Source organism: Ruegeria sp. CDSA089 (assembly GCF_059612205.1).
This window is the reverse complement of record NZ_JBXWQD010000011.1, coordinates 1-57,671: the sequence shown is the minus strand read 5'-3', so window position 1 is coordinate 57,671 and position 57,671 is coordinate 1. Positions and strand designations below refer to the sequence as shown.

Annotated in this window: 51 protein-coding genes, 1 tRNA gene and 1 pseudogene (1 of these 53 running past the window's edge); 22 read left to right on the top strand and 31 right to left on the bottom strand. The window is 58.0% G+C overall.

The features are described from left to right. Positions 1-513, top strand: partial view of a peroxiredoxin gene (locus AC2FJ6_RS19235; RefSeq protein ID WP_496669712.1) — the 3' portion only. It extends 36 nt beyond the left edge of the window; 513 of the gene's 549 nt are visible here — the last part of the coding sequence; the start codon falls outside the window, past its left edge; its stop codon occupies positions 511-513. 73 nt (positions 514-586) lie between these two features. Here AC2FJ6_RS19235 and AC2FJ6_RS19230 read toward each other — a convergent pair whose 3' ends face one another. Together AC2FJ6_RS19230 and AC2FJ6_RS19225 are read right to left on the bottom strand one after the other, a co-directional pair. Further along, positions 587-1,510 (bottom strand): hydrogen peroxide-inducible genes activator, encoded by a 924-nt coding sequence (locus AC2FJ6_RS19230; RefSeq protein WP_170769588.1) that lies wholly within the window; start codon positions 1,508-1,510, stop codon positions 587-589. Positions 1,511-1,559: 49 nt separating this feature from the next. Then, the gene (locus AC2FJ6_RS19225; RefSeq protein WP_170769587.1) at positions 1,560-2,657 is read right to left on the bottom strand and encodes a DUF6456 domain-containing protein; all 1,098 of its coding nucleotides are present in this window, start codon (positions 2,655-2,657) and stop codon (positions 1,560-1,562) included. 242 nt (positions 2,658-2,899) lie between these two features. On the opposite strand from AC2FJ6_RS19225, the gene AC2FJ6_RS19220 reads away from it, so the two are divergent. Next, on the top strand, positions 2,900-3,199 hold the full coding sequence (locus AC2FJ6_RS19220) for a DUF6477 family protein (RefSeq protein ID WP_170769586.1): 300 nt from the start codon (positions 2,900-2,902) through the stop codon (positions 3,197-3,199). Here the strand turns inward: AC2FJ6_RS19220 and AC2FJ6_RS19215 are convergent, their stop codons facing one another. Together AC2FJ6_RS19215 and AC2FJ6_RS19210 are read right to left on the bottom strand one after the other, a co-directional pair. Then, positions 3,200-4,744 (bottom strand): trimethylamine methyltransferase family protein, encoded by a 1,545-nt coding sequence (locus AC2FJ6_RS19215; RefSeq protein WP_170769585.1) that lies wholly within the window; start codon positions 4,742-4,744, stop codon positions 3,200-3,202. It lies immediately after the preceding gene. A gap of 129 nt (positions 4,745-4,873) precedes the next feature. Next, complete coding sequence (locus tag AC2FJ6_RS19210; RefSeq protein ID WP_170769584.1) at positions 4,874-5,317, bottom strand: GNAT family N-acetyltransferase; 444 nt, start codon at positions 5,315-5,317, stop codon at positions 4,874-4,876. 82 nt (positions 5,318-5,399) lie between these two features. Between AC2FJ6_RS19210 and guaA the strand changes: the two genes are divergently transcribed. The 9 genes and pseudogenes from guaA to AC2FJ6_RS19165 all read left to right on the top strand — a co-directional run bounded on the left by guaA (position 5,400) and on the right by AC2FJ6_RS19165 (position 14,662). Beyond that, the gene (gene guaA, locus AC2FJ6_RS19205) at positions 5,400-6,959 is read left to right on the top strand and encodes a glutamine-hydrolyzing GMP synthase (protein WP_170769583.1); all 1,560 of its coding nucleotides are present in this window, start codon (positions 5,400-5,402) and stop codon (positions 6,957-6,959) included. Positions 6,960-7,055: 96 nt separating this feature from the next. Beyond that, the gene (locus AC2FJ6_RS19200; protein WP_496669710.1) at positions 7,056-7,961 is read left to right on the top strand and encodes a DMT family transporter; all 906 of its coding nucleotides are present in this window, start codon (positions 7,056-7,058) and stop codon (positions 7,959-7,961) included. Positions 7,962-8,085: 124 nt separating this feature from the next. Then, positions 8,086-9,216, top strand: coding sequence for an OmpP1/FadL family transporter (locus AC2FJ6_RS19195; protein ID WP_170769581.1), 1,131 nt, complete (start codon positions 8,086-8,088; stop codon positions 9,214-9,216). 98 nt (positions 9,217-9,314) lie between these two features. Beyond that, positions 9,315-10,211, top strand: coding sequence for a DMT family transporter (locus tag AC2FJ6_RS19190; RefSeq protein WP_170769580.1), 897 nt, complete (start codon positions 9,315-9,317; stop codon positions 10,209-10,211). 49 nt (positions 10,212-10,260) lie between these two features. Continuing rightward, positions 10,261-11,133: an ATPase gene (locus AC2FJ6_RS19185; protein WP_170769579.1), complete on the top strand. Its 873-nt coding sequence runs from the start codon at positions 10,261-10,263 to the stop codon at positions 11,131-11,133. 39 nt (positions 11,134-11,172) lie between these two features. Next, positions 11,173-12,090: a homoserine O-acetyltransferase MetA gene (gene metA, locus AC2FJ6_RS19180; RefSeq protein ID WP_170769578.1), complete on the top strand. Its 918-nt coding sequence runs from the start codon at positions 11,173-11,175 to the stop codon at positions 12,088-12,090. After that, positions 12,080-13,033: pseudogene (locus AC2FJ6_RS19175) on the top strand (alpha/beta fold hydrolase). Before metA ends, AC2FJ6_RS19175 begins: the two are co-directional and overlap by 11 nt. Before the next feature lie 49 nt (positions 13,034-13,082). Continuing rightward, positions 13,083-13,952: a polyphosphate kinase 2 gene (gene ppk2 / locus AC2FJ6_RS19170; RefSeq protein ID WP_170769576.1), complete on the top strand. Its 870-nt coding sequence runs from the start codon at positions 13,083-13,085 to the stop codon at positions 13,950-13,952. A 95-nt stretch (positions 13,953-14,047) separates the two neighbouring features. Beyond that, positions 14,048-14,662: a TetR/AcrR family transcriptional regulator gene (locus AC2FJ6_RS19165; protein WP_170769575.1), complete on the top strand. Its 615-nt coding sequence runs from the start codon at positions 14,048-14,050 to the stop codon at positions 14,660-14,662. On the opposite strand, the gene AC2FJ6_RS19160 is transcribed toward AC2FJ6_RS19165, so the two are convergent. The 3 genes from AC2FJ6_RS19160 to AC2FJ6_RS19150 form a co-directional block, all read right to left on the bottom strand. Then, a complete protein-coding gene (locus AC2FJ6_RS19160; RefSeq protein ID WP_170769574.1) occupies positions 14,663-15,721 on the bottom strand; it encodes an adenylate/guanylate cyclase domain-containing protein in 1,059 nt (352 codons plus the stop codon). Then, entirely contained in the window at positions 15,718-16,086 is a 369-nt protein-coding gene (locus AC2FJ6_RS19155) for a group I truncated hemoglobin (protein ID WP_170769573.1), read from the bottom strand. Before AC2FJ6_RS19155 ends, AC2FJ6_RS19160 begins: the two co-directional genes overlap by 4 nt. Positions 16,087-16,209: 123 nt before the next feature. Beyond that, positions 16,210-17,052 carry a glycosyltransferase family 25 protein gene (locus tag AC2FJ6_RS19150; RefSeq protein ID WP_170769572.1) on the bottom strand — a complete coding sequence of 281 codons (843 nt, stop codon included), beginning with the start codon at positions 17,050-17,052 and terminating at the stop codon, positions 16,210-16,212. 140 nt (positions 17,053-17,192) lie between these two features. Here AC2FJ6_RS19150 and speB point away from each other — a divergent pair, with 140 nt between their 5' ends. Then, complete coding sequence (gene speB, locus AC2FJ6_RS19145; RefSeq protein WP_496669708.1) at positions 17,193-18,167, top strand: agmatinase; 975 nt, start codon at positions 17,193-17,195, stop codon at positions 18,165-18,167. A gap of 21 nt (positions 18,168-18,188) precedes the next feature. On the opposite strand, the gene AC2FJ6_RS19140 is transcribed toward speB, so the two are convergent. From AC2FJ6_RS19140 to AC2FJ6_RS19105, 8 genes are all read right to left on the bottom strand, one after another. Beyond that, entirely contained in the window at positions 18,189-19,406 is a 1,218-nt protein-coding gene (locus AC2FJ6_RS19140; RefSeq protein ID WP_170769570.1) for an aminopeptidase P family protein, read from the bottom strand. 162 nt (positions 19,407-19,568) lie between these two features. Next, positions 19,569-20,780, bottom strand: coding sequence for an ABC transporter permease (locus AC2FJ6_RS19135; protein ID WP_170769569.1), 1,212 nt, complete (start codon positions 20,778-20,780; stop codon positions 19,569-19,571). A gap of 5 nt (positions 20,781-20,785) precedes the next feature. Continuing rightward, positions 20,786-22,057 (bottom strand): ABC transporter permease, encoded by a 1,272-nt coding sequence (locus AC2FJ6_RS19130; protein ID WP_170769568.1) that lies wholly within the window; start codon positions 22,055-22,057, stop codon positions 20,786-20,788. A gap of 68 nt (positions 22,058-22,125) precedes the next feature. Beyond that, complete coding sequence (locus tag AC2FJ6_RS19125) at positions 22,126-23,214, bottom strand: extracellular solute-binding protein (protein ID WP_170769567.1); 1,089 nt, start codon at positions 23,212-23,214, stop codon at positions 22,126-22,128. 98 nt (positions 23,215-23,312) lie between these two features. After that, complete coding sequence (locus AC2FJ6_RS19120; protein WP_496669706.1) at positions 23,313-24,404, bottom strand: ABC transporter ATP-binding protein; 1,092 nt, start codon at positions 24,402-24,404, stop codon at positions 23,313-23,315. Positions 24,405-24,552: 148 nt separating this feature from the next. Next, on the bottom strand, positions 24,553-25,260 hold the full coding sequence (locus AC2FJ6_RS19115) for a maleate cis-trans isomerase family protein (RefSeq protein WP_170769565.1): 708 nt from the start codon (positions 25,258-25,260) through the stop codon (positions 24,553-24,555). Then, positions 25,257-26,402 (bottom strand): M24 family metallopeptidase, encoded by a 1,146-nt coding sequence (locus tag AC2FJ6_RS19110; protein WP_496669704.1) that lies wholly within the window; start codon positions 26,400-26,402, stop codon positions 25,257-25,259. The genes AC2FJ6_RS19115 and AC2FJ6_RS19110 overlap by 4 nt, the downstream gene beginning before the upstream one ends. Beyond that, positions 26,399-27,442, bottom strand: a complete 1,044-nt coding sequence (locus AC2FJ6_RS19105) for a pyridoxal-phosphate dependent enzyme (protein ID WP_496669702.1) — start codon at positions 27,440-27,442, stop codon at positions 26,399-26,401. Before AC2FJ6_RS19105 ends, AC2FJ6_RS19110 begins: the two co-directional genes overlap by 4 nt. An 86-nt stretch (positions 27,443-27,528) precedes the next feature. Here AC2FJ6_RS19105 and AC2FJ6_RS19100 point away from each other — a divergent pair, with 86 nt between their 5' ends. Both AC2FJ6_RS19100 and argE read left to right on the top strand, forming a co-directional pair. Beyond that, a complete protein-coding gene (locus AC2FJ6_RS19100; protein WP_496669700.1) occupies positions 27,529-28,713 on the top strand; it encodes a M24 family metallopeptidase in 1,185 nt (394 codons plus the stop codon). Beyond that, the gene (gene argE, locus AC2FJ6_RS19095) at positions 28,671-29,867 is read left to right on the top strand and encodes an acetylornithine deacetylase (protein ID WP_496669698.1); all 1,197 of its coding nucleotides are present in this window, start codon (positions 28,671-28,673) and stop codon (positions 29,865-29,867) included. Before AC2FJ6_RS19100 ends, argE begins: the two co-directional genes overlap by 43 nt. Here the strand turns inward: argE and AC2FJ6_RS19090 are convergent. Beyond that, the gene (locus tag AC2FJ6_RS19090; RefSeq protein WP_170769561.1) at positions 29,864-30,730 is read right to left on the bottom strand and encodes an urea carboxylase-associated family protein; all 867 of its coding nucleotides are present in this window, start codon (positions 30,728-30,730) and stop codon (positions 29,864-29,866) included. The two genes, argE and AC2FJ6_RS19090, sit on opposite strands and share 4 nt — an antisense overlap. Before the next feature lie 253 nt (positions 30,731-30,983). Between AC2FJ6_RS19090 and AC2FJ6_RS19085 the strand changes: the two genes are divergently transcribed. Genes AC2FJ6_RS19085 through AC2FJ6_RS19070 form a run of 4 tightly spaced genes read left to right on the top strand, consistent with a single transcriptional unit; the run spans position 30,984 to position 36,029 of the window. Then, positions 30,984-32,234, top strand: coding sequence for a sarcosine oxidase subunit beta family protein (locus tag AC2FJ6_RS19085; RefSeq protein ID WP_170769560.1), 1,251 nt, complete (start codon positions 30,984-30,986; stop codon positions 32,232-32,234). Between the two features lie 15 nt (positions 32,235-32,249). Then, positions 32,250-32,537, top strand: a complete 288-nt coding sequence (locus tag AC2FJ6_RS19080; protein WP_170769559.1) for a sarcosine oxidase subunit delta — start codon at positions 32,250-32,252, stop codon at positions 32,535-32,537. After that, entirely contained in the window at positions 32,534-35,476 is a 2,943-nt protein-coding gene (locus AC2FJ6_RS19075) for a sarcosine oxidase subunit alpha family protein (protein ID WP_170769558.1), read from the top strand. Before AC2FJ6_RS19080 ends, AC2FJ6_RS19075 begins: the two co-directional genes overlap by 4 nt. Continuing rightward, positions 35,469-36,029, top strand: coding sequence for a sarcosine oxidase subunit gamma (locus AC2FJ6_RS19070; RefSeq protein ID WP_170769557.1), 561 nt, complete (start codon positions 35,469-35,471; stop codon positions 36,027-36,029). Before AC2FJ6_RS19075 ends, AC2FJ6_RS19070 begins: the two co-directional genes overlap by 8 nt. Positions 36,030-36,034: 5 nt before the next feature. Here AC2FJ6_RS19070 and AC2FJ6_RS19065 read toward each other — a convergent pair whose 3' ends face one another. The 15 genes from AC2FJ6_RS19065 to pyrH form a co-directional block, all read right to left on the bottom strand. Then, on the bottom strand, positions 36,035-37,039 hold the full coding sequence (locus AC2FJ6_RS19065; RefSeq protein WP_496669696.1) for a GlxA family transcriptional regulator: 1,005 nt from the start codon (positions 37,037-37,039) through the stop codon (positions 36,035-36,037). A gap of 26 nt (positions 37,040-37,065) precedes the next feature. Next, positions 37,066-37,674: a YrbL family protein gene (locus AC2FJ6_RS19060; protein WP_170769555.1), complete on the bottom strand. Its 609-nt coding sequence runs from the start codon at positions 37,672-37,674 to the stop codon at positions 37,066-37,068. Positions 37,675-37,848: 174 nt separating this feature from the next. Next, positions 37,849-39,258 carry a hypothetical protein gene (locus AC2FJ6_RS19055; RefSeq protein ID WP_496669694.1) on the bottom strand — a complete coding sequence of 470 codons (1,410 nt, stop codon included), beginning with the start codon at positions 39,256-39,258 and terminating at the stop codon, positions 37,849-37,851. Then, positions 39,258-40,004 carry a methyltransferase domain-containing protein gene (locus tag AC2FJ6_RS19050; protein ID WP_170788578.1) on the bottom strand — a complete coding sequence of 249 codons (747 nt, stop codon included), beginning with the start codon at positions 40,002-40,004 and terminating at the stop codon, positions 39,258-39,260. Before AC2FJ6_RS19050 ends, AC2FJ6_RS19055 begins: the two co-directional genes overlap by 1 nt. Before the next feature lie 10 nt (positions 40,005-40,014). Next, positions 40,015-40,401, bottom strand: coding sequence for a GtrA family protein (locus tag AC2FJ6_RS19045; protein ID WP_170769552.1), 387 nt, complete (start codon positions 40,399-40,401; stop codon positions 40,015-40,017). Further along, on the bottom strand, positions 40,398-41,357 hold the full coding sequence (locus AC2FJ6_RS19040; RefSeq protein WP_170769551.1) for a glycosyltransferase family 2 protein: 960 nt from the start codon (positions 41,355-41,357) through the stop codon (positions 40,398-40,400). The genes AC2FJ6_RS19045 and AC2FJ6_RS19040 overlap by 4 nt, the downstream gene beginning before the upstream one ends. Positions 41,358-41,740: 383 nt before the next feature. Continuing rightward, positions 41,741-41,830: transfer RNA gene (locus tag AC2FJ6_RS19035), tRNA-Ser, on the bottom strand. A gap of 89 nt (positions 41,831-41,919) precedes the next feature. After that, positions 41,920-44,337 carry a DUF3772 domain-containing protein gene (locus tag AC2FJ6_RS19030; RefSeq protein ID WP_170769550.1) on the bottom strand — a complete coding sequence of 806 codons (2,418 nt, stop codon included), beginning with the start codon at positions 44,335-44,337 and terminating at the stop codon, positions 41,920-41,922. Then, positions 44,337-45,371, bottom strand: coding sequence for a cysteine synthase A (locus AC2FJ6_RS19025; RefSeq protein ID WP_170769549.1), 1,035 nt, complete (start codon positions 45,369-45,371; stop codon positions 44,337-44,339). Before AC2FJ6_RS19025 ends, AC2FJ6_RS19030 begins: the two co-directional genes overlap by 1 nt. Positions 45,372-45,440: 69 nt before the next feature. After that, the gene (locus AC2FJ6_RS19020; protein ID WP_170769548.1) at positions 45,441-46,556 is read right to left on the bottom strand and encodes an NUDIX domain-containing protein; all 1,116 of its coding nucleotides are present in this window, start codon (positions 46,554-46,556) and stop codon (positions 45,441-45,443) included. Positions 46,557-46,583: 27 nt separating this feature from the next. Beyond that, positions 46,584-47,024 carry a TrgA family protein gene (locus tag AC2FJ6_RS19015; RefSeq protein WP_170769547.1) on the bottom strand — a complete coding sequence of 147 codons (441 nt, stop codon included), beginning with the start codon at positions 47,022-47,024 and terminating at the stop codon, positions 46,584-46,586. 16 nt (positions 47,025-47,040) lie between these two features. After that, positions 47,041-48,249, bottom strand: coding sequence for a class I SAM-dependent methyltransferase (locus AC2FJ6_RS19010; protein WP_496669692.1), 1,209 nt, complete (start codon positions 48,247-48,249; stop codon positions 47,041-47,043). A 69-nt stretch (positions 48,250-48,318) separates the two neighbouring features. Continuing rightward, positions 48,319-49,740 (bottom strand): cryptochrome/photolyase family protein, encoded by a 1,422-nt coding sequence (locus AC2FJ6_RS19005; protein WP_170769545.1) that lies wholly within the window; start codon positions 49,738-49,740, stop codon positions 48,319-48,321. 48 nt (positions 49,741-49,788) lie between these two features. After that, complete coding sequence (locus tag AC2FJ6_RS19000) at positions 49,789-51,015, bottom strand: aminotransferase class V-fold PLP-dependent enzyme (RefSeq protein WP_170769544.1); 1,227 nt, start codon at positions 51,013-51,015, stop codon at positions 49,789-49,791. A gap of 228 nt (positions 51,016-51,243) precedes the next feature. Beyond that, a complete protein-coding gene (gene pyrH / locus AC2FJ6_RS18995) occupies positions 51,244-51,987 on the bottom strand; it encodes a UMP kinase (RefSeq protein WP_170769543.1) in 744 nt (247 codons plus the stop codon). 95 nt (positions 51,988-52,082) lie between these two features. Between pyrH and miaA the strand changes: the two genes are divergently transcribed. The 4 genes from miaA (at position 52,083) to AC2FJ6_RS18975 (ending at position 57,616) form a co-directional block, all read left to right on the top strand. After that, a complete protein-coding gene (miaA, locus tag AC2FJ6_RS18990; protein WP_170769542.1) occupies positions 52,083-52,976 on the top strand; it encodes a tRNA (adenosine(37)-N6)-dimethylallyltransferase MiaA in 894 nt (297 codons plus the stop codon). 325 nt (positions 52,977-53,301) lie between these two features. Further along, entirely contained in the window at positions 53,302-54,972 is a 1,671-nt protein-coding gene (locus AC2FJ6_RS18985) for an ABC transporter substrate-binding protein (RefSeq protein WP_170769541.1), read from the top strand. Between the two features lie 119 nt (positions 54,973-55,091). Beyond that, positions 55,092-56,138 (top strand): ABC transporter permease, encoded by a 1,047-nt coding sequence (locus tag AC2FJ6_RS18980; protein ID WP_170769540.1) that lies wholly within the window; start codon positions 55,092-55,094, stop codon positions 56,136-56,138. 14 nt (positions 56,139-56,152) lie between these two features. Further along, positions 56,153-57,616 carry an ABC transporter permease gene (locus AC2FJ6_RS18975; protein WP_496669690.1) on the top strand — a complete coding sequence of 488 codons (1,464 nt, stop codon included), beginning with the start codon at positions 56,153-56,155 and terminating at the stop codon, positions 57,614-57,616. Positions 57,617-57,671: the final 55 nt, after the last annotated feature.

Here is a 57,671-nt window from a genome sequence, read left to right as displayed (position 1 = left end):
CACACCCGCGTCCGAGATGACGCCGTCGAAGGCCCCAACCCCTTCCGTTGGGAAGACAAGACCACCGCAGATTACTTTGCAGGCAAACGGGTCATCCTGTTCTCGCTGCCCGGTGCGTTCACGCCCACATGCTCGACCTACCAACTGCCGGGGTTCGAAAACGGCTATGCCGATTTCATCGCCAAAGGGATCGACGCGATCTACTGCATGTCGGTCAATGACAGCTTTGTCATGAACAAATGGGCCCAGGATCAGGGGCTGAAGAACGTCAAAGTCATCCCAGACGGCTCGGGCGAGTTTACCCGCAAGATGGGGATGCTGGTCGACAAGGACAATCTGGGGTTCGGAATGCGCTCGTGGCGCTATGCGGCCATCGTCAATGATGGCGTGGTCGACGCATGGTTCGAAGAGCCCGGCCTGATGGATAACTGCCCTGAGGACCCATATGGCGTATCCTCGCCGGAAACGCTGATGCAGCATCTGGAAGACGTAAAAGAACCTGCGCTGGCCTGAGCGTCCATCTTTTGAAGTCGGAACGACCCGCCCTTTTGGCGGGTCTTTTTTGTGTACGCGTGACCGACAGGATTTATATACGCGTAATCGACACGATGTCTTCGCCGACCACACGGATCACATCGGCTAGACTGTCAAACCAATCCTCGGCATGGGTAGACCTGCGCCGGACCAATCCCACGGTTCTAAAGGGCTGCGGTTTGCCGAACCGTTGTAGCTTTAACCTCGGCACCGCCCCGGTTTCGGCCTTCGCTGCCAGTTCCGGCATCAACGTCAAACCGAATCCTTCGGCTACAAGCCTTGACAGAGTCGCCAACGAAGACGCGCCCATATTGATCAACCCACTGCTGCGATCCTGCCCGCAGACCTCAAGCGCCTGATCCGTCAGGCAATGGCCATCATCCAGAAGCATTAACTGCGTGGTTTGCAAATCGACGGGGCGCAGCGCCTCGGGGTCCTGCCTCATGGTCTGCAAACGACCCGCGCTGCCTGCCAACAAGAAGCGGTCTTCAAACAAAGGCAGTTCGAACAGTTCATTGCCGCCAGACGGCAGCGCCATGACGCCTGCGTCGATCTCTCCAGCGCGCAGCATGGCCAATAGACGGTCCGTGCGCGCCTCGCGAATCTGCACCCGTAGCGAGACATCTGAGGCGCGAAGTCCTGCCAGAACTCCCGGCAGGATATAGGGCGCGATGGTGGGAATAATCCCGATAGACAAAGACCTGTGCCCGCCTGAATGGTCGCGCGCGAATTGGTCAAGCCGGTCCGCTGCGCCCAGCACCTGCTGCGCATAGTCCAGAACGTCCCGCCCCAGCGGCGTCAGCAGAATATCGCGGGCCTGCCGTTCGAACAGCGGGCCGCCGAGCGTTTCCTCCAGCGCCTTGATCTGCACCGACAGGGCGGGTTGCGAGACATTGCACATCTGCGCCGCCCGGCCAAAATTGCGCTGATCGGCCACGGCATTGAAATATTGAAGTTGTCTGAGCGTGAAATTCATAACCTTTGATTATCTCAACACCGCCCAACCGCAAGGGCAAATTATTACCCTAGCCGATCATTCGGTTCTTTTCCGCCTGATCCTCGTAGTGGCGCTTTAGGCGCTGAAGCGCGATCCGCAGGACGATTTTTCCTGACCTCGCCGACCAGCCCATACGCTTTTCGGCAAGTTCGAGTCCCTCAAGATAACAGCAACACCGCAGCGCTACGTCGCTTAGACCTGGCCCCAGATCGGACAAGGCGCATTCGACCCGATCCCGCGCATCGGAAGAACCGCGTCCATCTTTCATACCTGCACCAAAGCTGCCACGCCCACCCGCGGTCAGGAAATGATCCCAGTTCTGCGTCACTTGTGGGCCGATCTGGGCCAGTTCGAAATCTTCGCGTAACCGCTCTCCTGCTCGGACAAGGGTTTCATCCAGAAAGGGTTTCCCATCCCGGTCCCGGCGGCGCGCCAGGGCGATCAGTGGGCTCTCGGCCGCGCTATAGCGCATCCGACGGCGTCCTTCCGTTTTGGCCGCTCCGACCTGCGCCAGCGACGACGCCGTTTGAAACGGAGCCTGCGCCTCGGCCATTCCAAAGTCGTTGCGGCTGCGCGCCTTGTTCTCGGCCTCGGCGACCAACTGACTGAGCGCGGTGCGCCCAGACGATGAAATCCGGTAGCGGGAAATGCGACCGGGATTGTCGCAGGCGATCCAATCCTTCAACGCCAGCGCCTGCGCCAACTTGCAGTCCACAACCGCCGTTCGGGTCGCGCTATTGTCGCCACTGTCGCGCACCACAACCGCTTTATCCATTTCCTCGGCTACGGCCAGCACCGCCCCGGATTCGCATAACCGCCTAAGAACCCGCAGCGCCTCGCGCGAGAATTCTTCTTCGGCCGCAGCAACCCGATCTTCATGCACGGCTGGGAACTTCTCGGAGGTGTCCGAGAAATGCGTCTCGGCCAAGGATTGCAGGGCAGCATCCACCAGCGGGTCATCGCGCCGCATTTCAACGCGGCGTATTTGCCGAAGTATGGTCGACGCATGGCACCCCGCGGACCGCGCAATGTCGCGGATCGACTGACCGGTCTCGGTATGCGCCAGATATCTCTGCGCCCCCTCAGGTACCCAGGCCGGAATGGTGAAAGCCACGTTATTTTCCATAGTTACTTGCCCTCGTCGACAATCCAATTCTGATTCCAATCGCCCCCGATGAATGTGTTAACCAATTCTAACTAGAGCCGCTTTCGTTACTCGTTCGTTAACCAACGGGGGTAAAAACCAGATTTGATTCAAAATCATAAACAGTCATGAAACCATCGTTCGGAGGGAAAGCAATTAAAGCAACACCCGCTTAGGTTGTGTGACAAAGACGGAGACTTTTACTCAGACAAAGGACCCCTTCCATGCAAGATCTGATGACCATGATTACCGCTTTACGCCGCCCTCGCCTGTTAGCACGGGCGGCAAAACACGGCGCGCAGGACTATGACCGGGATCGGCACTTGCAGCGCATTCTGGGCTACGGATCCCTGCCCGGAACAGGCGCGGCGCTGATCCGGCTGATGGATATGGAGAGAGAGGTCAACGCGCAGCGAGTTGCCGAAGATGCGGCCTATTCCTTGGTCCGTCATCTGGACCTGCTGATCGCGCTACTGGGCGAGGCGCAGCTGTACAAGGCCAGCCGCGCCGCGCAATATCAGTAATCAAGCAAAGGCGTCCGGCATGGAGGCCTTTTTCTTCTCGATATATTCATTCAGGGCCGCGTGGATCCCGGGGTCCAGCTGCGGCTGCTGGTAGTTGGCCAGCAGATGCTCAACCCGCGACGACGCCAACTGGCGCGTGTCGCGGCCACCTTCGTCTTCCCAAGTTTCGAACGGTTTGTAGTCCAGCAGATCAGACTTCCAGAACGCCTCCTTGAAGTTCGCCTGTGTGTGGGCACAGCCAAGGTAGTGACCGCCGGGGCCAACTTCGCGGATCGCATCCATTGCCTGTGCGTTATCGTCATAGGCAACGCCCTTGGCCAACCCGTGCAGAACACCCAACTGATCGGCATCCATGACGAACTTTTCAAAGTCGGCAACCAAACCGCCTTCTAGCCAGCCACAGGAATGCAGCATGAAGTTCACACCGGCCATCAGGCCCATGTTCAACGAGTTCGCGGTCTCATACGCGGCCTGTGCGTCAGGCAGTTTCGAGCCGCAGAATGACCCGGCCGAGCGGAACGGCAGTCCCAGACGACGAGCCAGCTGACCTGCGCCATAGGTGACCATCGACGCCTCAGGCGTACCAAAGGTCGGCGCGCCCGAGTTCATGTCGATCGACGACACGAAGGCACCAAAAATAGCCGGAGCACCGGGACGGATGATCTGGCTATAGGCAACACCAGCCATCACTTCGGCCAGAACCTGCGTCAGCGTACCAGCCACCGAGACCGGCGCCATCGCACCGCCTACGATAAACGGCGAGATGATGCAGGCTTGGTTATTGGCCGCGTAAACTTCCAACGAACCCATCATCACATCGTCGAAGGTCATCGGCGAGTTGATGTTGGTCAGCGAGGTCATGACCGTGTTTTCCTGAACGAATTCTTTGCCGAACAGGATCTCGCACATCTCGATCGAATCCTGCGCGCGGCTGGGATCGGTGACCGAGCCCATGAACGGCTTGTCCGAAAGGGTCATATGCGCCATCAACATGTCCAGGTGACGCTTGTTCACCGGGATGTCCGTGGGTTCACAGACCGTACCGCCCGAGTGGTGCAGCCATTTGGACATGTAGGCCAATTTCACGAACTTGTTGAAATCATCCATGGTCGCATAGCGACGGCCACCCTGCGCGTCGCGCACAAACGGAGGGCCATAGACCGGGGCCAGAACCAGATTGCGACCGCCGATAACCACCGATTTCTCGGGGTTGCGGGCGTGCTGGGTGAATTCGCTGGGAGCGGTTTTGATCAGCTCACGCGCCAGACCACGCGGGATGCGGACCCGCTCACCGTCAACATCGGCACCGGCGTTCTTCCAACGCTCAAGCGCGGCGGGGTTGTCGACAAAGTTGACACCGACCTCGGCCAGAATGGTTTCGGCGTTGGTTTCGATGATCTGCAACGCTTCTTCGTTCAGAACTTCGAAGTTCGGAATGTTGCGTTCGATATACTTTGCTGTTTCGATACGTACCGCGGTGCGCTCGGCCCGGCGAGCGGCGCCACCGCCACCTCGTGCCCGACGCCGGGTGTTTGCCTCAGCCATGTGAAGATCCCGTCTGTTGGTTGGTTTGATTATTTTGGTACAGCAGCTAAAGCGGGAAAAGCATATGGATTACGGCGCTATCGGGGGAAAAGCGACATCTGCTTTGCGCCAACGCGGTGGACCCGGTTGCTATTCTGTCAGCGTTTTTTCCATCAGAACACTGTTTCCACTCACCTTTTGCTGCACCCAACCCAGATGAAGATACAGAGATACAGTCTGCTTCATCAAACGATGAGTTCGCAGCCTGAGTTTCTTCAACCCACTGACACGAGCGGAGGTTTCGGCGACACCTAGCAAGCGCTTTGCCAGCCCTTTACCCTGGGCGCTTGGTGAAACCGCAAGGTTATAGATCATCACCGCGCAATCAACCTGACCAAATACGATGAAGCCCATGACATCCCCGCCCTGCACGGCCACCCATGCCGTTTGGTTTGCGATATCCTCGGCCACACCATCGGTCACATCCGGCAAGTCCGGAAAGTCGCGCAAGGCCGTGGCATATGCAGCCGCGATGCAGTCTGTGACCGCTTGTGTGTCATCCACAGTCGCTGGGCGCAGTTCGATTTCAGACATTTGCGACCTTTTCCGTTGCCATGCCTGCATTATTGGCGTCATTGCGCTTGCACATGCAAGGCTTGCGACCTAATAGCCAACCATGACCCAGGACACCCATGACCGCCTTCTGATCATCGACTTCGGCAGCCAGGTAACGCAGCTTATCGCGCGCCGCCTGCGCGAACTGAACGTCTATTGCGAAATCCACCCTTATCAGAACGTCACAATGGACTTCGTGCGTCAGATGGCGCCCAAGGCCGTGATTTTCTCAGGCGGGCCGGACAGCGTGACGCGCGAGGGTTCTCCGCGCGCGCCGCAAGAGATTTTCGACTATGGCGTACCGATTCTGGGCATCTGCTATGGTCAGCAGGTGATGATGCATCAACTTGGTGGCAAGGTCGAAAGCGGCCACGGCACTGCCGAGTTCGGACGTGCGTTCGTGACGCCTCAGAACCGTCTCGATATTCTCGAAGACTGGTTCGCCGAGGGTGACGAGCAGGTCTGGATGAGCCATGGCGACCACGTCAGCGAAATCGCACCAGGGTTCGAAGTTTTCGGCACCTCGCCTAACGCGCCTTTCGCGATCACTGCTGATGCAAGCCGTCACTTCTATGCGGTTCAGTTTCATCCCGAGGTGCATCACACGCCGAAAGGCGCGAAGCTGTACGAGAATTTCGTGAAGCTCGCCGGGTTCAAGGGCGACTGGACCATGGGCGCCTACCGCGAACAAATGATAGATAAAATCCGCGAACAGGTGGGCGACAAGAAGGTCATCTGCGGTCTGTCCGGCGGCGTCGACAGCTCGGTCGCGGCGATCCTGATTCATGAGGCGATCGGCGACCAGCTGACCTGTGTGTTCGTCGACCACGGGCTGCTGCGCAAGAACGAGGCCGAGGAAGTCGTCGGCATGTTCCGCGACAACTACAACATCCAACTCATCCACGCGGACGAAAGCGAGCTGTTTCTCGGCGAACTCGAAGGCCAGTCCGACCCTGAGACCAAGCGCAAGATCATCGGCAAACTGTTCATCGACGTGTTCCAGAAACACGCCGACACTATCGACGGGGCCGAGTTCCTGGCTCAGGGCACTTTGTACCCCGACGTCATTGAATCGGTGTCCTTTTCGGGCGGCCCCTCGGTCACGATCAAGTCGCACCATAATGTCGGCGGCCTGCCCGAGAAAATGGGCCTGAAACTGGTTGAACCCCTGCGCGAACTGTTCAAGGACGAGGTCCGTGCCTTGGGCCGTGAACTTGGCCTGCCCGCCAGCTTCATCGGCCGTCACCCCTTCCCCGGCCCCGGTCTGGCAATCCGTTGCCCCGGTGAAATCACCCGCGAAAAGTTGGAGATTCTGCGCGAGGCGGATGCCGTCTATATCGACCAGATTCGCAAACATGGTCTCTATGATGAGATCTGGCAGGCCTTCGTGGCCATCCTGCCCGTACGCACCGTGGGCGTGATGGGCGATGGGCGCACCTATGACTATGCCTGCGCGCTGCGCGCGGTGACTTCGGTCGATGGTATGACTGCCGACTATTACCCCTTCACCCATGAATTCCTAGGCGAGACCGCCACGCGGATTATCAACGAGGTCAAGGGCATCAACCGCTGTACTTATGACATCACCTCAAAGCCTCCGGGCACGATCGAATGGGAGTGATAAATTGCCGGGCTTCTGCCCGGCTTTTTTGTTTCTGGTCGGTGGATTTGCCGTTACTTATCAAGACAACAAATTCCAGAATAGACAGGGCTTTTCATGGACAGTTCCAGACCGCAAATCGGCAAGGCCGCGCTCTGGATGCTGGGGGCGATTGCGTCGTTTTCCTCGATGGCCGTAGCCGGGCGCGAACTCAGCGTCACGCATGATACATTCGAGATCATGTTCTACCGCAGCATTGTGGGCATCTGCGTGGTAAGCCTTGTTCTCACAGTGACAGGCAAATGGCATCAGATTTCGATGCATCGTCTGGGGCTGCACAGTCTGCGCAACGTGATGCACTTTACCGGACAGAACCTTTGGTTCTACGCGGTGTCGGTCGTGCCTCTGGCGCAGGTTTTTGCACTTGAGTTTACTCAGCCCATCTGGGTGATCCTGCTGTCACCGCTTCTATTGGGCGAGCGTTTAACCACTGTACGCATCCTGTCGGCGCTGATCGGGTTTGCCGGTATCCTGATCGTGGCACGCCCTGGCGCGGTGCCGTTAAGTGCAGGAGTGATCGCCGCAGCTCTCTCTGCCATCTTTTTCGCACTGACGACGATTTCAACGAAGAAACTCACTAAATTCGCCAGTATCGGCTGCATCATGTTCTGGCTGACGGTCATTCAAACCGGGCTGGGTTTTGCCGCCTCAGTCGTTGACGGTCAGATGGTTCTGCCGACCTTATCGACCGCCCCGTTCTTATTGTTGGTGGGGTTCGCAGGGCTTCTGGCGCATTTCTGCATTACCAACGCGCTGGCGATCGCGCCCGCTACAGTTGTTGTTCCTTTTGACTTCGCCAGGCTCCCCACAATTGCCATTGTGGGGGTGATTCTTTACCACGAACCGCTGGATCAATGGACGCTGCTAGGTGCCGTTGTGATCTTTTCAGGTATCTTTCTGAACGTTCGGGCAGAGAATCGTAACAGTTTGGCAACAGATTCCCCTAACACTCGTCACAAGTAACGCACGGTCACTAGTTGACGCTAAAATGACCCCTGAGTGAATATCGAGCATCCAAGCAACCACACTGCGCGCACTCACACACGATCCCCGCGCAGATGTCAGGAGAGTATTAGGGAGGAATTCTATGAAAAAGGCGCTTCTGCAGGCGTGCGCTTTGTGCGTTGGTGCGACCGGCGTTCACGCTGCGGGTCTGGACCGCAGCGGTCAGGGCATCAACTTGATCTTCGAAGAAGGCTCGGCGCTTCAGGCACGGCTGGGTTATGCGATACCGGATATCAGCGGTGAACAGAACGGAGTCGAATCCGGGAACGTAGGTGAAAATTTCTTCGCCCCTGGTCTTGGCTACAAACGAGCACTGACCGACAAGCTCGACTTTGCGCTGATTTATGATCAGCCCTTTGGTGCAGACGTTGAGTACCCGTCAAACTTCCCGCTTTCTCAGAACCCCCTTGCACCATTTGGTGGACGAACTGATGTTCTGCGTGCAGAAGCTGATGTCGATGCCATCACCGCTGTGCTGCGCTACAAAGTTGGAAACGGATTCAGTGCGCTCGGAGGAGTCCGGGGGCAAAGGATTGATGCAAACGTTGCGGTTCCCGCCGTCTTGGGTTACGAGGTCGATTTCGACAATACCACGGATTTTGGATATCTGGTGGGTGTTGCGTGGGAGCGCCCTGAAATTGCAGCGCGTGTTTCTTTAGTCTACAACTCTAAGATCACCCACGACATTGACACTACTGAATCATTCAATGCGTTAGGCCCGACAGGAGTTGTTGTCCAGACCGTGGACTCGACAACAAGGGTCGAAACGCCTCAATCGATCAACTTGGATTTCCAAACTGGTGTCGCGCCAAAAACTCTGGTCTTTGGTTCTATACGCTGGGTTGACTGGCCGCAGGCTGACGTTGCGCCTCAGGCTTTCACAGCACTGCCCCCTAATAGTGATCCACTTGTAAGCTTCGCGGACGAAACACTCACCTATACTCTGGGGGTTGGCTATCAGTTCTCCGATGAATTCTCGGGGGCTATCTCGGCTGGCTACGAAAGAGACACCGGATCGCTGGTGTCGAACCTGGGTCCGACAAACGGCTTCTGGAGCCTTGGCGTCGGTGGCACCTACTCGCTGGAGAAAACACAGATCTCGGGCGGTATCCGCTACACTGACATCGGTGACGCCACCACCACCACCGGTGGTGAATTCAGCGGCAACTCGGCGTGGAGTGTTGGTCTGCAGCTGACTTACGCACTGGACTGATCCATTCAGTGATTGTTTTAAAGGCCTTGCCTGATTGGTGGGGCCTTTTTCGCATTTTTCGGGTCGCCTTGGATCATCGCTGCGTGCGAAATACCGGCATGATGGATCAAAAACACCTTTCAAGCCGTGCATGGGCTGAACTTTTGCTGTTGGGCGTAATCTGGGGCGCGTCCTTCGTGTCGATTCGTATTGCATTGGATACGGTACCGGTCATGACCTCGGTGTTGCACCGGGTTTTCTGGGCGATGTTAGCTTTATGGCTGGTCGTTTGGATCAAGGGGTCGAAAATCCCGACAAACCGCCGCGTTTGGGGAGCCTTTCTGGTTATGGGCCTTTTGAACAATGCGATCCCGTTCTCTCTCATGGCGTGGGCTCAGTTGCATATCGAAACGGGGCTGACCTCGATTCTGAACGCAGCGACTGCAATTTTCGGCGTACTGGTCGCTGCGGTGTTCTTTCGGGACGAACGCTTGACGCTGACCCGCGCGGTTGGGGTTGGGTTGGGCTTTACCGGGGTGACGATCGCCATCGGTTGGCAGAATTTCATCACCTTCGACCTGCGCAATCTGGCGCAGTTGGCCATCGTCGCAGGCACCCTGTCCTATGCCCTCGCCGGAGCATGGGCTCGCGCGACCCTCGCCGATCTTTCGCCAATCGTTGCCGCTGCGGGGATGCTGACGGGATCAACGATGATGATATTGCCGCTCTCCCTAATGACAGACGGGATGCCGTCATTTGCCCTGCCCGCCGAAACGTGGCTGGCAATCGCCTACTACGCGCTCATCGCCACCGCCGGTGCATACCTGCTGTACTACCGCGTTCTCGCCATGGCGGGTGCCGGAAATCTGATGCTGGTCACGCTTGTCATTCCACCTGTGGCGATCCTTTTAGGCAGCCTTTTGCGGGATGAAGCCCTGCCGCCACAAGCCTATTTGGGCTTTGCGGTTCTGGCGGCCGGGCTCTTGACCCTTAACCGCTCGGCCAGACGTGATTGACGCCGCCGCTGCCCCGAATTAGCAAGGTTGGAAAAAGGGATAGCGGTCGATGATCTACAACTCGGCAAAAGACTGGCAGGGCGCGGCACGGAAGAAAGTGCTTTTCTTCGGCATGTCGGGGCTGGGCAAAACCTATGTGTCGAATGTGCTGCGGGATTCGGGCGACTGGTTCCACTACTCGATCGATTACCGCATTGGCACCCGCTATATGGGCGAATACATCACCGACAACGCCAAGGCCGAAGCGATGAAGGTCCCGTTCCTGCGTGATCTTCTACTAACGGATTCGATCTATATCGGCTCGAATATCTCGTTCGAAAACCTGACCCCCGTCGCCGCCTATCTCGGCAAACCCGGCAACCCGGCATTGGGCGGATTGGAGCTGTCGGAATACCGCCGCAGGCAGGAACAGTTCCGCCTCGCCGAGATCCACGCCCTGCTGGACACCGAATACTTTATCGACCGCGCGCAGCGCCTTTACCAATATCCGCATTTTATCTGCGATACTGGCGGCTCTATCTGTGAATGGGTCGACCCAAATGATCCGCGCGATCAGGTTCTGTCGGAACTGTCGCGCCAGACCCTGATGATCTGGCTCAAGGGGGACGAAGACCACACTGCCGAGCTGATCCGCCGTTTCGACAAGGCCCCCAAACCGATGTCCTACCAGCCCGAATTCCTGACGCGGGTCTGGGAGGAGTATCTGATCGAACAAGGCTGCACCGCCGCCGAGGTCGACCCCGACGCCTTTGTCCGCTGGACCTATGCCCGCGCGTTGGCCCATCGCCAACCGCGCTATCAGGCCATGGCCGAAAACTGGGGCGTGGCAGTAACCGCAAACGACATGCACAATGTGCGTGACGCCGCGGATTTCGATGAGTTGATCGAACGCACCCTTGAGACCCGCGCCAACCGCGCTTAATTACCGCCTCTGTACTGAAACACCAAAGGCTTGCACCTGATGCCTATCAAGATCCCCGCTGACCTGCCCGCATTTGACGTACTCTCGCAAGAGGGCGTCATGGTCATGGCCGAGGATCAGGCTATGCGTCAGGACATCCGTCCATTGCGGATCGGGTTGCTGAATCTGATGCCCAAGAAGATTCAGACCGAAAACCAGTTCGCCCGCCTGATCGGCGCGACGCCGCTACAAATCGACCTTTCGCTGATCCGCATGACGGAACATCGCACAAAGAACACCGCAGCCGCCCACATGGCCGAGTTCTATCGCCCGTTCCAGGAGGTCAAGGACCAGAAGTTTGACGGGCTCATCATCACCGGCGCGCCGATCGAACATCTGGAATTCGATGACGTCACCTATTGGGAGGAGATCAGCGAGGTCTTTGACTGGACCCAGACCAACGTGCACTCGACCTTCGGCGTGTGCTGGGGTGGGATGGCGATGATCAATCACTTCCACGGCGTTCGCAAACATATGCTGGACGCGAAGGCATTCGGCTGTTTCCGACAACGCAATCTCGTGCCCTCTTCGCCGTTTTTGCGTGGGTTTTCGGACGAATGCGTGATCCCTGTCAGCCGCTGGACCGAGATGAAACAACCCGAGATCGACGGCGCCGCAGGCTTGACGACTCTTCTGGGCAGCGACGAGGTCGGCCCCTGTCTGGTTGAGGACCCCGAGCATCGGGCAATCTATATATTCAATCATTTCGAATATGACAGCGACACGCTGAAACAAGAATATGATCGCGATATCGCCAATGGCACGCCAATCAATGTGCCGATGAATTATTACCCTGATGACGATCCGAGCCAGCCGCCGCAGAACAGATGGCGCAGCCATGCGCACCTGCTCTATGGCAACTGGATCAATCAGATTTACCAAACCACACCGTTCGAGATGGATCAAATTGGCCGTTAAAACGCTTGTCACTCTGGGTCTGCTTGTTGCCGGGCTGACCATAACTACCACCTGGCGTGCAGCGCAGAATGAGGCGCGATCCGAGGCTGCCTTTCCACCCGAAGGTCAGATTGTTGACGTAGACGGCGTTTCTGTCCACGCGGTTGTCATGGGTGAAGGGCCGGATGTGGTGTTGATCCATGGCTCCAGCGGGAACACGCGCGACATGACCTTTGCGTTAGCCCCAATCCTGGCCGAGCATTTTCGTGTCATCGTCTTTGATCGCCCTGGCCTGGGGTACAGCTCCAGCTTTAACCCCGACGGCGAAACTATTGTCGAGCAAGCGGAAATCTTGCAAGAAGCCGCCGCGCGCCTTGGGGCGGACAAGCCTATCGTCGCCGGACAAAGCTATGGCGGATCGGTGTCATTGGCCTGGGCTGTGACACGCCCCGAAAACATTTCGGCGCTAGTGTTGATCGCTCCGGCTGCCATTCCTTGGGAGACCCCATTAGACGGGTTCAACAGGATGGCAGCGACCCCAGCCGGAAACGCGCTGGCCCTTCCCCTGATCAGCGCCTTTATCCCCGAATGGTATGTCGAAAAGGCACTGGACCGTGTTTTCTCCCCATAAACCGCGCCCGAAGGTTATTCAGACCACTTCGGTCCCGGCCTGACCATCCGAAGCGCCTCGATGCATGCCAATGCAAAACAGCGCGCCAACCTGTTAGAAGAGGTTCGCGCACTGCAACCGCGCTATAAGGATATCGATGTTCCCACCGAGATCGTGCATGGCACCGCCGACACCACGGTCGGGTTGGGCTGGCATTCCCACCGGTTGATAGAACAGATCCCCGGCGCGGAACTGATCGAACTGCCGGGGATCGGCCATATGCCGCAGGTCGTCGCTGCACCCGAGGTGGCCGCTGCCATCGACCGCGCGGCCCAAAGGGCGGGTTTGCGTTAAGCCTTGCGCTAATCCATAGTAGGATATGGATTTTATCGAGAGGTAGCTAATGGCCCGATCCTCAAAAGGCTCCATTGAAAAATATTTTCGAAATGATGCGCCCAAAGACGTTCGCTCTGCGATCGAAAAGGCGGACAAGGACGATATTCTGAACTCCAGCTATCCTTACGAAGAACGGATGAAGCGTAAGGACTACGAAAAGCAGATGGAGGCATTGCAGATCGAACTGGTCAAGATGCAGTCTTGGGTCAAGGAAACCGAAAGCCGTATCGCAATCATCTTCGAAGGCCGAGATGCCGCAGGAAAAGGCGGCACAATCAAGCGCTTTCGCGAAAACCTTAATCCACGCGGGGCGCGCAATGTCGCGCTGAGCAAGCCTTCGGATCAAGAACGCAGCCAATGGTATTTCCAGCGTTACATCCCGCACCTGCCCTCGGCCGGTGAGATCGTGTTCTTCGACCGCAGCTGGTACAATCGCGGTGTGGTCGAGAACGTGTTCGGGTTTTGCGAACCGGAAGAGCGCGAGCGGTTCTTTCGCCAAGTCCTGCCGCTTGAAACCGGTTTGGTCAATGACGGAATCCAGCTTTTCAAATTTTGGCTGAATGTTGGTCGGGCCGAACAGCTTAATCGCTTTCTAGCGCGTGAAACCGACCCTCTGAAACAGTGGAAACTCAGCCCAATTGACGTTGCTGGGTTGAGTAAATGGGAGGAATATTCACAGTCCATAGCCGAGACGCTGACCCGCAGCCACTCGGATACCTGCCCGTGGACGATTGTCCGGTCCGACGACAAGAAACGCGCTCGACTAGCCGCAATCAGGACCGTGCTGCACGCAGTGGATTATGACGAAAAAGACGCGGATGCCATTGGCGCAAACGATCCGAAAATTTGCGGGGGCCCGGATATCTGGGATGCGTAGGCCGCGCCCGACGGATGATCGGTTGGACGTACCGACATCTCAGCATTATGTCATAAGATCAACGAGCCAAAACAAAAAAGGCGCTTAACACAGGCATGAGCAAACGCGGCTATCATCACGGAAATCTGAAACAGGCGCTGATCGAGGCGGCGCTATCGTTGATCGAGGCAAAAGGCCCAACCGGGTTTACCCTGTCCGAAGCTGCCAAGACCGCAGGCGTGACGCCTGCCGCCGTCTATCGCCACTATCAGGGCCGCGAGGACCTGATCGCCGAAGCCGCCCGTCAGGGGTTTGAGATGTTCGCGGATCTGATGCAGTTCGCCTATGACAAAGGCCAACCCTCGGCCCTTGCCGCGTTCGAAGCGACCGGACGCGCGTACTTGGCTTTCGCCCGCAAACATCCTGGCCACTATATCGCGATGTTCGAAAGCGGTATCTCGATCAACCGCACACCAGAATTGGCCCTTGCCGCCAACCGAGCAAAAGCGGTTTTGGAAAAGGCTGCATCCGATCTGTCACAGCATATTCCGCCCGAAAAGCGGCCTCCGGCATCCATGTTCAGCGCGCATATATGGGCCATGAGCCACGGTGTGGTGGAGCTGTTCGCCCGCAACACCGGAGCCAGTTCGCCTTTCCCGCCCGAGGATCTTCTGGAGTCCGGGATCGGTATCTATTTGCGGGGGCTGGGGCTTGTCCCACAGGATGACTGATCAGAAAACAGTTTTGGGCTTCGGCATACTCAGGCCCGACGTGACATTGATCAAGTCCATCTCACCCATGCCTTTGACGTCGACGCGACCGATATCGGACACCTGAAACGCGTCAATCAGCGCATATTTCATCTCGTCCGGCGCCACGATATGCATCGGGTTGGCAAAAACCTGAAGGCGCGAGGCCAGGTTCACCGCCGGGCCAAACACGTCATAGACATATTTCTGTATACCGACGACCGACCCGACTGCGGGGCCCATACCCAACCCGACACGGGCCTGCCATTTGTGGGGGTGGCTTTCATTGCGCCGCTCCAGATACCGCAGGAACCGGACCGCACAATGCGCAACGGCGGTGGCGTGATCCGGGGTCGGATCGGGCATACCGGACACCGCCAGATAAGCATCTCCGATGGTCTTGATCCGCTCACAGCCAAACTGTTCGACGATGCGATCAAAGGCGGTGAAAATGTCATTCAACTCGCTCAGGGTCACGGTCGGGTCCGTCTTGGCGGCAAAGTCCGTGAAGCCGACAAAGTCCAGCATCACGACCGAGACCTCATCATAAAGCTGCGGCGTCACCACGCCAAATGTCTTGAACTCTTCATACACCGCGCGCGGCATCAGGTTCAGCAGCAGACGTTCGACACGCTCTTTCTCGCGCTCTAACTCACGCGTGTTCCGCTCAACCATTGAGGAATAGCTGTCGATCATGCTTTCCAATTCGCGGATGCGGGTGATGTTCTGGCATTCGACCACCAGAAGCTGCTCGTCCAGCCCACTTGCCAAAGACACGGCGACCGCAAAAACCAACGTCCGGCGCTTGGGCTTGATCTGCAATTCCACGGAATAGCGCAGGCCCGATTGCTTGACGTCCTCCAATTCGCGCGCGTCCAGATCGGGGAACAGATCCAGCAGCGTTTGTCCTTTTTCAGGCGTCCCAAACCATTCTACGAACGGACCGTTCTGAAAAACGAAGCTCAGATCCGCGGCACGCACGACCGCAACACCAACGCCAATTGCCCGCAGCAACTGTTCGTTGATGGCCTGAATACTCATGCCGCCGAGCGCGCAACGATGATTGCGCGTTTGGATTCAATGGCTCCCAAGGCAATCTTGATATGCGCGTCTTCCATGCCGTGCTGGGCAAGAGCTTCGCCGAACAAATCGGCCATCTCGTCGAAGTCTTCATGCGTGATGTTCAGATGCCGATGCACTGCCTCGATCCGGTCATCACTGAACGAGGCAGGTCCACCAACCAGAGAAGACACAAACTTGGTTTGGTGATCAATCAGACGCGGCATGTCGATATCTTCGAAATGACCGCCGATCTGATCGGAATCCAGCGCCATTTCATAGAAGGTCATCACGATCCGACTGATCGTTTTGAAACCTCCATAGCGGTCGTAAATTGACTGACTCATCCCCCAGACCCTTGTTTAACCGTAAACAACACTGGAAGATTATATCAAACTGACAGTTTTGTTAACGCTTATGCGTTTGGATCGCCAAACGCAGGGCTTCGAAAGGTTAAAACCCCGGCGCAGCTAAACGCTCAGATCATCGGCGCACGGGATGAAACCGACATAGCCCCCTTGCTTCAAAAGCCGCGTTTGGGCCCCCATGCGCCAGCGCAACTTACGCCCGGCCGCCAGCAATTCGCGGCGCAGCCGGAACCATGTCGGTCCCTTGTCCAACCCGCTGTTGGTTTTCTGATCCTGCGAGCGTTCGCTGACCTTCACCTCGTCAACAATTTCCGCCTGCTGCTTAGACCAGATCATCTGCACACCGACAGCCGGAAAGCACTGAAACATCCGCCAATCCGTACGCGGGAGCGAGACAAAATCGTCCAGATGGTCGGAATAGGCCGTGGACCATGCCAGCAACTTGCGACAGGCCGCTTGCGACACCACATAGGCCGCCGCGCTTGGTGCCATTTCCAGCATGGGGCGAACTTTCACCTGCCCCAAATCCCGTTCTGTCCCAAATCGCAAGGGCCTGGGCGAATAGTCCAGCTTGACGAAATCATACTCGGTCGAATGGTTCAGAACGTCCACAATGACTCGGCCCGCATCTGCGGACATCTCGACATCGTCCTCGAATATCGCCACAGTGTTCAGGTTTTGGTCGACCGCGGCCTGCCAGACGGCCCGGTGGCTTTCGAAACAGGCGATCTCGCTTTGTTTCAAGCCCCAGCGACTGCCTGAACCGGGAAGATAGCCGTTCTGGTGCAACGCTCCGGGTCGCTGCCCGTCAACCGCACTGAACCGGGTGGCACCTGATAGTCCAGCGTGATCGAACTGCGATTCCATAAAATCCCGACGGGCGGGGACGCGGTCCAGATTGATATAGAACACACCTGTTTCGGGTGGCAGTTCGTGCTGTCCCACGGCAATTCCTTTCAGACCTTTCGCTCAGATAGACACCCTTGGCGGGCGACATTCAACCCATCCACCCCTCAAAGAAACCTATCCTGCTTAAGACAAGGCTTCTAAGCTACAACGGACAAACAAGAAACGGGAATCGCGCTATGTCGTCTCATGGGTATGCAAGTGGCCGTCTGAACCTGCCATTCGTCGGTATTTCGACCTTTGGCAAATCGCCATATGTCGAGGATTGGGACCAGATCGACGCGGATGTGGCGATCATGGGCGCACCCTTCGATTTCGGCACACAATGGAGATCCGGCGCTCGGTTCGGGCCACGTGCGGTGCGTGAGGCGTCGACACTGTTCAGCTTTGGCCATGCCGGGGCGTATGATCACGAGGATGACGCAACCTATCTGGATAGCTCGGTCCGCATGGTCGATATCGGGGACGCCGATATCATCCACACCAAGACCGACGAAAGCCACGCCAATATCCAGTTCGGGGTCGAGAAAATCCTGAACGCCGGTGCCCTGCCCGTGACGATCGGCGGGGATCACTCAATCAACATCCCCTGTATCAATGCTTTTTCTGACGATTGCGCGGAAAATGGTCCGATCCATGTGGTTCAGATCGACGCCCATCTGGATTTCGTGGATGAACGCCACGGGGTCACTGCCGGCCACGGCAACCCGATGCGGCGCGCGATTGAGAAAAACTATGTCTCGGGCATGACGCAGTTGGGCATCCGCAATGTGTCCTCAACCGCAAAGGAAGGCTATGAGGATGCCCGCGCCCGAGGGTCCGATATCCTGTCTGTGCGACAGGTCCGCAAACTGGGAACCGAGGGGGTCTTGGCCCGCATACCCGAAGGCGCGCGGTATTATGTGACGATTGATATCGACGCTTTTTGCCCATCGATTGCGTCGGGCACCGGCACGCCCAGCCACGGGGGGTTTCTGTATTATGACGTGCTGGAAATCCTGCAAGGTCTAGCGCAACGCGGCGATGTGGTCGGCATTGATCTGGTCGAGGTCGCGCCGAACTATGATCCCACCGAAAGCACGCAGCTTCTGGCCGCGCAGGTGCTGCTGAATTTCATCGGGTTCATTTTCCACGAACGCGGCAAGAGGGGCTAAGCGCCCCTCTTGCCTATCCGATCAGACAATCGTGTTATGTTCCGGCCCATAGGGGAACCCGGTGATGTTCTCGGCCCCGTCCTCGCCGACAACCAGAATGTCATGCTCACGATAGCCACCGGCACCGGGCTGTCCTTCGGGAATCCACAGCATCGGCTCGATCGACACGACCATGCCGGGTTCCAATACGGTGTCGATATCTTCACGCAGCTCCAGCCCCGCCTCGCGACCATAGTAGTGGCTGAGGACGCCGAACGAGTGGCCATAGCCGAAGGAGCGATATTGCAGCAGCCCCTCATCTGCAAAGAAGCGGTTGATCTCGGCGGTGATGCCCGAGCAAGTCGCGCCGGGTTTGATCAGGCTTAGGCCAAGCTCATGCGCGGCCACATTGGCCTTCCAGATGCGCAGGCTGTCGGCGTCGGGTTCGCCCAAAAACAGGGTGCGTTCCAACGCGGTGTAATAGCCCGAGATCATCGGGAAGGTGTTAAGCGACAGGATATCGCCCTTTTGCAACGCCCGCTTGGTCACCGGGTTATGCGCGCCGTCCGTATTCAGGCCCGACTGGAACCAGACCCAGGTGTCCCGGTATTCGGCATCCGGGTATGCGCGGGCAATCTCGACCTCCATCGCGTCGCGCCCAGCCATAGCGATCTCGATCTCGGTCGCCCCTTCACGGATCGCGGCGTGGATCGCAGCACCGCCCACATCCGCCGTGCGCGCACCGCCCTTGATCAACTCAATCTCTTCTGCGGATTTCACCATGCGGGCGGCCATCGTATCCGCGGCCACATCCACCAGCTCGGGCTGCCCCAGCATCGCCAGCGCCGTATCACGCGCGGCCAGCGTCATGTGGTCGCCTTCAATCCCGATCCGCTTGGCACCGCCGATCAGGCTGGCCACCGCGCGCCAGTAATTGTCGCGTTTCCAGTCGGTGTAGATCACGTTTTCCTTGACCGAGCGTCGCCACGGCTGGCCTGCGTCGATATTCGCCGACACCGTCGTACATGCGTCCTGCGTCACCACGCAGCCATAAGGACGGCCAAAGGCGCAATACAGAAAGCCCGAGTAATAGGCGATATTGTGCATCGAAGTCAGCAACACCGCCGGAATATCCCGTGCCGCCATCATGGCGCGCAGGCCCGACAGGCGGCGGTCATATTCGGCCTTGCTGAACGGCAACGGGGCCTTGTCGCCATTGTGGCTGGTGAAGAACTCGGGGCGGTTTGTCAGGTCTGTCATCATGCTCTCTCCTGCAATGCCGGACGAAAGGTGCCCGGCCACAAGTCCCGGCGTTCAGGACAAGCGGCCTCGGGAACCGAGAGCCATGCGCCCGTAGAGATGTCACGACGCCATCGTGACCGGGCTGCATATCGCAATGGCTAAATCACGCCGCGGCGCGCGTCAAGCGGGGGAAAGACCCCGCAGACGCTCGGACCGGCGGCGCAGCAATTCAACCGTGGTCAACAGCGCAATTGAGATCACGACAAGAATCGTCGCCACCGCCAGAATGGTCGGGCTGATCTGTTCGCGCAGACCGGTGAACATCTGCCACGGCAGCGTTTTCTGGCTGGCCGAACCGACGAACAGCACCACGACCACCTCGTCAAACGAAGTGATGAAGGCGAACAAGCCACCCGAAATCACGCCCGGTAGGATCAGCGGCATCTGGATCTTGAAGAAGGTCCGCACCGGCCCTGCCCCCATATTCGCAGAGGCCCGCGTCAGCGACTGGTCGAAACCCACCAGCGTCGCGGTCACGGTGATGATTACGAACGGGATACCCAGAACCGCATGTGCAAGGATCACTTTCACATAGCCAACAAGGTTCTTGTCCATGCCCAGCGTGCCCTCAAGGAAGCGCCCGATATCGCTGTAGAAAAAGAACATCCCGGTGGCCGAGATGATCAGCGGTACGATCATGGGCGAGATCAGGATCCCCATGATCGCCCGTTTCCCCGGAACGTGGCTCTGGCTCAGGCCGATGGCCGCCAGAGTCCCCAGCGAGACCGAGATGATCGTAGCAATCGGTGCAATGATCAGCGAGTTCTTGAAGCTGCGCTGCCATTCATTGTTGGTGAAGAAGTCGCGGTAGTGTTTCAGCGAATAGCCTTCGGGGTCCAACCGCAGCATCTCGGGCGTGAAGGTAAAGAAATCCTGCGCGTTGAACGACAGCGGCAGAACCACAAGGATCGGAGTGATCAGGAATACGAAGATCGCGCCGCAGATAACTCTGAACGCATAGTGCCAGAAAACCTGCTGACCTGTCATATAGGGCAGCAGCTTTTGTCGGTAGCGCCCCTCGTAAAGCCAGAAGATGAAGAAGGCAAAGAACCAACCAGCCAGCAAACCAACGATCAGGCCGGTCACGCCAGCAAACAGCAAACCAAGCGCGCCCAGTCCGAGGATTGTGATCCAGCGGGCCATACGTTCATTGTCCAGAACGTTGATATAGACCCAGGCCAGCCCCGCCATAAGAGCCGCGCCGATCACAATGCCCAGCAATACACTGCCCTGCCCGGCCCCGACGAACATGCCCAGGAAACCTCCGGCAATGGCCACTGCGGGCAGGACAACCGACATGGGTTTGCGGGATATAGGTGTAAGTGCTGCCATCTTCTTTATCCCAGCTTCACGTTGTCGATGCCCACGATCTTGTCATAGCACCAGTAGAGTAACAGAACGACCGCCAGCAGGATCGTCCCGAGCGCAGCAGCCAATCCCCAGTTCAACGAGGATGAAATGTGGTACGCAATCCGGTTCGAGATGAAGACACCCTTGGTCCCGCCAACGATTTCCGGCGTGATGTAGTAGCCGATGGCCAGGATGAACACGAGGATCGACCCCGCTCCGATGCCGGGAATGGATTGCGGGAAGTAGATACGCCAGAAGGTCGTCCAGTTCGTCGCGCCCATAGATTTCGCGGCGCGGGTGTAGGATGGCGGAATGGTCTGCATGACCGAATACATCGGAAGGATCATGAACGGCAGCAGGATATGCGTCATCGCAATGATCGTGCCGAATTGGTTATTGATGATCACCAACCGAGCGTCATCGGCCACTAACCCAAGCCACACTAAAGTTTCGTTGATAACACCTTGCTGCTGCAACATAACCTTCCAAGCCGAAGTTCGCACCAGCAGTGACGTCCAGAATGGTAGTAATACTAGGATCATAAGCAGGTTCGACACGCGCATCGGCAGCGTCGCCAGCAAATACGACACAGGATAGGCCAGCAGGATACAGGATGCCGTGATTATCAGCGACATCATCAAAGTGCGCCCAAACAGCTTGATCAGAATTTGCTTGTCTTCAGGCTGCGCCTGCGCGCCTTCGGGCGTGCGGCGCATGTCGATGGCGTTCAGGAAATATCCGTTGGTGATCGGAACAGCGTGGGTCTTGATGGTACGCCAGGTTTCGATATCCCCCCAACCGTCGTGAATGTCGATCAGCTTGTCTTTGAACGGGCCATCGGTTTCCGGGTCCAGTTTTTTAATCTGACGACCCGAGCGACGGAACATCGAGGACATACCCGTCTGCTCATAGTTCAGGCGCGAACCAAGCCGGGTGTGTGTCTTCTCGTCAATGGCAACGACCATATCTTTGGTGAACGCGGCGTAAAGTGCTTCATCCGGTAGTTCGCCGCTTTCCGCATCCCAGTTTTTCAACTCGACCACGGTCAATGGCAGGGTCTCGGCCACAATGCCGTTTTCAACCGATCGGAACAGCATCGAAACGATCGGGATCACGAAAGAGAGCAGAACGAACAATAGCAGCGGTGCAATCAGGGCCAGCGCCCGCAACTTGCGGCGGCGCAATGATCGCGCCAGAGATTTCTTCAGCGGCGTACCATCTGCAGCCAGCATCGGACCGGATTGAGTTGCGTCAGTCATCTGCGTCCCTTGGTCTTTTTTGGTGGGTCGGGGCCAATTGCGGCCCCGACCGATGACTTAAAACAGGCTTATTGAGCCAACCATGCCTGGAATTTAGCGTCGATGTCGTCGCGGTAGTCTGCCCAGAACTCGTAGTTATACAGGAACGTGTTCTTGGCGTTTTCCGGGTCAGTCGGCATATGCGGCGCCATGTCGATACCCAGGTCGGCGTGCTGACCAACCAGCGGAGCCGACGAGGCACGGGCCGGACCATACGAGATGTACTTGGCCTGATCCGCCAGACGCTGCGTGTCGGTCGCAAACATGATGTAGTCCAGCGCACGCTGCGTGCGTTCTTCACTCAGACCTGCCGGAATGATCCAGCCGTCCAGATCGAACACCTGCGCGTCCCAAAGCATGGCGACGGGCTGTTTCTGCTCTTCGATCACGCTGAACAGACGACCGTTATAGGTCGAACCCATGATGACCTCACCATCGGCCAGAAGCTGCGGTGTGTCAGCACCGGCAGACCACCAGACGACGCTGTCTTTGATCGTGTCCAGCTTGGCCAGCGCCTGATCTTGGCCTTCAGCCGTCGCCAGAACATCATAGACATCGTCTTTGGCAACGCCGTCACAGATCAATGCCCATTCCATGTTGTTGATCGGACGCTTTTCCAAAGAACGCTTGCCTGGATAAGCTTCCAGATCGAACACGGCGCATACATCGGTCGGCGGTGTGTCGCCCACCAGATCGGTGCGATAGCCAAATGTGGTCGAATACACGATCTGCGGGATAAAGCAGTCACTGACCAGCAGATCACCGAAGTCATCCGCCGCCGAAGTCCCGTCGGGCGCCGCGGCCAGATGCACGTCGGGGTCGATCTCCATCGCCAGACCTTCGTCGCACAGACGGATCGCGTCCGCAGCCACAACGTCGACCACATCCCAGGTAATGTTGCCCGCTTCATTCATGGCGCGCAGCTTGGCAACTGCTTCGGCGGAGCTGTCATCGTTCAGGATGGTGACGCCCGTTTTTTCCGAGTAGGGCTCGTGATACGCCTTGAGCTGCGATTTGGAATAGGCGCCGCCCCAGGACACGATGGTCATCTCTTCGGCCATCGCGCCACCAGCAACGGCAGCAATCGCACTTGCCATCAGAGTGGTTTTAACTTTCATGATTAACTCCCTGTTATTCCCGTTGATTTTGCATTTCAGAACCGGATCACGGGGCAATCCGGCTGTTCTTTTCCCCGATGGTGCGGGGTCTTCATGCCTTAGGCGTCCAACGCCCGGCAGTCATGAGCCAGCCAGCCAATCTCGACTTCCTGGCCGGGTGACAGGCGAACCGCATCCGGTGCGTTCCGGGTTTTGATGATAAAGTCATCATTCCCCGCAACTGACAGGCGGAAGCGGAACACGTCACCCATATAGATGAATTCCTTCACAGTGGCCTTCAACGTATGCGCATCCGCGTGCAAACGGTCCTTATTGAATTCCACCCGCTCGGGTCGGATCGAGACCTTGGTCCGCTCGCCCGCAGCGCTGACATTCACCGGCTTGGCGTCAATCTCTGATCCGTCATCCAGCGTCACGACGCAAGAGTCGCCGTCAATCGATTTAACAACACCCTCCAATGTGTTGTTTTCACCAATGAATTGCGCCACAAAACTGTTTTCGGGTTCTTCATACAGAAGATCAGGTGGGGCAAGCTGCTGAATGCGCCCGTCATCAAACACGGCGACACGATCTGACATCGTCAACGCTTCGGTCTGGTCGTGGGTCACGTAAACCGTGGTAATACCCAGCTCATGCGCCAGACGCGTGATTTCGAATTGCATATGCTCGCGCAGCTGCTTGTCAAGCGCGCCCAGCGGTTCATCCATCAAAACCAACTCGGGCTCGAACACCAACGCGCGCGCCAAGGCGATCCGCTGCTGCTGACCACCGGACAATTGCGCAGGGCGGCGGCTGCCAAAGGCCCCCATCTGCACCATATCCAGCGCCCGTTTGACTTTCTCTTCGCGCTCAGCCTTGCCGAATTTGCGAACTTCCAGCGGGAAGGACAGGTTCTCGGCCACAGTCATGTGCGGAAACAGTGCGTAGTTCTGGAACACCATCCCAATGCCCCGCTTATGCGGCGGGATATTGTTGATAGGACGCCCGTCCAACATGATTTCGCCATGTGTGGCCGTCTCGAACCCGGCGAGCATCATCAGACACGTGGTCTTGCCCGAGCCCGACGGGCCAAGCATCGTCAGAAACTCACCTTTTGGAAGTGAAAGGTTCAGATCCTTTACGACAAGGATCTCGCCGTCATAAGATTTCTGGACACGTTGAAACTCGACGAACGCTGCGTCATTTGACATTACCAACTTGGCTCCCCTGTCTGTCCTTGCTTGCCCGGTTTATCCGGATCTCAAAGACCTTTCGCGAACCATTTAAGGACAAGCAGGACAGGTCGCGCAACCAAAATATGTCAGCAGTATGTCAATGACGCCGCCAGCCGCCTGAAATTCAGGCTGAATTCAGGTGCCGCATATGCCACGCAAGGCTTTGATTGCTGGACAGAACAGGTTTTCCCAGCCGATTTTCGATCTCAGGTATCGCATCGAAAGTTCTTAGATTCGTGCAGCTTAGGAACACAGCCTCAACTGCCGAATCAGCTCCCAACCGCACGGCGGCCTCGACCACGGACTCGCGTGAGATTCGGACGACCTTGCTTTCCTCGGCTTCTCCGAACGAGCCGAAAACACCCATCTCAATCCCGTTTTCAGCAAAGGCGTTGCGTAACGGTTCGTTCACTTCTTCGATATACGGGGACAACAGCGCAAACTTGGACACCCCCCTGTCCGCAGCGCAAGCAGACGCTGCGCGCAGCGGATTCGTAACCCTCGCTGCAACACAAGTTTTCTGCACCATTCGCTCAACGGCAGCCGAGCCAATCACGGAACTGGCCGAGGTGCACCCATAGCCAACCACTTTGTAGGGCCGCGCCTTCGGCAACAGATCCGCCGCTGCGGGCAATGCGGCCTCCATTTGCGACAGGGTGTCGGTTGTCACCTCGTGACCGCTGGGAATTCTGGACACGTAAATCGGCGCGCGACGGTCCGAGAAATAGGCGTTGAACTCGGGTTCGATCGTTTCATCCGTTTGCAGAACGATCAGACCCATCGGTGTGACCTGTGGATCGTCTGGTTCCAGTTCGTAAGGTAAGTAACTCATATCACAGGCAACTCCGGCCCAACGCGTGGACTGAGGAAGCGCGGCGCACCGTCATTGATGACGATGTTTTCCTCATGCACTAGGATTTTGCCGCCAACCGCAATGCCCGGTTCAAGCGTCAGTACCATGCCGGGTTCAAGCACCGTGTGATCAGACGGGATCAATGACGGCCATTCGGTCAGCGACATCCCCAGCCCGTGCCCCAGCCTTCCGGCCCCGGTATCGGCGTTGTGGCGGGACAGAACGTCATTCATAGCATGAAACAGGTCCGACGCAGTGGCCCCCGGGCGCGCGATTTGAAATGCGTTGTCCGAGGCGTCGATTAGCGCCACATAGGCCCTGCGCACCGCGTCCGTGGGCGCGCCGACCGCCCAGTTGCGGTCGTAGTCACAGAAATACCCATCCCACACCAAACCGGTATCCAGCATGAGAACATCGCCATTACTCATCTCGCTTTCCGGAGCGGGTGAAATGACGTCGGTATAGCCACCCTGCTCGGCTCCGCCCGCAAGGTAAGGCACCCAGTCCGCGCCTTCCTCAAGACACAGCATCTGAAACTGCCGAAAGACCTGATTAATCGAGACCCCACGCCCGGCAATCTCGGGCACACGCTGAAATGCGCGCCCGGCTATGGCACAGGCGGTTTCGATCTTGGATAACTCGGCGTCGGATTTGACCATGCGCAGTGTGCGCAGTATCCCCGCATCGCCCGAGAGTCTCCGCGACCCCAATAGCGTCTGAAGCCGCAGCAAGTCTGCCATAGGCATCCGGACATGAGTTTCATGCCCGTCCGGCACGCCGATTGCAGCATCAGCCGGAGTAACCTCACTCAAAGTCTCGGCCAACAGGCTGACCCCGTCATCCGACAGGTCCGGCGCGCTCCAGCTACGGATATCTTCGACCCAGGTTTGGCCCATCAAAGCAGCCCCGATCGAGGGGATGACCGCGATAGGTTTCCCGCTGGCCGGGACGATCAGAAACCAGGGCCGCGTGGGGCTTTCCCAGAACCGGGTCAAGTAGCCGGTGAAATAACGAATCTCGGGCTCAGTGGTCAGCAGCAAGGCAGACAGGCCCGCTTCTGCCATCCTGTCTTGCGCGCGCGTCAGCCGCGCTTGAAACTCGGCGGTGTCAAACCCCCTCATTCCGCGACCTCGGACAGGAAACAGAGGACCCGTGCGTCGGGACCGATACCCAGTTCGGCGCGAACGTCCGGGTTCATGACGGCGGCCACGCCTGCCCCGCCAGATGCCGTTGTGGCCACACCGGCCTCCGACATCGCGGGCAGGTGTTGCGCGACCTCATCATCCGTCAAAGTCAGGAACACATCGGCGTCCCGCGCCAATCCGTTCAAAGCAATCAGCGAAGGCTCTTTGCAATCCAATCGCCCCATGATGCTGTCCGGGCCGTCGGCAAAGACGCAGGCTCCGGCCTCGATACTCGCTTGCAGGGCGGGCGCGGCGTGGGGTTCGACGACGATAATCCGGGGCGCATCGCCCCAGACATTCCGGGCATAGGCGGCGACCGCCCCCGCCAAACCACCAACACCGGCCTGCAGCATGATATGCGTCGGCACCTCGGGGCATTGACGCACGGCCTCGGCCGCCATTTGAAGATAGCCTTCCATCAGAGTGTGGGGCAGTTCAAAATACCCCTCCCACGAGCTGTCGGACAGCAAAGTCCAGCCGTTATCCTGCGCGGCCTGACTAGCAGCTTGCATACTGGCGGCATAGTCCACGCCGTGTCGCACGACCGTAGCGTTTTGCGCCCTCAGGCGGTCAGCAAAGCCTTCGGGCACGGTCTCGGCGATATAGACGACCGCATCCGCGCCGAATATCCGCGCCCCGGCGGCGACGCTCATCCCGTGGTTTCCGGCGCTGGCGGTGACATAGGTCCGCCCGCTAAGCGTTGTTTCGGCAGGCAAATCCGACACATCCGCAGCATGTCGTGCAATCACATAGGCCGCGCCAAGGGCCTTGAACGACCCAAGATTCATGCGTCCGCGCTCGTCCTTGATCCACAGATTCGCCACATCGGCCAGCCCCTTGGCATCGACCAAAGCGGTTTCCCCCGCCGCCGGACACTGCGCCAGAAGATCCGCTACACGAGCAGCATTTATAGAAGGGTACGGAGCAGAGCCGGCGAGTTTCTGCCCGCCGCGATGGGGATTGAGGGTGATCTTCACTGGGGTGTCTTTCCTGAGTTGCCCATTGACGTGACTGCATTCGTCCCGTTCTGTCAACGGAAACTCCATCGCGACAGGAGCGCCTCATGCCCCATGCCAATCCGGCCTTCACCCGCGCCGAATACGATCGCAGGCTTGCCAAGACACGTACGGCCATGGCTGACGCCGGATTGGACGCGCTGTTCATACAGGACCCGTCAAACATTACGTGGCTGACCGGGTATGAGGGCTGGTCCTTTTACGTGCATCAGGGCGTCGTCGTCCTACACGATACTGATCCAATCTGGTGGGGCCGCAATCAGGACGCAAACGGCGCGCGGCGCACGGTCTGGATGAGCGATGACTGCATTCACGGCTATGCAGATAACTATGTTCAATCGACCGAGCGGCACCCGATGCAAGACCTTTCCCGCCTGATCTTGGAATGCGGCCTTGAACGCGCCCGCATCGGGGTTGAGTTGGACAATTACTATTACTCGGCCAAGGCGCATCTGACTTTGGCCGCAGAATTGCCTCAGGCCACGTTGGTCGATAGCAACGCTTTGGTGAACTGGCAGCGTTCCGTGAAATCCGGTGAAGAGATCGCCCAGATGCGCAAAGCTGCGCGGATTTCGGAACATGTGATTGATGGGGTGATAGAACGGATCGAACCCGGCTTGCGCAAGAACGAACTGGTGGCGCAGATTTACCACGATGCGATCTCGGGCGTGGGTGAGGATTGGGGCGATTATGCCGCCATAGTGCCCCTGCTGCCTTCGGGGTCTGATGCCGCCGCCCCGCATCTGACATGGGACGGCGCGCCATTCAAAACCGGGGAATGCACCTTCTTCGAACTCTCGGGCTGCTATCGCCGCTATCACGCACCTTTCTGCCGGTCAGTCTTTCTGGGCCAGCCCCCAGACCACCTGCAACGGGCCGAAGCCGCGCTGGTGGAGGGACTTGAGGCAGGTTTGAATGCCGCCCGTGCGGGCAATAAGGCCCGCGACATCGCCCTTGCGCTGGCCGCTCCGCTGGAACGCGCCGGAATCGAGCGCGGTGCGCGCTGCGGCTATCCGGTGGGCATCAGCTATCCGCCCGATTGGGGGGAACGCACCATATCGTTGCGCGCGGAAGACGAAACCGTGCTGGAACCCGGAATGACGTTCCACTTTATGCCCGGCCTTTGGATGAACGACTGGGGGCTTGAGATCACCGAGACCATCCTGATCAACGAAACCGGACCCGCCGAATGTCTCTGCAACCGTCCAAGAAAGCTGTTCGTGAAACCATGACCCTTCAAAGAACCAAAGACATTCTAGCCGATCTGATCGCGTTTGAGACGGTCTCGGTCGACAGCAATCTTGAGATTATCCGCTATCTGACCGACCGGCTTGAAGCCCTGGGAGCACGCTGTATCGAAACGCGCGATGCGACGGGCAAGAAGGCCAACGTCTTTGCAACACTCGGGCCTGACATACCCGGAGGTATCCTGCTGTCCGGTCATACAGATGTCGTGCCCGCGGCCGATCAGGACTGGACCTCAGACCCGTTCGAGATGATTGAACGAGATGGGCGCCTGTATGGGCGGGGTACCTGCGATATGAAGGGGTTCATCGCGGCATCGCTCGCCTTTGCCGAAGCTTTGGACGTCGAAAAACTGACCCAACCGCTGCATTTCGCCTTTACCTACGACGAGGAAACCGGTTGTCTGGGCGCGCAGAATCTGGTCAATGACCTGTCCCAACGCGGCATCGTGCCCGACATTGCCATCATCGGCGAACCGACCGAAATGCGGGTGATCGAAGGCCATAAGGGTTGCTTTGAATACACCACGCGCTTTACCGGGCTGGAAGGTCACAGCTCGGCCCCGGATGACGGCGTGAATGCCGCTGAATACGCCGCGCGTTATGTGGGCAAGTTGCTTGAACTGCGCCATATTTTGAAATCGCGCGCACCGGCGGGCAGCGCGTTTGAACCCCCATGGACCACGATAAATGTCGGGTTCTTCAATAGCGGCGTCGCGCATAATGTGATCGCCAGCAAGGCCGAGATCGGCTGGGAAATGCGCCCGGTTCAGGCCAGCGACGCCGATCTCGTTAACCAGACGCTCAGCGACTACATTAACTACACGCTGCTACCCGAAATGCAGGCCGTTCACCCCGAAGCCAGCATCACGCAGGACGTCGTCGCGGAAGTTCAAGGGTTGGAGCCGATGGAGGACAACGCTGCCCGCAAATTGGTGGCCGAACTGACCGGCGCCAATGGCACCGGCACCGTCGCCTTCGCGACCGAGGCCGGGCTGTTCCAGCAGCTAGGCGTTCACGCTATCGTCTGTGGCCCGGGCTCGATCTCGCAGGCGCACAAGGCCGACGAATATGTCGAGATCGAGCAGTTGGACCTGTGTTGCCGGATGCTCGACCGATTGGGTCGCCGCCTGACCGCCTAGCCCGTGCCGTGCGTCCGATCATAGGCGGATCGCGGCGGCTGAACATGGGCCGCGCGGGCATCTTCGCCGGGGTCATAGACCTCCATCACCAGCGGATAACAGGCGGCCACGTCCGAGGAATGCTCGGACGAGCAATCGCCGCCGGGGCAGGCCGACAGGCCCACGATCAGGTCAATCTCGGCGTAGAATTCCAGATAGTCGCCGGGGCGCACCGGGCTGGCCTTCATGAAATACTGCCCTGTGTCGCGTGTAAAACCGGTACACATGAAAACATTCAGCACGTCATGCACATGCATCTCGGCCTCGTGCAGCGGCAGGTCGCAATAACCGGCCAAGGCGCGGGTCAGGTTCGAATGGCAGCAATAGTGATAGTCGTCCCCCGACAGCAACCGTCCCGTATAAGGATCACAGCGCGTCCCGATCACATCATGGACCGAGCCTCCGTAGGCATCGAACCCATACCAGTCCAGCGTGTCTCCGACGATGGTCGCCATCGGGCGCATGTTGGGAAAGCTAGACCACATACGGTCGCCGGTGGACAAATGCGTACCGTGCAAAGCGCGGGTTTTACCCGAATAAAACCGCTCGGTCAGGTCATGTTTGTTCCACATGTTCAGATCGCCCACCTGTGGGCCATCCACCGAAAGCACGCGCAGAAAGGCCCCTGCGGGCACCTCGACACAAGCTGCATCGCGCGGGGCCGCCGTCGCTTCGGCCGTTTTCTTCGCCCCTTGTCGAATGGCGTTCAGCCCTGCGACGTCGGGTTGCGGCAAACTATCCGGCGGGTAGCAGATGACCGGAGGCAGGCTCTGACGGACGACCGCATCTACCGGTGCTGTGAAATTCGGTGCCTTCAGTTTCATGCCTGCTCTCCTTGTGTTTCCACAGGTTTAGCGCATCATCAACAGCTGCGCTATCTGCACTTATGTTATGATTGCTGTCGAAGTAGGACGGAGAGTTTGGCGAGGCCGCAAACAACCTTAGGCAACCTGAGTGTTACCCCCCACCATCGGTTCATCATTCAGATACTTGGGTCTGATTCAGACAGATCGATGTCGCATCTGAGGATACCCAACCGCACCAAAATAGTGAATTCTGGAAAAAAAGGTCCGATTCATGCGATATTCCGGCTTTCGAGTCATCAAAGAGGCACTGACCGGCCATAAGGGCTGGAAACCGGTCTGGCGCGAGCCTGACCCAAAACCTCATTACGACGTCATCATCATTGGCGGCGGCGGCCACGGTCTTGCAACGGCGCACTACCTGTCCAAGGTCTACGGCCAGCGCAATGTGGCAGTGGTCGAGAAAGGCTGGATCGGGGGCGGCAATGTGGGGCGCAACACGACGATCGTGCGCTCGAACTACATGCTGGACGGGAATGAGCCCTTCTACGAATTCTCGCTGAAACTGTGGGAGGGGCTGGAACAAGACGTCAACTATAACGCCATGATGAGCCAGCGCGGTATCATCAACCTGTTCCACACGGACGGTCAGCGCGACGCCTATACGCGGCGCGGCAATGCGATGATCCTGAACGGTGCTGATGCGGAACTGCTGGACTCCGACCAGGTACGGGCCGAACATCCCTATTTGAATTTCGACGACGCCCGGTTTCCCATCAAAGGCGGTCTCGTCCAGCGCCGCGCGGGCACGGCCCGCCATGACGCGGTGGCTTGGGGTTATGCGCGGTCGGCGGATTTGCACGGGGTCGACATAATCCAGAATTGCGAGGTCACGGGCCTGCGGATTGAAAATGGCACCTGCTTGGGCGTCGAAACCTCAAAAGGCTTTATCGGAGCCAGCAAAGTGGGCTGTGCGGTCGCTGGAAACTCGAGCCGCGTGATGGGCATGGCCGGGATGCGGCTGCCCATTGAAAGCCATGTGTTGCAGGCGTTTGTGTCCGAGGGGCTGAAGCCCGTTCTGCCCAGCGTCATCACCTTTGGGGCGGGACATTTCTATGTCAGCCAATCCGACAAGGGCGGGTTGGTTTTTGGCGGCGATATCGACGGCTACAACACCTATGCGCAACGCGGCAACTTGCCCGTGGTCGAGGATGTGTGCGAGGGCGGCATGGCCCTGATGCCCATGATCGGCCGGGCGCGTTTGCTGCGGATGTGGGGCGGCGTGATGGACATGTCGATGGATGGCTCACCCATCATCGACCGCACTCCGGTTCAAGGGCTCTATTTCAACGGCGGCTGGTGCTACGGCGGGTTCAAGGCCACGCCCGCCTCGGGCTATTGCTTTGCGCATTTGCTGGCAAAAGACGAACCGCACCCCGTTGCCACCGCCTATCGCCTGGACCGGTTCCTCACTGGCCGGATGATCGACGAAAAAGGCGCGGGCAACCAGCCCAACCTGCACTAGAGGGGACCTAGGGATATGATCATCAACCACCCTCTGCTTGGGCCCCGGGATGCCTCAGAATTCACCTATCTAGGCGATGCATCCCTGATCGACCGGCCCGACGGAATGGCCGAGAATGCCGCCGACGCGTTCTATGACTATTCTTATCTGCGCGACAACCCCGCCGGAGAGCACCGCGAGCTTTGGTATCACGAAGCCGGGGACCGGTCTTGGCTAGTTGTCACCCGCAACACTCTGACCCACGAGATCTCCAAGGTTGAACTGGCCCGCGATGTGGCCCGCGCGCGGGGACGTTCGAAATGACACAAGCGAACCGATTGACCGGCGGGCAGATCGACCGCAATAAGACCCTGAACTTCTACTTTGACGGGCGCAGCTATACCGCGCACCCCGGAGATACTCTGGCCTCAGCGCTGCTGGCCAACAATGTGCGACTGATCGGGCGATCGTTCAAATACCACCGCCCACGCGGGCTGCTGACGGCGGGATCCGAGGAACCCAACGGCATGGTGGAACTGCGCGCAGGCGCCCGCAAGGAACCCAACACCCGCGCCACGACGATCGAGATGTTCGACGGGTTGATCGCAAACTCGCAAAACCGTTGGCCAAGTCTTCGGTTCGATGCGCTTGCGGTGAATGACTTGTTTTCCAACTTCCTGTCGGCGGGGTTCTACTACAAAACCTTCATGTGGCCCGCCGCGTTTTGGGAGAAGCTGTACGAGCCGATCATCCGCCGCGCTGCTGGCCTCGGGTCGCTGTCGATGCAGGCCGACCCAGATGAATACGATAAAGGGTTCCGTCACTGCGACCTGCTGATCATCGGTGCCGGGTCTGCGGGCCTAATGGCAGCGTTGACCGCCGGGCGCGCAGGCGCAGATGTCATACTGGCGGATGAGGATTTCACGCTGGGCGGACGCCTGAACAGCGAGACCTTCTCGGTCGGCGACCACAGCGCCCCTGACTGGGCGGCACAAACCGTGGCCGAGCTGTCCGCCATGCCGAACGTCCGGCTGATGCCGCGCACCACGGTGATCGGAGCGTTTGACCATGGAATCTATGGGGCGGTCGAGCGGACGGGTGATCATCTGCCCTCGCTGCCTGCTGGCAAACCGCGCCAGATCCTGTGGCGCATCTATACCCAAAAGGCCCTGCTGTGTGCCGGAGCAACCGAGCGTCCCATTGCATTTGAAAACAATGACCGCCCCGGCATCATGACCGCCAGCGCGCTGCGGACTTATGCCAACCGATATGCGGTGACAGCTTCGCCGCGGGTTGCTATCTTTACCAACAATGATGACGGCCACCGCACGGCCTCGGATCTTCACGCCAAAGGCGTCAAGATCGCCGCCGTAGTCGATGTGCGCGAAGATGCCCCCCTCAGCTATGACTATGAGGTGCTGAAAGGCGCGCAGGTGGTGAACACCAAAGGCCGTCTGGGCCTGAGCTTTGTCGAGGTCGCCTTGCCCGATGGTTCGACCCGGACACTGGATTGTGGCGCGCTGGGCGTGTCGGGCGGCTGGAACCCGAATGTCCACCTGACCTGCCACCAACGCGGAAGCCCTGTTTGGAACGAAGCCCTTGCTGCTTTCGTTCCGGGAGAAAACCTACCGGTTGGCATGTCCGTCGCGGGTTCTGCCAATGGCGTCATGTCAACCCATGGCGCACTGCGCTCGGGAGCCGAAGCGGCCGCCACCGCGCTGGACCTGACCACCCTGCCCGACCTGCCAGAAGCCGAGGACGCGCCCATTGCGCTAAAGCCGTTCTGGTATGTGCAGGGCTGCAAACGCGCATGGGTCGATCAGCAGAACGACGTGACGGTCAAGGATGTGAAGCTCAGCTATCAGGAAGGCTTCCGCTCGGTCGAGCATCTGAAACGCTATACCACGCTGGGAATGGCAACCGATCAGGGCAAGACTTCGAACATCACGGGCCTTGCGATCATGGCCGAGGTTGCGGGCAAGTCGATCCCCGAAACCGGCACAACCATTTTCCGCCCGCCCTATACCCCGGTGCCCATCGGTGCCTTCGCGGGCCGAATGACGGGCAAGGACTTCCACCCGACCCGCCTGACCCCATCGCACCATTGGGCCAAGGAGCGCGGGGCGGTGTTTGTCGAGGCTGGGAACTGGCTGCGTGCGCAGTGGTTTCCCCTGCCTGGTGAGACGCATTGGCGCGACTCCGTCGACCGTGAGGTGCGCCAAACCCGCGCCTCGGTCGGGGTGTGCGATTGCACCACGCTGGGCAAGATCGACGTGCAGGGCACGGATGCTGCCGAGTTCCTCAACCGCGTCTACGCCAACGGCTTTGCCAAGCTTGCAGTGGGCAAAACGCGCTATGGGCTGATGCTGCGCGAGGATGGCATGGTCATGGATGACGGCACCGCCGCACGGCTGGCCGAGGATCATTTCGTTGTCACCACCACCACTGCGAATGCTGTAAATGTTTATCGCCACATGGAATTCGTGCGCCAGTGCTTGTTCCCGGACATGGATGTGCAGCTGATTTCGACCACCGATGGTTGGGCGCAATACGCGGTGGCAGGGCCAAATTCCCGCAAGCTTCTGCAAAAGATCGTGGACCCGGAATTCGATATTTCGAACGAGGCGTTCCCCTTCATGGCTTGCGGCGAGATCACCGTCTGCGGTGGGCTACGGGCGCGGCTATTCCGTATCTCGTTCTCGGGCGAATTGGCGTTCGAGATCGCCGTCCCGTCGCGCTATGGCGACGCGCTGATGCGACGGTTGATGAGTGAGGGTGAAGAATTCGACGTCACACCGTATGGCACCGAGGCGCTGAGCGTGATGCGCATCGAAAAGGGCCACCCGGTCGGCAATGAGTTGAACGGCACCACTACGGCGCTGAACCTTGGGTTGGGCAAAATGGTGTCAAAGAAGAAGGACAGCATTGGATCGGTCCTGTCCGAGCGTGAAGCGTTGACCGCACCGGATGTACTGAAACTTGTCGGGCTAAAACCGGTCAACCCCGAGGAAAAGATCACCGCCGGGGGCCATTTGATGAATATAGATGGCCCGGTCGATGCGACACATGATCAGGGCTATGTGACCTCGGCGGCCTATTCGCCCAATCTGAACAGTCATATCGGGCTGGGCCTGCTGAAACGCGGCGACGCGCGGATGGGCGAGAAGATGCGCCTTGTGTCACCCCTGACCGAATTGAATGTCGAAGTCGAAATTGTCTCGGCTCATTTCGTTGACCCCGAAGGAGAACGACTGCGTGCATGATCTTGTTGCAATAACCGCCCTCGGCGGGGCCGCGCCACGCGTGGATACGGTCGGTTCGGTCACATGTTCTGAAGTCTCAGATGTGGCGTTGGCCTCAGTCACTGCCCGGTTGGGGCACGAGGCCGCGACGCAAGATGCAGTTGCGCGGCTTATCGGAACCGCAACGCCGACCGTGCAGCGTTTCGCCGGAGACCCTGTGACCGCCTTCTGGTCCGGCCCGGACCAATGGATGATCGAAGCCCCCTTCTCCACCCACGAAGACCTTGCCGCCTACGTCAAGACCGCCGTCGGAATCGTCGCTTCTGTCACTGAGCAGACGGATGCCTGGGCGCGGTTCGACTTGCAGGGCGACGGGATCAACGCGGTTCTGGAATTGCTATGCCAACTGGACCTACGTCAGTTTCAGTCCGGTCACGTCGCGCGGGGCGCAGTTCATCACATCGGGTGTTTCATCCTGTGCCGCAGCGCCGACCATGTCAGCCTTTATGGTCCCAGATCATCGGCCGGATCGCTGCACCATGCGGTTCTGGCGGCCATGCGTTCGGCCCATTAAGACAATCAGATCGAAGGCAACGGCGCGTTGTCCTCGACCCGGAACCGGTTGATCCGGCGACGGTCCTCTGCAGGGCTTAGCCCAAAGGCCGCTTTGTAATGCGATACCAACGGTGTGACCGAGCTGTACCCGACCGCAGCGGCAATCTGTGCAATCGGGTCTTTCGTATACATAACCATCTGGCGCGCGGCTTTCATGCGCATAGACCGATAGTAGTGGCTTGGGCTTTGACCCGTCGCCTGTTTGAAAGCTCGCTCGATCTGGCGGGGCGTGACCCTCATCTGCCCGGCAACTTCTGCAATCGAGATCGGTTCGCTCAGATGGCCGGCAAATAGCTCAACGCTACGCGCAACCAACGGGGGCAGTTGATCACCTGAACCAGATGCAGTTGTGTCCGGTACTTTTTGACGCACCCCTGCGCCTCGCATCATCGGGTGCTGAAACCAGCAGGCGACCTCATGCGCGATCTCGCTGCCAAGACGGTCTGAAATCAAGTGCAACGCCAGATCAAATCCAGCGGCCGCGCCCGCGGCGGTCCAGCGCGTATCGGTGCGCACAATCACTTCACTGCGCGCGTCTATGTCGGGAAACTCAGCCTCGAACGCCGCTTCATAACACCAATGAACCGAGACCGGCTGATCCACCATCGCGCCCGAGCGAACAAGGGGGAATACGCCTCCGCTAATGCCGCCGAGGACAGTGCCGTGCCGACCAAATCCACGTAACGCGCCGTTTCCAGTGCGCGGATCGGCAAACCCGGATGTCGGACTGCTGAGCAGAAACAGGATGTCGATATCCTTGCACCCTGTCAGGGCTAGCGCGGCTTCAAACCCCACACCCGCACTGGATTGAACCTTTTGCCCACGCTCGGACACAAGCACCCATCCAAAGGCTTGCTTCCCGGCGATTTCATTGGCCGCCCGAAGCGGTTCGATGACGGAGGTCAGGCAGGCCATCGGAAAGCCGTCAAACAGCAGAAATCCGATCGTGATCCTGTTTTCCTCATGCATCCGGGGATCCTAGCAGAAATGCAGCCCTAAGAGCGAATTCCAAACATGCTGCCCATCCGTTCCCGACGACGCTGCATGGACTTGCGAAATGCCCAGTCGCTGAACAAGGCCAGCGGAAACAAGACACGTTCGCCCAAACCATCAATCACCACCAATTTGCCGCCGCGTTCTTCGGCCCGCACTATGTTTTCGTGGCTCATATCGCCGACGATGATCCGCCCCCGTTCCAGGTCGTCTAGCAACTCCATGAACTCTTCCCCAAGGCGTTTGCGTCCAGCGGGATCCTCTTTGAGCGACATCCATTCCTTGTACACTGTCGGCGCCAGATCTCCATCTGGTCCCGTCATTTTCTCGACAACAAGCGCCGGCCCCAATGACGTCGGTGCATAGCCCATGAAATGGGCCAGACGTTCAATCTCGGGGCAACAGCGATGCAGCGCGGCCAAATATTCGTTGGCTTCGCGGTTCCATTGGCGCAGGTTGCCATAGCGCCATTCCGCATAGCGCGGAATCCAATGATCACGTACAGGAACATCCGCGCGGACTTTCAACAAGGCATCCTGCCGATCGGGGTGCTGAAAGATCAGGTAATTCCGGCTTTTGCGCAATGGGGTGTGGTCAGTCAGGTCAATCATTTGGATCCGATACCTAAAGGGGGCGCGCCATGGCCGACGGCCGCATAAACTGGCACCTTGCGTCAGGGTCATAAATCCTTCGACCTGCGGTTACAAATGTGTTTTTACCGTCGACCGGACAGAGACGGAGATTCAGCGCAACGCAATCTCGAACCTGCCATAACCGCCGTCAGACTATGGCCCGACCGGCGGGCTCGGCAGCAGGACAAATGCCACGGTGCCATCCGTTTCGACTAAAGATTTATGCGTCCAGCCCAGCGGATCAAATGGCGGGTTGGCATCCGTACATTCGTCTGGTGTCGTGTCGCACGATACAACCTCTGCCCCAGTCAGATATTCCAACCGCAGACGCAATCCGCGATCAAACTGAATGAACGCCTCGCGCGCGCCTTCCAATCCGTAGTAACTACCATAAAGCTGCACACGGTTCATCCCGTCTGGGATCTCATCCGCCAAAGTCCGCGTTGTTTTTTGCCAAAGAGGAAAGGTGCCGTAGGTGATGCGTCCGAATTGGATTGTTGCGATCAACAGAACACACATGATCACAATGCGCGCGACGCTAGCCAACCGGGTGGATGTGTTCGTAAGAATAAACACCGACATTGTCAGGGTGTAACCGAACAAAATCCAGTTCCAACCAAGTGCCCGAAACGGAACCTTAAGACCTGATGTCAGCGTTTTGGCGAACAAAGGGCCACAACCGGCGAGAACCGCGACCAGTACAATCGTTGCCACATAACGCTGACGCCGAAGCAGGTAAAGCCACGAAACCGCGAAGAGCGATATCAAAAACACCCCGTTGGACAAAGACCCGCTGCCGACGCGATGCAAGTTTTCGTACAGGTGCAGTTTAAGCTTTTGATAGTTCAATGCCAGATCGCTTATCGACTTGACCTCGGTTGGGTCGCGCCATTCGGCCACCGGAATGTCGAACACTCCGTGATGCAGGAAATTCAACGAGTAGACCATACCGAAGGCCAATGCGAGGCTCGCAAAAAAAACCACCAGTGTTACGCCCGCACTGACATAGGTTTGCGGCGCCTTTCGGGACAGCAAAACAAGGCTCAACATCATGAACGGGTATGTGGTGTAGGCCATAAACGACAGCGGCACCGCCACGATCAGCAACAGAACTGACGCCCGATGGGACAGAAAAACTACGGCCAGTGAAAACAACGCTAGTACCCAGATACCGGGCAGCAAAGTGTTGAACCAGAACGATATCAGAAAAGCCGGCCGCGACAACGCGACGAACAATGCCATGACGCACAGGAACCACGCAGGCATGGAGCGCCCAAGGACTATGATCGCGGCGCATGCAGAAAAGATCGACCAACCCAGAAGGTACAATGCAAAATTGACCGGTGCAGGCCAGAGGAACGGTCGAAACTGCCACCAGAAATTTAGCCAGCGCCCCTCATCCAGCGCTTTGCTATAAGCCATGTCGAAATGGCCCAGCAAGGCGGGAAAGTCGTCATGACGGACAAATGGATCGCTCAGAAATGGCCCATAGGTCGCCATCAGAGTTCCGAGGCAAAGCAGCGTCAGCCAGAAAACCAGCGTTATATCCGAACGCGCGGTCATCAGTTGCTCCGATGAGACCGTGCGACAATTGAAGCGCGGGCTTGCGCGATTGCGGTGACCGTACGCAATGGCAGTCGCCGGACAATCATCTTTCGCAAGTTCCAACCGATGGTTCCAACCTCACGCAGCGCTCCGGGTGCAACCTTTGTTGCCAAAACCTCTGGCGGTAAGGACGCTGCTGCAGCCGCATTGGCGTAAAGCACACTGTTGTAGCGGTACCAGGGCTCGATTGCCCCGTCGGAAAACAGTTTTGGGCGCAGGCAATCGTAGGCCGTGTACCCCTGCGTTTCGAACAGCCCTTGCCAGAACGATAAAGGTTGCTCGTTGATATGGAACTCTCCGCCCTGCCCCGGGACCGCCGCCGAGAACAACACAAGGTCGCTATGGGCTGTCAGGCTTTGCACAAGACTGGACGAGGCCTCATGCGGCAGATGCTCACCGACTTCTAAAGATTGGGCCAGACCAAAACGCCGCCCAAGATCGACGGGCTGAGTTAGGTCCTTTCCAAAAAAAGCATCCGGTGAAATGGCCAGACGCTCACGATCAACATAGTCTCCGTCTACACCGGCGATATCCGGGCATCCCGCCGCGGACCATTCCGACAGCCAGACACCTCGGCCACAGCCGAAATCGACAACACTGTCTGGCTTGACCCATGTCTGAAGACAACGGATCAGCCGGACAGCGGATTCGCGGGCTCCGCGGTCGATATAATCAAAGAACTCGTTCGAATAGATGTGAGACATAGCTACTCTTTCAAAGTGACTTTTCTTCGCGGTAGACCCAAAGCCGCAGGATCACAAAATTTATGACAGGCAGGACGATGACTACTAGTCCGGCGGTGACCGGTTGAGACAGTCCAAACCGAGGCCCCAAAACACCTGTAATGGTTGATGAAACGACAAGTCCGATGCCGATCATGCACAAGAACCGACCAAACTGAGCCGGCGCCATGACGGGCTTGCCGAAGGTCCAGACAGACTGACCTATATACTGGATCAAGATCGCGGTTCCAAAAGCCAGCGCATTGGCAATCCAAGGTGAGCCGACAAGCCGCAACAGCCCCAGATAGGTCAGGAAATAGTAGACAGCCACGCCTGTACCAACGACCGCAAAGCGGAATATGCGACGTGTATCGGTCATGCCTGCTTTGATACGTCCTTAACCGAGACATCCGTGGATTGCCCGACATGTTCATCGACAAAATACAACGGGCGGCCCTTGGCCTCGACATAAAGGCGACCAAGATACTCGCCGATGATGCCGAGCGTCAGCAGTTGAATGCCCGAGAAGAAGCTGATCACCAGAACGGTCGAGGCCCAACCAGCCACAGTGCTATAAAGGATTAGGGACCAGAACACATAAACGGCCATCAAGGCCGCAATGATCAGGGTCAGAAACGCAAGGCGCGTGGCGATTTGCAGGGGCTTAATCGAAAAACTGGACAGAGCGTCAAAGGCCAGCCTAATCATTTTTGACATCGGATATTTAGTCTCACCGGCCACGCGGGGGTCGCGGATGTATTCAATGCCAATCTGGCGAAACCCGACCCAGGCAAACATGCCGCGAATGAACCGAGATCGCTCGGGCATGTTCAAAACCGCATCCAGCGCGCGGCGACTGACCAGCCGGAAATCGCCCGTATCATTCGGGATCGGAACATCGGACAGGCGATTCAGTAAGCGGTAAAACCCGTGCGCGGTCATCTTCTTGAACCAGCTTTCGCCCTTGCGCTCACTACGCCGACCATAGACCACATCATACCCACGATCCATCATCGCCATCATATCCGACAGCAATTCCGGCGGATCCTGCAAGTCCGCGTCCAGCATGAAAATCCGCTCGCCTTTGGCTGCCATCAGACCTGCGGTCAGTGCTACCTGATGTCCGCGATTGGTCGACAACTTCAAGCCGCGCACACATGAATGTCGATCCGCCTGTGCGCAAATACCGTCCCAGGTCTTGTCCGTTGAGCCGTCATCAACCAGCACGATCTCAACCTCCGAGGCCCAGGCCCTGGTCGCAGCGATCAGACGATCCACCAACATGGGAAGAGAGTCCTCTTCGTTCATGCAAGGGACGACGACAGACAATAACATCTAACCTCCGCAGGCAAATTGCCCTACTCGTTTTATGCACATCCCAACCCCGCCATGCGAGGCCGGTCAACTCCTAGTTTTCGGATCCTTACCCTTGATATCTCAAGCCGAAACGACCGCTAATCCAAACACGCCAGATTTCAGCCTGTAGTTACCGATCTGTCACATTGCCGTTTCGGACTACACAACGATGTCCCGATGCCCGACTGATATGGCAGCATTGCGCCCAACTTGCGACAAAAGCGGTTATTTATCTGAAGCGGTCAAACTATGCGACGTTCAGACAACAAACCAGCAAGCACGCGACCAAAGGTCCAAGGAGAAATTCGCCTCGGGCTAAGACAGTCTGGGGGTATATCTGAGGTTCGAGAATTGAGGGATTGTGGCGGAGAGACAGGGATTCGAACCCTGGAGACGGTTTCCCGCCTACACACTTTCCAGGCGTGCGCCTTCGACCACTCGGCCACCTCTCCGTGCGGGCGATATTTGGACTATCGCTTGGGGATTTGCAAGGCCCGATTAGAGCGTTTTTTTCGCTTTGCGGAAAGGGTCGCGAAACCCGTCAAGGCTCGTCCCCGTCCCCGCCTGACAGGTCAACCTCGGTCATCTCGATCGGCGTGGATGCGGGCGCAGACGCCTGTGCCGCGCTGTCCTGGGCAGGATCCGCCACACGCAAGGTTTCGGGATTGCGCAGCCAGACGTCGCGTTGGGCAAACGGGATTTCGATACCTTCTTCGACAAACCGGCGGTTGATTTCGTGGTTCATGTCCGACTTCACGGACAGCATCCAGTTGACGTCTCGAAGGATAGCCCGGATTTCAAAATCCAGCGAGTCTGCGCCAAACCCCTGAAACACCACATTGGGGGCCGGATTAGCCAAAACCATGGGATGCGCATTGGCAATCTCGCCCAGGATCGCCTCGACCCGGCGGGTATCGGTGCCATAAGCGACCCCGACCGGCACGATCACTCGCCCGACCGTGTTGCCGCGCGTATAGTTCGTCACCACACCGCTGATCAGGTCCGAGTTCGGCACAATCACATCGGATCGGTCGAACGTCTCGATCCGTGTCGAACGGACCGAGATATCGCGCACATAGCCCATCATCCCGTTAACATCGATCCAGTCGCCTTTCGAGATCGGACGCTCGACAAGCAGGATGATACCCGAGACAAAGTTAGACACGATGGTCTGCAAGCCAAAGCCGATACCGACCGACAGCGCACCAGCAACAATCGCCAGCGAGGACAAGTCGAACCCAGCCACCATAATGGCGCAGAGCGCCGCCAGGAAAATTCCGACATAGCCTGTCCCGGCGACGATCGCGTTCTGGCCACCGGGGTCAATCTTGGTCTTGGGCAGCAGGGAACTGCGTAGCCCCCCTTGCAGCATTCGGGTCAGGCCAAAGCCCATCAGGAAGACGATCAGGAAGGTAAAGAAATTCTTCGGTGAAATCGTCACGCCACCGATGTCAAAACCCAGCAGGATGCGGGACCAGACCTCGAGTAAGTCGGTTTCGCGCGCGCCCCAGTAGATCGCCAGAACTGGCAACGCAAAGATCGCCATCGCGAACCCGATCAAGACCGCAAAAAGCGAATCTTTCGCCGCCTCGCCCTGCCCCGAAATCCAGCCATAAACGGCCGTCAGGAAACGTTGGAAGATGACCAGTGCCCCAATCAGGACCAGTGATTTGACCGCAGGATAGACAATCGCTTCGGCGGCATTCGTATAGCCGATGACAGCCAGAATTGGGCTGGCTATACCCAACAGGAACAATGCCCGGCGGAGAAACTCGATCAACTGGGTCAAACCCGTACCCCGAGCCAGCGACCCATCATCAGCATCCAGCGGGGCTTCGGTGCTTCGGATCTGTCGCACGCGTAACAGGACCAGTGCGGTCACAATGGTGACGGGGAACCCGACAACAGCGCGCGTCGCATCCGAGATATTCTCGATCTGCTCGAATAGGTCGACCAGATCGTGCAGGATCAAAAGCACGGCCAGAACGTCCAGATAGACCCGCAACTCAGCCACGCGCTTGGCGGTCAAACGTTTAAACCCCTGTGCTTCTTGCAGCACATAGACTTGCCGCCCGATCCAGTCGAAATAGAAAATGATCGCAGCCCAATATGGCACGTTTTGCAGCAGCAATGTGCCGCGAAAGCCGGGAAGTCCGGACATGACAATGGCCTTGACGACCAGCCAGACCCCCAGCCAGGGTAAAAGAATGCGCAGCAGCGATGTCAGAAAGGTCCACACCCCACTGCCCTGCCCGCCGAACTGCCGCATGTAGTTTCCGGCCACCTCGGACCAGTGCTTGCCGAAGAACAGCAAAACCCCGGCAACTGCCACCAGAAGGGCGATACCCAGCCCCTGATCGCGCAGATTTTCATGCACGACATCCGTGCCAAAGTTTCGACGCGCCTCGTTAAAGAGGCTTTGACCTGCTTCGCGAAGATCGGTCCATGCCGGCCCCCAATACACGGGATTGACCGGCGACGGTCCCCGCTCCAACAGCTCTTTGGTCTGCCGGGTCCGCAAGAGCTGGTCGATTTCGGTAATCAGGCCATTGGCGCGGCTGAACGCCTCTTCCGAAATGATCTGCGGGACCTGAAGCGTATTCAGCTGTTCTTCCAAATGGGCCCGCAGAGCGGCAATGTCTTCGGGCTCGGTCGCGTCACCTTCGGGTTTGGGACCCAGCGCCTTGATTTGCGCATCAAGCGTCTGGATACGCTCGGTATTCGCGCCGCGTGCTCGGTTGAAGTCATCGCGGTACGTATGAATTTCCGCACGCAGATTCTCGAGCGCTGCATTCGAGGCGCGATCCGCTTCGATCACGGTCTCGGCTCGGTCCGCTGTTTTGACCCAGCCCTGATAATACTCGCTCTGTCTGTCCGAAAGCTGCGCAACCGCTGGGCCACACAGAACCGCTATACAAACCGAGACAAGCGCCAGGAACAGGCGGACCTGTCGCAACATCACACGTCCTCGAACACGCCGGGAATGCTGCGTGGGGCTTCGGTCATCCAATCGGGTACCGGCAGTTCTTTTTCGCGCAGGAATTCCGGGTTGAACAGTTTGGACTGATAGCGTGTGCCGTAGTCGCACAAGATCGTCACGATCGTATGGCCCGGCCCAAGGTCCTTGGCCAGACGCACTGCACCCGCCATGTTGATCGCGGTCGAACCGCCCATAACCAGTCCTTCTTCGCGCAGCAGATCGAAGATGAGCGGCAGCGCCTCATTATCGGTCATCTGATAGGCGTAATCGGGCTTGAACCCTTCGAGGTTCTTGGTGATGCGCACCTGACCGATGCCTTCGGCGATCGAGCTGCCTTCCATCGCGATCTCACCGGTGGTGTAGTAGGAATAAAGCCCCGCACCCATCGGATCGACGAGGCCAATTTTAACGCCCTTTGGCTGCAATGCATCGGCGACACCGGCCAGCGTTCCTCCGGAGCCCACGGCGCAGACAAAGCCATCGACTTTACCGCCGGTCTGTTCCCAGATCTCAGGCCCGGTGGTTTCCACATGCGCCTGACGGTTGGCCACGTTGTCAAACTGATTGGCCCAGATGGCGCCATTGGGTTCGGTCTGCGACAGCTCTTCGGCCAGACGGCGCGAGTAATGCACGAAGTTATTGGGGTTCCGATAGGGCGCGGCAGGCACCTGCACCAGTTGCGCACCGGCCAGACGCAGCATGTCCTTTTTCTCTTCGGACTGGGTTTCCGGGATCACGATTACAGTCTTGAACCCCATCGAGGCCCCGACCAGCGCCAGACCGATCCCGGTGTTCCCGGCGGTGCCTTCGACGATCGTGCCGCCGGGCTTCAACTCACCCCGTGCGATGGCGTCCCGAATGATATAGAGCGCGGCGCGGTCTTTGACCGACTGGCCGGGGTTCATGAACTCGGCCTTCCCCAGAATTTCGCACCCGGTTTCCTCGCTGATGCGCTTCAATCGGATAAGTGGTGTTTTTCCGACTGCGTCGGCAAGGTCTTTCGCAATGCGCATGGCGCCCTCATTTCATTACGGATCAAGGCAGATTTACAGTTGCCGCGCGCCAACCACAAGCGGCGATCCTCAGGCGCGCAAACGGTTTCGGTGCCGCGCAAGCCAATGGGCCAGCGCCAGCAAAGGCAAATCTTTGAACCCATGCGCATCGACACGATCCATGAAATCGACAAATGGCAGGATTTGGCTTCGGATATCTTCTCCTTCCGAGGCCAGCCCACCGCCTTGAACTGTCAGTTCCAGATCCGCCAGACCCACGTAAAGGTGAATGTATTCGGTCGATGACCCGCTCGAGGAATAGGCCCCGCCCGCATATTCCAGCGACTGCAGGACCACGCCCGCTTCCTCTTGCGCTTCGCGGCGGGCGGCGTGTTCGGGCGTTTCACCCGGGTCGATCATCCCTGCGACGGGTTCCCACATCCAGGGCTCGGGATCGTCGATAATGAAAACCGGCGGGCGAAATTGTTCAACCAGCAAGACCACATCGCGCGCCGGGTCATAGGGCAGAACCACAACAGCGCTGCCTTGCATCAGGCTGCTACGTTGTAGAACCGGCCCCATCGTGCCGTCATGTTGCCTGTGTTGCAACGCGACCTCTTCCATTCCGAAGTAGTTCACATGAGCATACCGGTGGTTATGCAAGACCACATCCTTGGTAACATCACGCAGGTCCCCTGTCCCGCGCTGACGCGCGGCGATTTTTGCCCATGCCCGTGTTCGAAGTGCCGGAAAGCTTCTGGCCAGCGTGGCCGCGTCGATCTTGCCGAAATAGCCCATCACCTCATGCGCGGCGGTTACGGAAATATCGCCCCAACGATCAACCCAATCTCGCAATTCCCAAAGCTTCGTCGGGGTCCAGAGACCCGGATCGGGGAAGTACACATCCGCCTGCACGCTGGCACCTTCCACTGTCTCAACCCGAAGTGGGCGCAGTTCGTAGTCAAATCCACCCTCATAAAAATTGAGCCGCTCAAGGTCGTTCTGAGACAGATTCTGAACCAGCAATCCTTCCGCATACGAGCCATTTTCTGACAGGATCATCGGAAACGCCTGATCTTTGACCCCATAAACCGCGTGGTCCCGCAGTCTGGCCTCGGACAGTTTCATTTCAGATGCGGGGCGATCCAGCACAAGCTCGAGCAAAGGCAGGTGTTGCAGCGTGCCGTAGAAAAACAGGTCAGTCACGGATCAAGTCTCGTATTCGGTCGAGAATTACCGCCAGCGACGGCTGGCTTCTTCTGTGGCAAGACCCGCGACCAACGCACCGATCGCCAACGTCCACAGTATTTCTGGGGCCAGCAACTGCTGCCCAAATTCGACACTGATCTGAAAAATGGCCAGCAAAGCCTCGAACGGGCCATCATAGCGGTGACGCATGGCCAGCCGGATCATTTCATTGCAGCCCTGAACAAACAGGCCCCAGAACACCAGAGCCGCCATCCCGGTCAGGCCATTGTTCACACCGGCTGTCCACCCGCGGCCTGCACGTTTGCCCATCACTTTCCAGCCACAGATGACCCCAAGCAACATGTTGACATAGGTGAACCAGCCGTAATCCTTCCCCTCTTCGCCGTTCTCGATCACCATGCTGGAGACGAGAAAAGCCACAACCAATAAGCAGGTTGCAGCGACAAGACGAGACGCGGTGGGCATTGTAAGGGTCCGTTGTTTAACTCGGTTTTGCTATTGTGATCTGTGTCACATCGCAATTACCCGTGTCAAAGGCCGCGCCACATGCGGTCAAATAATAATTCCACATGCGGCGAAAACGCTCATCAAAACCCATCTGAGCGATATCGTCCCATTTATCGTTGAACGTGTCATACCAACGTCGCAGTGTCAGATCGTAACTTTTGCCAAATTCCCTTGATTTGACCACGGTCAAACCCGCTTGAGTCACCTGATCCTTTAGCACGGACGGCGCGGGCAGCATTCCACCCGGGAAGATATATTTTTGAATGAAATCAACACCATTGCGGTAGACGTCCCAGCGATGGTCGGCGACAGTGATGATCTGCAACGTGGCCTGCGCGCCTGGTTTGAGCCTTTCGCGGACGGTTTCAAAATAAATCGGCCAGTATTTCTCACCCACCGCTTCGAACATCTCGATCGAGGCGATGCCATCATACTGCCCACGCTCGTCCCGGTAGTCCTGCAACTTGAATTCAACAAGATCAGAAAGACCAGCTTTCTCAATACGTTCTTGCGCAAACTTCAACTGCTCTTGGCTGATGGTCAGCCCTGTGACCCGCAAGCCACGCTCTTTCGCGGCATATTCAGCGAAGCCACCCCAGCCACATCCGATTTCAAGGATATGATCGCCGGGTTTTGCGCCCATCTCGTCGACAAGGCTGGCATATTTTGCCGTCTGCGCCTTCTCCAGACTTTCCTGTCCGGTTTCGAACAAAGCGCTGGAATAAGTCATCGTATCGTCCAGCCATGCGGAGTAAAAATCATTACCCAAATCATAGTGATACGAGATGTTCTTTTTGGCCTGATTGCGGCTGTTTCCGTTTAGCCAGAACCGCAAACGCTCATAAGCCTGCACCAGAAACTTGCCGGTGAAATCGTCGTAAACCGTTTCGGTGCCCAGATGCACCAGGTCCATAAAAGAGCGCAGGTCTGGCGTGCTCCAGTCACCTTCCAGATAGGCGTCCGAGAACCCAAGCTCACCTTCACGCACTAGTCGGGCAAAAACGTCGGGGTTATGGATATCTACCTGCGCGATTGGTCCGGGCTTGGCCCCTTCGGTGCGAAACACGCGGCCATCAGGCAGCACAATGTCCAGGCGACCGGACTCCATCTTTCGCAACATCTTCGTCACTTGCGTGAAGTATCGTGGCAGGTTTTCTTGCCCATCTGTCGTTGTCAGGATCATCCGCTCTCCCCTATGCGGTTGTTGGCGTAGGCTAGGCCGAGTTTGTGTTTCTGGCAAGTTTTCAGTTCCTTACTGGTTCTTGTAGTGTTCATAGGCCGCCAGCGCGCGCCTGCGCCCGTCGGCCAATTCGACAACGGGTTGAGGGTAGCCGTCATCTGGGGCCAGCCCCCAAGCGCGCGGGATGGCCTCAAAATAGGCAAGCGCGGTGTCGGGCGGATTGGCTTGTCCTTCAGCGATCCACCGCCGGACATATTCGCCGTCTGGGTCAAACTTTTCTTGCTGCGTGACCGGGTTGAACACTCTAAAGAACGGAGACGCATCCGGCCCCGATCCGGCCACCCACTGCCAGCCCATCGCATTGGCGGCGATGTCCCAGTCAATCAGGCAATCCTCGAACCACCGCATCCCGATTTTCCAATGTGTCATCAGATGCTTGGTCAGATAGCTTGCCACGATCATACGCGCGCGGTTGTGCATCCGTCCCGTCACATACATCTCACGCAGACCGGCATCCACCACTGGTATACCTGTTCGGGCCCGCGTCCAGGCCAGAACCTCGGGTTGGTCAGTGCGCGTTTGCCATGGAAACTGATCCCATTCGGGCTTCCAGTTCTGATATGTGATATGCGGCCAGTGAAACATCAGGTGATAGGCGAACTCGCGCCAGACAAGCTGACGCAGATAGGCATCCGAGCCCGACACCCCGTTCAGGGCAGCATTCTGTACCGCGTGCCAAATACGCCGAGGGCTGATCTCCCCCAGCGACAGGTATTCCGACAGGGTTGAGGTCCCCTCGGACGCCAGCAGGTCGCGGTTTCGGGAATAGTCAGGCAGACGATTCAAGAACCCTTGCAATACGGCCAGTGCCGCAGTTTCGCCCGGCTGCACGAAGCGAGTCACGACCTGCGCGCCCCGGTTCATCGCTGCACTCAAACGCCATGAGGACAGATCTTCGGACTCGGGCCAGTGCACCGGAGGCGTCAATCGAGTCGGCGCGGCCAACGGTTGTGGAACCGCCCGACCCTGAACAGCCCGCCACATTGGAGTAAACACGCGAAACGGCTGACCCGTTTTGGTGGCCACGTTCCAAGGCTCGAACAACAAAGGGCCAGGGAAGGATTTGGCTTCAACCCCTTGGTCTTTAAGGGCAGATTTTAGCTGGGTATCGCGCGAAATGGCATCCAGGTCATAGGCGCGCGACCAATAGACGGCCGAAGCCCCAGTTTCGGCGACAACGTCTTGCAATACTTGCAACGCGATGCCCTTGCGCAGGATCAGACGGCTTCCGGCCTTGCCGAGGGCGCTCTGAAAAGCCTCAATCCCCAGACCCAGCCGCCATTTCGGCGCAGCGCCCAATTTGTCCGTCAGATCATCACAGATGAACAGCGGGATGACGGGCCGACCGGTGGCGGCGGCCGCGCTTAGCGCTGGGTGATCTGACAGGCGCAAGTCCCGCCGGAACCACATGATGATCGCAGATTGCTGTTCCATAACCGCCCAGATGTTTTTCCCATTTTACGGGAGTGGACGGGAACTGGATCACAAAACGGCGTCAAGTGCATTCAATAATTGATCAATTTCCTGTTGCGATGTGTAGTGCGTAAAGCTGACCCGCAACACGCCCTGCGCCGGATCGACCCCCATCGCCTGCAACGGACGCCCGGCGTAGAAATCGCCTCCACCCGCCATAATCCCGTGTGTGGCCAATTCACCCGCCACCTCTTCCGCATTTCGGTTCAACGCCAAAGCAACCGTGGGTGCGCGCTTTTCTGCATCAGCGGTGCCAATCAAGCGCACAGCATTGCGGTTTGACACCGCATCCAGCAACGGCTGCAGCAATGACACCTCGTGCCCACGCATCAGATCATGCACGAACGCTCCACGCTGAGTGTCGGACCCGTCGGGACCACCGTGATGAACGCTGAGTGCGGCGATATAATCCGCCATGCCAGCATTGGCCGCGATCTGCGCATGATCGGGTCCGGCAGGCGTGAACCGCTTATACAGCACATCGCCGTTGAAAAAATGCGCCTGGTTGGGCAGCATCTGCCCCAATTTTCGCCGGACCACCATACATCCTTGATGCGGACCATAAGTTTTATAGGCTGAAAACAGATAGATATCCGCCCCCAGCTCATCCACATTCGGAAGGCCGTGCGGCGCGTAGGACACCCCATCAACACAGACAAACGCACCCGCTGCATGCGCAATAGCGGTGATCTCGGCCACCGGATTGATCTCACCAACTACGTTCGAGCAATGGGGGAAACAGACCAGACGCACCTTGTCGTCCAGCAGGTTTGCCAGATCCTGCGGGTCAAGCGAGCCGGTCTCGGGGTCGATTTGCCACTCCCTGACCTCAATCCCATCCTCGGCCAAGCGCCGCCACGGGCCGGAATTGGCCTCATGGTCCTGATTGGTGACGATGATCGCTTCACCCGGCTGCATCCACTGCCGAAATGCCTGCGCCATGACATAAGTGTTCTGCGTGGTCGAAGGGCCAAAGCTTAACTCATCGGTGTCGACGCCCAGAATAGCCGCCAAGCGCCGACGCGCCTCGTCCATCTCGGCGCCCGCTAGACGACTGGCCTCATAGGGCGCATAGGGTTGTACTTTGCGTTCGGTATAGTAGCGAAACAGCCGGTCCAGCACGGGCTTGCATGTGTAAGACCCACCGGCGTTTTCGAAAAAGGCCTGGCCTTGCAGAGATGGTTCGGAAAAGGCGGGAAACTGCGCGCGGACAAAGTCTATATCCAAAGTGCTCATGGCACGGAACTCCTTGATCATGCAGGTCAATCTTTTAAGGGACCGGGCATGATTCCAGCCTCTTCGGACATCATGGCAGGTCTTCCAGCCGAGCCGCCGCAGCCGCGACGACAGCCCCAGCACAGGCAAGGACGCGGCCAAACTGCCCAGACCGACCAATCCCGTCAAGCGCCCGAACAAAAAAAGCCGGGCGCGATGGCCCGGCTTTTGTCACATATGGGTGAAGGCTTAGCCCTGAACCTTGGTATAAGTCCCTTCACCGGCAAGGATTCCCCGGAAGCCGCCTGGTTCGTCCAGACCAAACACGATGAGCGGCAGGTTGTTGTCTCGCGCCAACGCAATGGCCGAGGCGTCCATAACCCGCAACCGTTTTGCCAGCACGTCATCGTAGGTGACTGTGTCATAGCGCACCGCGTCCGCATGTTCTTTGGGGTCTTTGTCATAGACACCGTCCACGCCGTTCTTTCCCATGAAGATCGCCTCGCAAGCCATTTCATTTGCACGCAAAGTGGCCGCAGTGTCGGTGGTGAAATAAGGGTTCCCGGTCCCGGCGGCAAAGATGCAGACCCGCTTTTTCTCAAGGTGCCGTACAGCACGGCGACGGATATAAGGCTCGCACACCTCGTCCATGCGAATGGCCGAGATCACACGGGTGAACACCCCGATTTCTTCCAACGCGGATTGCATCCCCAGCGCGTTCATCACCGTGGCCAGCATCCCCATATAGTCCGCCGTCGTCCGCTCCATCCCCTGCGCCGAGCCGCTGAGACCCCGGAAAATATTGCCACCGCCGATCACCATGCAGATCTCGACACCCAGATCATGCACCGATTTGACCTCTTGCGCGATACGCTGGACGGTCGGCGGATGCAGGCCAAACCCCTGGTCGCCCATCAGCGCCTCGCCAGAGATCTTCAGCATCACGCGACTGTATTTGGTTTTCGGGGTGTCGATGTCTGGGGAAAGGGTCATGTTGCGCTCCGGGCTGGCACGGGTTTAATTCCGGCGCAAAATGAAGCAAAACCGCGACAGGTTCAATGCGGATCATGAGGAACAAGGCAGCCCCGATGGCCAAAACAGATACATCGCCAATTTGGGACCGCCTGCCCCCTATCCCAGACGATAAACCCGTACTGATTGCGGGGCCGACAGCGTCAGGTAAATCCGAACTTGCACTTCGGATCGCCGAAGAATTCGGCGGCATCATCGTCAATGCAGATGCCAGTCAGGTGTATGACTGCTGGCAGGTGATCTCGGCCCGCCCCTCGACTGGGGATGAGGCCCGCGCACCGCATCTGCTCTATGGTCATGTCGCGTATGATCAGGATTATTCGACCGGCCATTGGCTGCGCGAGGTCACACCCTTGCTGACCGGCCCACAACGACCGATTATTGTTGGGGGCACGGGGCTGTATTTCTCGGCCTTGACCGAGGGCATGGCCGAAATACCCGCTACTCCGCCAGAAATACGTGCCGAGGGCGACCAGCTTGACCTGCAAACGCTGAGCAAGGGTGTGGATGCCGAAACTCTGGCCCGGTTGGACCGGCAAAACCGCGCCCGCGTCCAGCGCGCTTGGGAAGTGCAGCGCGCCACCGGACGCAGCCTGCGGGACTGGCAAGCTGATACTCCGCCGCCTATTCTGAGCCCGGACGACACGGTGCCGATCGTATTTGACGTGGACAAACAATGGCTTCTAGATAGGATCAATCGCCGTTTCGATCTGATGCTAGATACCGGCGCTTTGAATGAAGTCGAGGCGATGCGATCCCTCTACGACCCCTCTCTTCCCGCCTTCAAGGCCATCGGTGTCCCCGAGCTTATGTCATATCTTGACGGCCAGCTTTCCCTGGATGCCGCCCGAGATCGCGCCACGATCTCGACCCGCCAGTTCGCCAAACGACAACGCACCTGGTTTCGAGCACGGATGAAAAACTGGATTCACGTTGATTTCTCAAAGTGATACTAGCGCAACTTGCCACTGCGATAGACGGCAAGAATTACGCGCCATCGATGATCCGAATCCCTTGTGTTAATGGGAACCCGCCAGGCTTCTTGAGCCAGGACACGATCCCGTATTTCCAGGCTGCGATCCTCCACAATGTCGCTTTTGTCTCCTGAATGACGATTTCGAACGTTGACCTAACAGAATTTCTGGTGCCGAATGAAGGCATGGGGATGTTCAGTATCACAGCAACGAATACCCGCGGACGCGCTGCACGCTTCTTTCGGCGTTGAGCGGTTCCACTCACAAATCACAAAAATTGATGTCACAGGGAGAGACATAAATGACAAAGCAAACCTTGACCGGAGCACCGATGCACTGGGCGGCGGAGATGCACGCACAGGAATATCGTGACGGCAAGCTCAGTCGGCGCGAGTTCATGGCCCGCGCCACCGCGTTGGGCGTTGCCGTGCCCGCCGCTTATGGCATGATCGGACTGAATTCACCCGCAGCCGCGCAAGAACCGCAGCGTGGCGGCACCATCCGTTATCAGATGGAAGTGCGCGCGCTGAAGGATCCGCGCACCTATGACTGGACCCAAATCGCCACTTATACCGCTGGCTGGCTGGAATATCTGGTCGAATACAACAATGACGGCTCGTTCAAACCCATGCTGCTGGAAAGCTGGGAGGCCAATGACGACGCGACAGAATACACTCTGAACGTCCGCAAAGGCGTCAAGTGGAACAATGGCGACGACTTCACCGCCGAAGACGTGGCACGCAACATCACCGGCTGGTGTGATGCGGGGCTAGAGGGCAACTCGATGGCATCCCGCATGGCATCGCTGATTGACGAGGCCACGCAGAAGGCCGCGGACGGTGCAATTACGGTTGTGGATTCCCATACCGTCAAACTGACGTGTAACGCACCCGACATCACCATCATTCCCGGCATGGCGGACTATCCGGCCGCCATCGTACACAGCAGCTTTGATGCCAATAACATGCTGGCCAACCCGGTCGGCACCGGCTTTATGATCCCCGAAAGCCACGAGGTCGGCGTCAAAGGTGTGCTGGTGCGCAACGAAGGCTTTGACTGGTGGGGCTATGAGGCTGGCAAAGGCGGCTATATCGACCGGATCGAGTTTATCGACTACGGCACCGACCCGGCAGCCTTCCTGGCCGCCTATGAGGCCGAAGAGATCGACATGAACTGGGAATCGGTCGGCGAATTTGTTGACATCTTCGACGGCATCGGCCTGACCCGTTCGGAAATCCCCTCGGGCTTTACCATCGTCATTCGTCCGAACCAGTTGGCCGAAGACGCCAATGGCAATAAGATCTATGGCGACAAACGTGTGCGTCAGGCGCTGGCCATGGCCGTGGACAACAATGTCTGCCTCGAGCTTGGTATGTCCGGCTACGGCATCCCTGCCGAGAACTGCCATGTAGGTCCAATGCACCCCGAATACGACTCGGCGGTGACCCGTATTCCGTATGATCCGGCAGGTGCCAAGGCGCTGATGGAAGAAGCGGGCATGGCAGACTTCGAGCACGAAGTTCAGTCGATCGACGATGACTGGCGTCGCAATACCACCGCTGCTGTGGTTGCGCAGTTGAACGACGCGGGCATCAAGGCGAAACATACGGTTCTGCCCGGCTCGACCTTCTGGAACGACTGGACGAAATACGCCTTTTCCTCGACCAACTGGAACCACCGCCCGCTGGGCACGCAGGTTCTGGCCTTGGCGTATAAGTCAGGCGTGGCGTGGAACGAGTCCGGCTTTGCCAATGCCGAGTTCGATGCGCTTTTGGCCGAAGCGAACTCGATCGCCGATGTGGACAAGCGCCGCGAGGTGATGGCCAAGCTGCAAACGATCATGATCGAAGAGGGTGTGACCATCCAGCCTTATTGGCGGACAGCAATGCGTCACCACCGTGACAACATGGTTGGTGTTGAAAAGCACATCGCGGACCTGCCGCAGCTGTATAAGTTCGGCATCGTCTCTTAAGCCGACACCTACAGGGCCGCGCCGTAAGGGCGCGGCCTTTTCGTCGGCGCTGACCCGGCGAAAAATACTAGCGACGCGCACGGCCTGAAACCAGCGCCAGCCGACCAACAGGGGCTATCATGGGACTATTCATTCTAAGGCGGGTCGGGATCATGCTGTTGACAGCATTGTGCCTGACATTCCTGGTCTTTTTCCTCACCAACCTGTATCCGAACCTCGAAAAGCTTGCCAAAACGCAGGGCAACTTTCGGATGTCGGATGAACAGGTCGAGAGTTTTCTGGAAAAAGGCGGCTATCTTCAGTCAACGCCCATAAAATATGGCGAATGGCTGGGTGTTCTGCCATCGTACCGGCACACCAACGAAGACGGAACCGTTCAGGGCCGATGCATTCTGCCTGGTAAAACCGCCGAGGAATCGCCCAATTTCTGCGGTATTTTGCAGGGGTATTGGGGCTATTCCACAGTCTTCAAAGAAGAGGTCGGAACCGTTGTCGGCACACGTCTCGCCCTGACAGGTCGGCTGATGTTCTGGGTGATGCTGCTGATGGTCCCTTCGGCACTGATCCTTGGCGTTCTGGCGGGCATGAAAGAAGGCTCGGCCACCGATCGCACCCTGTCCACCTTTGCCATCACCACAACAGCGACACCGGAATATGTGTCAGGCGTGATCTTCATCGCCATTTTCACCTCATCCGCCGTTGGATTGAAGTGGTTCAAGGGCACGGCCACGCAGGCTATGGAGAACCCGACATTCGAGAATTTCTTCCTGCCCGTGCTGACGATTGCGCTTTACGGGATGGGTTATATCGCCCGGATGACCCGCGCCTCGATGACCGAGGTGATGACGGCGCAATATATCCGTACCGCGCGGCTGAAAGGCGTGTCCTTTTCGAACATCGTCATGAAACACGCGCTGCGCAACGCGCTGATCGCCCCCTTTACCGTCATCATGTTGCAGTTCCCATGGCTGCTGAATGGTGTGGTAATCGTCGAGACCCTTTTCAACTACAAGGGCTTTGGTTGGGCGCTGGTGCAAGCGGCGGGGAATAACGACATCCAGCTCTTGCTGGCGATTTCGGTCGTGTCGGTCTTTGTGGTGCTGGTGACGCAGCTGATCTCGGATATCGGCTATGTCTACCTCAACCCGCGTATCCGCATTTCTTAAGGGAGGGTCAGATCATGGAACCACTTACCTGGACCGGCTCTATCGCCTTCCTCAACCCGCTGATCGCCTTGGCGCTGGCACTGATGGCGCTGTCCATTGTCGCCTGGATGCTGGCGAGCATCATCCTGCCCGAGGATCAGATGACCGTGAACCCGGACGGTACACTAACGTCCAGTTCGGGGCTGCGGAATATGATCCAAGCCGCGATGCGATACAGTTTTCTGGCCAGTGTCGGCCTTGCGGTTGCCTATATCGTCCTTGGCATCCTGATGGGCACAAACGCAGGGATCATCGGCGCCATGTCCCAGCAGTTTCTGCCGGTTTGGATGTCGCTGATCCTGCTTTACGCCATGTCGATCGCGTTCAAGCGCAAGCTGGGTCTGTATGGCAAGCTGTTCGACAGCCCCATCGGAATGATCGGGTTCGGCCTTGTGATGTTCTGGGTATTTACCGGAATTTTTGGGGCGATGGATCTGATCGTCACCCATGACCCGCTGGACCAGATTTCGGGCATGAAGAACAAAGTACCAGGAACGCCTTTGTCCAGTTTGGAAGAGGGTCAATACGCCTGGTATCTGCTGGGCGGAGACAACCTGGCCCGCGACGTGTTCAGCCGCATGGTCAAAGGGGCCTGGATCGTGGTGCAGATCGCCCCGCTGGCAACGATGTTCGCCTTCATGGTCGGGATCACGCTGGGCTTGCCTGCCGGGTACTATGGCGGTCGTTTGGACACACTGCTGTCCTTCCTGGCCAACCTGATCCTGGCTTTCCCGGTGATCCTGTTGTTCTATCTGCTGGTCACGCCCGAGATCGTGGCGACAGGGGTGCCAAACTATATGGCCGCTGTCCTGTTTGTCTTTCCGATCATCTTTTTGGGGGTGTTACTGAACTCTCGTTACTATACACGTCCGAATTTCCGCACGCCGCTGCTGATTGGTGTGCTTGGAGTGGCGCTGTGGCTGTATCTATCGCTGATCTCGACCGGCGGGTACATTGTCAACACCGACAGCTATAGCATCTGGGGTCTGCCAACCTATCTGGACCTGTTCGACATCCCCGGCGGCATCCTTGTGGTGTTTGTTTCGGTGGTCTTTGTGAACTCGCCCACTGTGTTCCGTATCGTTCGCGGGCTGGCGCTGGATATCAAAACCCGCGACTATGTGGCGGCTGCGCAAACGCGAGGCGAAGGCCCCTGGTACATCATGCTATGGGAGATACTGCCCAATGCGCGTGGTCCGCTGATCGTCGATTTCTGTTTGCGGATTGGCTACACGACCATTCTTTTGGGGACCTTGGGTTTCTTTGGATTGGGTCTGCCACCGGAAAGCCCGGACTGGGGTTCAACGATTAACGAGGGGCGTAAGCTGCTGTCGATCTATCTGCACCCTGCCCTTCCGCCTGCTTTGGCCCTCTTGTCACTGGTTCTGGGTTTGAACCTGCTGGCCGACGGTTTGCGCGAAGAAAGTCTGAAGGACTGATTGTGATCGAGGCCGGGGGGCCAGCCCCCCGGACCCCCCGGGATATTTTTAGCCA

Excerpts from the sequence above, each read along its gene's own strand:
- AC2FJ6_RS19075 (WP_170769558.1), top strand. The coding sequence starts at position 32,534 with ATGACACAAGCGAACCGATTGACCGGCGGGCAGATCGACCGCAATAAG.
- AC2FJ6_RS19065 (WP_496669696.1), bottom strand. The coding sequence starts at position 37,039 with ATGCATGAGGAAAACAGGATCACGATCGGATTTCTGCTGTTTGACGGC.
- AC2FJ6_RS19200 (WP_496669710.1), top strand. The coding sequence starts at position 7,056 with ATGGACAGTTCCAGACCGCAAATCGGCAAGGCCGCGCTCTGGATGCTG.
- AC2FJ6_RS19110 (WP_496669704.1), bottom strand. The coding sequence starts at position 26,402 with ATGAGGGGGTTTGACACCGCCGAGTTTCAAGCGCGGCTGACGCGCGCG.
- AC2FJ6_RS19140 (WP_170769570.1), bottom strand. The coding sequence starts at position 19,406 with ATGACAGACCTGACAAACCGCCCCGAGTTCTTCACCAGCCACAATGGC.
- AC2FJ6_RS19085 (WP_170769560.1), top strand. The coding sequence starts at position 30,984 with ATGCGATATTCCGGCTTTCGAGTCATCAAAGAGGCACTGACCGGCCAT.
- AC2FJ6_RS19060 (WP_170769555.1), bottom strand. The coding sequence starts at position 37,674 with ATGATTGACCTGACTGACCACACCCCATTGCGCAAAAGCCGGAATTAC.
- AC2FJ6_RS19045 (WP_170769552.1), bottom strand. The coding sequence starts at position 40,401 with ATGACCGATACACGTCGCATATTCCGCTTTGCGGTCGTTGGTACAGGC.
- AC2FJ6_RS19130 (WP_170769568.1), bottom strand. The coding sequence starts at position 22,057 with ATGACTGACGCAACTCAATCCGGTCCGATGCTGGCTGCAGATGGTACG.
- AC2FJ6_RS19225 (WP_170769587.1), bottom strand. The coding sequence starts at position 2,657 with ATGGAAAATAACGTGGCTTTCACCATTCCGGCCTGGGTACCTGAGGGG.
- AC2FJ6_RS19210 (WP_170769584.1), bottom strand. The coding sequence starts at position 5,317 with ATGTCTGAAATCGAACTGCGCCCAGCGACTGTGGATGACACACAAGCG.
- AC2FJ6_RS19190 (WP_170769580.1), top strand. The coding sequence starts at position 9,315 with ATGATGGATCAAAAACACCTTTCAAGCCGTGCATGGGCTGAACTTTTG.
- AC2FJ6_RS19040 (WP_170769551.1), bottom strand. The coding sequence starts at position 41,357 with ATGTTATTGTCTGTCGTCGTCCCTTGCATGAACGAAGAGGACTCTCTT.
- AC2FJ6_RS19220 (WP_170769586.1), top strand. The coding sequence starts at position 2,900 with ATGCAAGATCTGATGACCATGATTACCGCTTTACGCCGCCCTCGCCTG.
- AC2FJ6_RS19025 (WP_170769549.1), bottom strand. The coding sequence starts at position 45,371 with ATGCGCATTGCGAAAGACCTTGCCGACGCAGTCGGAAAAACACCACTT.
- AC2FJ6_RS19230 (WP_170769588.1), bottom strand. The coding sequence starts at position 1,510 with ATGAATTTCACGCTCAGACAACTTCAATATTTCAATGCCGTGGCCGAT.
- AC2FJ6_RS19050 (WP_170788578.1), bottom strand. The coding sequence starts at position 40,004 with ATGTCTCACATCTATTCGAACGAGTTCTTTGATTATATCGACCGCGGA.
- AC2FJ6_RS19000 (WP_170769544.1), bottom strand. The coding sequence starts at position 51,015 with ATGAGCACTTTGGATATAGACTTTGTCCGCGCGCAGTTTCCCGCCTTT.
- AC2FJ6_RS19120 (WP_496669706.1), bottom strand. The coding sequence starts at position 24,404 with ATGTCAAATGACGCAGCGTTCGTCGAGTTTCAACGTGTCCAGAAATCT.
- miaA (WP_170769542.1), top strand. The coding sequence starts at position 52,083 with ATGGCCAAAACAGATACATCGCCAATTTGGGACCGCCTGCCCCCTATC.
- AC2FJ6_RS19090 (WP_170769561.1), bottom strand. The coding sequence starts at position 30,730 with ATGAAACTGAAGGCACCGAATTTCACAGCACCGGTAGATGCGGTCGTC.
- pyrH (WP_170769543.1), bottom strand. The coding sequence starts at position 51,987 with ATGACCCTTTCCCCAGACATCGACACCCCGAAAACCAAATACAGTCGC.
- AC2FJ6_RS19215 (WP_170769585.1), bottom strand. The coding sequence starts at position 4,744 with ATGGCTGAGGCAAACACCCGGCGTCGGGCACGAGGTGGCGGTGGCGCC.
- AC2FJ6_RS19135 (WP_170769569.1), bottom strand. The coding sequence starts at position 20,780 with ATGGCAGCACTTACACCTATATCCCGCAAACCCATGTCGGTTGTCCTG.
- AC2FJ6_RS19100 (WP_496669700.1), top strand. The coding sequence starts at position 27,529 with ATGCCCCATGCCAATCCGGCCTTCACCCGCGCCGAATACGATCGCAGG.
- metA (WP_170769578.1), top strand. The coding sequence starts at position 11,173 with ATGCCTATCAAGATCCCCGCTGACCTGCCCGCATTTGACGTACTCTCG.
- AC2FJ6_RS19115 (WP_170769565.1), bottom strand. The coding sequence starts at position 25,260 with ATGAGTTACTTACCTTACGAACTGGAACCAGACGATCCACAGGTCACA.
- AC2FJ6_RS19005 (WP_170769545.1), bottom strand. The coding sequence starts at position 49,740 with ATGGAACAGCAATCTGCGATCATCATGTGGTTCCGGCGGGACTTGCGC.
- argE (WP_496669698.1), top strand. The coding sequence starts at position 28,671 with ATGTCTCTGCAACCGTCCAAGAAAGCTGTTCGTGAAACCATGACCCTT.
- ppk2 (WP_170769576.1), top strand. The coding sequence starts at position 13,083 with ATGGCCCGATCCTCAAAAGGCTCCATTGAAAAATATTTTCGAAATGAT.
- AC2FJ6_RS18975 (WP_496669690.1), top strand. The coding sequence starts at position 56,153 with ATGGAACCACTTACCTGGACCGGCTCTATCGCCTTCCTCAACCCGCTG.
- speB (WP_496669708.1), top strand. The coding sequence starts at position 17,193 with ATGTCGTCTCATGGGTATGCAAGTGGCCGTCTGAACCTGCCATTCGTC.
- AC2FJ6_RS18980 (WP_170769540.1), top strand. The coding sequence starts at position 55,092 with ATGGGACTATTCATTCTAAGGCGGGTCGGGATCATGCTGTTGACAGCA.
- AC2FJ6_RS19010 (WP_496669692.1), bottom strand. The coding sequence starts at position 48,249 with ATGATCCTGACAACGACAGATGGGCAAGAAAACCTGCCACGATACTTC.
- AC2FJ6_RS19155 (WP_170769573.1), bottom strand. The coding sequence starts at position 16,086 with ATGAGTCAGTCAATTTACGACCGCTATGGAGGTTTCAAAACGATCAGT.
- AC2FJ6_RS19030 (WP_170769550.1), bottom strand. The coding sequence starts at position 44,337 with ATGTTGCGACAGGTCCGCCTGTTCCTGGCGCTTGTCTCGGTTTGTATA.
- AC2FJ6_RS19125 (WP_170769567.1), bottom strand. The coding sequence starts at position 23,214 with ATGAAAGTTAAAACCACTCTGATGGCAAGTGCGATTGCTGCCGTTGCT.
- AC2FJ6_RS19055 (WP_496669694.1), bottom strand. The coding sequence starts at position 39,258 with ATGACCGCGCGTTCGGATATAACGCTGGTTTTCTGGCTGACGCTGCTT.
- AC2FJ6_RS19080 (WP_170769559.1), top strand. The coding sequence starts at position 32,250 with ATGATCATCAACCACCCTCTGCTTGGGCCCCGGGATGCCTCAGAATTC.
- AC2FJ6_RS18985 (WP_170769541.1), top strand. The coding sequence starts at position 53,302 with ATGACAAAGCAAACCTTGACCGGAGCACCGATGCACTGGGCGGCGGAG.
- AC2FJ6_RS19015 (WP_170769547.1), bottom strand. The coding sequence starts at position 47,024 with ATGCCCACCGCGTCTCGTCTTGTCGCTGCAACCTGCTTATTGGTTGTG.
- AC2FJ6_RS19195 (WP_170769581.1), top strand. The coding sequence starts at position 8,086 with ATGAAAAAGGCGCTTCTGCAGGCGTGCGCTTTGTGCGTTGGTGCGACC.
- AC2FJ6_RS19160 (WP_170769574.1), bottom strand. The coding sequence starts at position 15,721 with ATGAGTATTCAGGCCATCAACGAACAGTTGCTGCGGGCAATTGGCGTT.
- guaA (WP_170769583.1), top strand. The coding sequence starts at position 5,400 with ATGACCCAGGACACCCATGACCGCCTTCTGATCATCGACTTCGGCAGC.
- AC2FJ6_RS19185 (WP_170769579.1), top strand. The coding sequence starts at position 10,261 with ATGATCTACAACTCGGCAAAAGACTGGCAGGGCGCGGCACGGAAGAAA.
- AC2FJ6_RS19165 (WP_170769575.1), top strand. The coding sequence starts at position 14,048 with ATGAGCAAACGCGGCTATCATCACGGAAATCTGAAACAGGCGCTGATC.